Genomic DNA, 57,210 nt, shown 5'->3' with positions numbered 1-57,210 from the left:
CGTTGGCGTCGAGATAGCTGCCCAGGGTCGCGTCCTCGGCGAGCCTGCCGCTGTCCAGGTCCGCCGCGGCCTGCTGATTGAAGCGCAGGATGTCACGTAGCAGTCGATAGAAGCGCGGACGCAGCAGGTTGCGTTTCTGGGCGAACAACGACAGCAGCGTATGGCCGTTGTACTCGAAGTCCTCGGCGGTGGTGTGTACCGAGAAGCTCATCTCGGTGGGCTGGTAGGCGACATCGAGACGCTCCAGCAGGCGCTGGAAGTGGGGATAGGTGCGGTCGTTGAAGACGATGAATCCGGTATCGATGGCCCATTCGCTGCCATCGGCGGTCTGCACGTCCATGGTCGCAGTGTGGCCGCCGAGACGCTCGGCCGACTCGAAGACATGCACCTCGTGGTGACGACTGAGGTAGTAGGCCGCTGCCATGCCGCTGATGCCGCTGCCGATGACGGCGATCCGCTGGCGGGGAAGAGGAGCTGTTGCCTGTGACGTCGTTGTATTCATGCCACTCCAGAGAAGGAAGACCTGCGATCAAGAAACATGCTGTTCGTGGCAGGCATTCGCATGCCTGATGTCGGTCAATCTCGCGTCATGCGCAGTCCGATCTGGCGGCGCAATGTCGGCGGTAGAATGCCCAGCAGCTTCACCAGCAGCGTGAAGCGCCTGGGGAAGTGGATATCGAGCCGGTGACGCGCCAGCCCTGACACGATCGCCTCGACGGCCTGATCGACCGTGACCTGCATCGGCATCGGGAAGTCATTGCGCTCGGTCAGCGGTGTCTTGACGAAGCCCGGATGAATCACGCTGACATCGATCCCCTGGGCATCCAGGTCCAGCCGCAGCGACTCGAGGAAGTAGCTCACTGCAGCCTTGGAAGCTCCGTAGGCTTCGGCGCGTGGCAGCGGCAGGTAGGCCGAGGCACTCGACACCGCCGCCAGCTGTGGCCGCTCTCCCCCCTGCGCGGCAGCCGTGCGAAGCAGGGGCAGCGCGCTCTCGATCACATCCACGGCTGCCTGGAAATTGGTGGCGAAGACTCGGTGAACCAGGTCGGCCTCGAAATCACGTGCATCCAGATATTCGCAGGTACCTGCGTTGAGGAGCATCAGGTCGAGTCCACCGAAGTCTTCCTCGATCTGTCGTGCGGCCGTGCGGATGGCATCACGGTCGGTGAGATCCAGCGTGATCACCAGTGCATCACCGGGGCCTTGTTCGGCGTCGGCCGCGATGGCCTTCAGCTTGTCGGTGGAGCGTGCGCTCAGCACGACACGATGCCCATCGGCCAGCAGGCGACGCGCCAGCCCTTCACCGATCCCGGAGCTGGCACCGGTCAACCAGATGCGCTTGCGTGTCGTGGCTGGGGGCCTGGCTTGACTGGGCATTCTCTCTCCTTGGCGTGTTCGCCTGTCGCGATGAGCGCACCGCTTGACTGTCGGTGGGGGATGTCATCTGCGTGCCTGGGGGCACATCAGTCCATGCGTCGCTTGAGCAGCCTGATCACCTTGCCCAGCAACGGCACCTGCTCGTAGAGCAGCTCGCCGGCATCGAAGAAGTCACGGTGCCGACATACCTTGCCGTGTCGGAATTCGAGGCGTGAGGCACCTTCCACCACGATATCGCTGCCGCCGTTCAGGCGCGGATGGCGATAGGTCATCGTCCAGCTTAACCATGCCAGTCCCTGCTCCGCGCTCTCCCACGTGTCCGGTGCCTCAAGCGACGTGGCCGCCGGCTCTGGCCGAGTCGGGCCCAGCGGATGATGAAACACGAAATCAATCGATGAGACATTCGTGTACAAGCCTGAGAAATACTGATTGAGCGCTTCCAGGCCCTGAACTTCGTGCAGAGGATCGCGAAAAACGACATCGTCACTATAGACTGATTTCAGCAGCTCTGTAGAGGTTTTGTCCAGCTTTTCGTAAAGGCGACAGACCCGAACCAGCGCCGGGCCCATCTCGGGGGGCAGCGATTGCATGGCTGTGCTCCTGACGTCGAGACAATGAAAAAGCGGCCCGCTGGAGATCAGCAGGCCGCCTGGCAGGGTCATTCGCTTCTGGTGAGCGCCTTGAAGGCATCGAGGGCTCGCTGGCGGGCGGCCTTGTGGTCGACGATCGGGCGCGGGTAGCCACAGGCATGGCAGTCGTCAGCCGTGGGCTGGTGACGACGCTTGGCGGGAAGGTCGGCCAGCTCAGGCACGAAGCTTGCGATGAAGTCGCCGTCCTTGTCGAAGCGTTGCCCCTGGGTGGTGGGGTTGAAGATGCGGAAATAGGGCGCGGCATCGGTGCCGGTCGAGGCGGCCCATTGCCAGCCGCCATTGTTGGCCCCCAATTCACCATCCACCAGGTGTGCCAGGAAGTAGGCCTCACCACGGCGCCAGTCGATCAACAGGTGCTTGGTGAGGAACATGGCCGTCACCATGCGCAGGCGATTGTGCATCCAGCCGGTCTCGACCAGCTGGCGCATGGCGGCATCGACGATGGGGTAGCCGGTACGGCCTTCGCACCAGGCGGCGAAGCCTGCGTCATCATCGCGCCATTGCAGGGCTTCGGTATGGCGCTGGAAGGGACGGTGGCGATTGACGCGCGGAAAGCCGACCAGGATGTGCTGGTAGAACTCGCGCCAGATCAGCTCGTTGACCCAGGTGGTCAGGCCGACATCACCGTCGGCGAGACTGCCGTTTTCCGCCAATACCGCCGCGTAGCACTGTCGAGCCGAGATCATGCCGAGCGCCAGATAGGGGGACAGTTCGCTGGTGCCGCGCGTGGCGGGCAGGTCGCGCTGCTCGTGGTAGCGGCGCGCCCGGAAGGTCATGAAGCGCTCCAGGCGCTCCTGGGCGGCATCCTCGCCGGCAGGCCATCGCTCCGCCTCCAGCGGCTCGCTCGGCCCATGTTCCACGTCGACGCTTGGCGTGTCGGGAAGCGCGGGAATGGCGTCTCCTGAAATCTCGCGTCCCTCGGCGTCTCGGGGCGCATCCTGCACCGGGGGAGCCTCATTGAGCGCCAGACGCCGCGCGTCGATCTCCTTGTGCCAGCGCTTGGAGAAGGGCGTGAAGACGCCGTAGTAATCGCCCTTGCCGGTCAGCAGTTCGCCGGGCGTGAAGGCGAGCATGTCAGTGTAGCGATGCAGGCGGATGTCGCTGTCGGCCAGGCGCGCGCGGACGAGTCTGTCGCGTTCGCGCTCATTGACGGCGTACTCGTCATTGAAGTGCAGCGCCTGGACGCCAAGTTTCGTGCACAGCGTGGCCAGCGCTTCGGGTACTTCCGCGAAGGTGTCGCAGTCGAGGACCTTGAGCGGGATGTGATGGCCGGCGAGTGCCTGCTGCAGGACGTGCAGACCGCGACGCAGGAAGTCGAGCTTGTTGGCACCATGACCATGGGTCATCCACTGGGCGTAGCAGGGGATGACCACCGCCACCACCGGGCCGCGTGCGGCCGCTTGCGAGAGGGCGGTATTGTCATGCACGCGCAGGTCGCTTCGCAGCCACACGAGCTGCAGAGGCTGTCGGCTCGCGTCGGAGTCAGCCCCGGATTCGGTGTCCGTACCGGGAGACCGTGAGGCGGTGGCTGTGCGGGATGTGGGAGAAGGGGCAGGCATGAAAGCTCCTTTGCGGTCGGAAATGTGCATCGCGCAGGAGCTTCGGGGGGATCAACGAGCCAGCAAGGACCTCAGGCGGACCACCGCTTGAACGGGGTCGGCCCCGAGACCTTCCAGGGGCCCGTCCACCAGCTCCTGCTGGCGAATCTGGGCGGCCGGGCCAGCGATGGCCAACGGCACGGAGAGTTGTTCTGCCACCCGCGGCAACTGGCGGCGCATGACATCGCTGCGCTCGGCCTGAGTGCCGACCAGGATCACGGCCTGCGCCTGGAATCGCTCAGCGGCCAGTGGCAGCTCGGCCAGGGGCAGCGGGCCATCCAGCAGGCTGACGTGATAACCGGCATCGCTGGCGACCAGCGCCAGCAGCAGCAGCCAGCTCAACCCCGGTTCATCCGGCAGGCGCGTCAGAGTGATGTGCGGGGCATGGCGCTCCTGATTCGCGAACATCAGGCGGGCGCCGATACGTGAGCGCAGGAAGCTCTCGAGGAAACATTGTGCCAATCGGGCCCCGAAGGTCGTGGTGCCGCGCTCCTCCAGCTGCTCGACCACCGGCTTCCACAGGCGTTCGACCACACTGTTGACCGGATACAGCGCCAGACTCTGGTTGTAGAGCTCCGCCAGCCGAGACTCATCCTGGGCGTCGATGGCGGCCATGATCAGTTGCTGCTGGCCGCCCCAGCTGCCTTCATCCGGCATCGGCGCCGTCTCTGGCTGGGGCTGATCCAGCAGCTCCCGCACCTGACTGACGGGCACGCCCCTGTTGAGCCACTGCAGGATGTGCTCGATGCGCTCGATGTCCTCGCGGGCATACAGGCGATGCCCCTTGGGCGTTCGGCGCGGTTCGATCAACCCGTAGCGGCGCTCCCAGGCTCTCAACGTGACCGAATTGACGCCGGTCAGGCGTGAGACTTCACGGATCGGAAACAGGGGCGAGCTGGCAGTTTCCGTGGCCTTGTCAGTCATGGATGGTGTTACCTCTGCGGTGACGAGGCATCCCGGATGAAGCAGGAAGAGGAACGAAGCACAGAAGTGGGAACTGAAGCATTCGAAGCGCTGCGGGATGCCGGCAATGCATCTTGTGCATTAGCTGTACATGTGGGGCTCAGGATGGCGCAGCCGCCTCGGCCTGACAAGTGGCATCACGCGTCAATTCACGTCGCATATTCGACGCGCAGGCCTGAAGGTGGCATCGCAGAGCCTTTCCGGTTCGCAGTCTCTCTCGGGTCATCGGGTCATCATGCGTTGTCCTGTTGCTCCACAATCTCGATCAAGGCCTCGACAAACGCTGGATGGGCACCCACCGGGTCCAGCAACGTGATCGGACAATCCGGATGCTGCTGGCGGGATGTCTCGAGCATGGCGGGGACGTCTTCGCGCAGATGGCGGCCCGCCGCAAAGAACAGCGGCAGGATGTCGATACGCGCCGCACCGTCTGCCGCCAGGGCGTCGATGGTGTCGGTCAGCAGCGGGTCACACAACTCCATGTAGGCCAGACGTGTCGGGCGCTTCAGGCGACTGGCGAGCGAGGTCTCGAGTGCCTCGAAGGGCTCGCGCCAGCGTGGATCACGCGAGCCATGCGCCAGCAGGATCAAGGCGTCATCCTGGTGTTCCATCTTGCTCATGAGGGCTTCCTGTCATGGGGGGAGATCGTGGGTCAGTTCTCTGAGCTCGTGAGCTCATGAGTTCAGCGCGTCAGCCAGTCGCTCTGCCGCTTCGCGTCCTGACAGCCAGGCATCTTCGACTCGCGGTCCTTTCAGTGCATCGCCCGCCAGGCTCAGGCCGTGCTGACTCATCGGCGAGGCGGGCATTGCCTGAGGTGCGCAGCGGGTCGGATGAGCATAGCGCCAGCGATGGGCCGTGAGCGATACCTTGTCTTCACTCCAGTCCTCGCCAAGCGCCTGGATCTCGGGCAGTGCCGTGAAGGCTTGCCAGAGTGCCGCGCAGATGTCCTCAGGCGAGTCTTCCAGGTGAGTCTGGCTCCAGCCGGCGGTGGCCAGCAGGCTCAGGGTCTCGCGAGCCCCCGAGGGGGGCTGGCGGCCGGGGCGCGAATGCTGTCGCATCACGCAGCGCAGTGGGGCGTCATCTCCGCGACTGACCAGCAGCCCCTGCCAGTCCTCGATGCCTGCCAGGGCCGGCAGCGGTGTCTCCAATGCGGCCATCACGGTCCAGGTGGGTGCCATCTCGATCCGCGAGAGCAGGGCGCTCAGCTCGGGCGCCAGAGAGTGTGAGGCCTGTTGCGCCGAGGCCGGCACGTTGCCTTCAGCGTCGGTACCGGCGTCATTCAGCAGAGCACGGGCCTGAGGGGCCGGGGCGGTGATCATCACATGATCAAAGGGACCATGCCGCTCGCCGTCCCGGTCCTCAAGCTGCCAGCGAACCTTGCCGCCCGCCGCTTCATCGCGGACCAGGCGTGTGATGCGCAGGCGAGTGTGCAGGGTGGCATTGGCCGGCAGCTCCTCGCTCAGGTGGCGGCTCAGGGCGCTCATGCGCGGACTGGCCACATAGCGGGCAGAATCATCGCGAAGCCGCTGCCATTCCTGCGTGTCAGACGCTGTCTTGCCCAGACGCAACAGCCTGTCACCCCAGGGGGCGACGATACCGTCTGCCCGCCATGTCTCGAGCGCTGACTGGAAGCGCGGATCACGCGCGGTGAAATACTGAGCGCCGATGTCGAGGGGGCCGTGGGGAGTGCGCCGACTGGCCAGACGCCCGCCCGGGCCGCGTCCCTTCTCGAAGATCGTCACCGCGTGACCCTGCGCTGCCAGGTACGAAGCAGCAGAGAGACCGGCGATACCGGCACCGATGATGGCGATGGACGATACTGACATCAGGCAGGGCTCCTGCTGGGGAAGATGGACCGGGAGGATGCAGCATGAAATGACGCCGACATCCCTTGAAGTTAACTTCTTGTGCAGGATTGTACAATAAAGGTATAGATTCATGGCAAGAGTTGGCACACTCGATGCTTCATCGCCGAGGAGGACAGCATGCGAATCTTGATCACGGGGGCAACGGGATTTGTCGGTCAGGCACTCTGCCGCTCACTGGCCGCGGCCGGGCATGAGCTGGCAGTGGTGTCACGTCGTCCGGAGCGGGCCGAGCGGCAGTTCGCCGAACTGGGCATCACCCTGAAGGCGGCGGATTCGGCGCTGATGTTCAAGGACTGGCAGCCACAGGGCATCGTCAATCTGGCGGGGGAATCGATTGCCGGGAGGCGCTGGAGCGAGGATCACAAGCAAGAGCTGCGTCGCTCGCGGCTGGAAACCACCGAGCATCTGGTGCTGCTGTGTCAGCAACTGGCGGCTGAGGGGCAGGCTCCCCAGGTGATGGTATCCGGTTCGGCGATGGGCTATTACGGCGCGCAGCCCAAGGCGGGCGAGCCGGGTGATGTCGAGATCGACGAGCAGGCAACGCCTCACGATGACTTCAATCATCGCCTGTGTCGCGACTGGGAAGCGGCCGCCATGCCGGTCTCGGACTGTGGTGTTCGCCTGGCGATCATCCGCATCGGTCTGGTGATGGAAGCGGATGGCGGAACGCTCGCCAAGTTGTTGACGCCCTTCAAGTTCGGCTTGGGTGGGCGTCTCGGCGATGGCCGTCACTACATGCCGTGGATCCACCGCCATGATCTGATCCGCATCATCGAGCGTCTGCTGGAGGATGAGGACTTGAGTGGGGCCTTCAATGCCAGTGCACCGCATCCGGTTACCAACATGGGCTTTACCCACGCCTTGGCGCGCGGTCTGGGGCGCCCGGCGATCCTGCCGCTGCCGGCCAAGGCACTCAAGCTGGGGTTGGGAGAGATGAGCACGCTATTGCTGGAGGGCGCCCGCATGGTGCCGGCGCGCCTGCTGGCCGCAGGCTTCACCTTCGATTACCCGACCCTCGACGTGGCCTTCGCCGATATCCTGTCACGCAAGTGAGCCTTGACAGGAAGGCAGTGCTAGAAGGGCAGTGGCGCTTCCAGCACCAGTGGTGGGGCATCGCTGTCGCTGGCCGGCGGAATCACCAGACGCGCCGCATGCAGCAACAGGCGCGGACTGGCATTGAGTGCCGCGCCGCGGGCATAGAAGGCATCGCCGATGATCGGGTGGCCGAGCGCCAGCATATGCAGGCGCAGCTGATGCGAGCGCCCGGTATGGGGTGTCAGCAGGACACGGCTGGCGGCGAGGGTCTGAGGCGAGCCATCCGGGCGCAGGCCATCGAGCATCAGGTGACGCTCGACTTGATAGTGCGTCAGTGCCGGTTTGCCATGGAGGAAGTCGACGATCTGTCGCGGTCTGCGCGGCCAGTCACAGCGCAGCGGCAGGGCGATGCTGCCCTCGTCGGGCGTGAGGTGCCCTGCCACCACGGCCACGTAGCGTTTCTCGAGGGTGCGCGACTGGAAGAGGCGCGACAGCCGCCGCTGTCCCTCGACATTGCGCGCCACCAGCAGCACCCCGGAAGTTGCCACATCCAGCCGATGCACGGCACGGGTGTCCTCGCTCAACCGGCACAGGCGCGAATGGACGCTGTCGAAGCGTGAAGGGTCGCGGCCCGGTACCGAGGGCAGCTCGGCCGGCTTGTCGATCGCCCACCAGTCATCGCCTGCCGCCAGCAGCGTCAGCCCCACTCCCTCGACACGCGCGACCTCCTCGGCAAGGCGTTGTCCCTGCCAGCCATGCTCGGTCGTGGTGTCGGGTCGGCTTTCTGGATGTGATGTCGCCATGACGGTGCTCTAGGGTGGTAGGGGTTGGACGGTCAGGCCCAAGAATAACGCTTTCGGCGACTCACAATGAAAAGCGCCCCACTTGCCGATGGCAGGTGGGGCGCTTTTCTTGCGTCATTGGCAAGCCGTGACGTCACGGCGCGGGCAGATCAACGTTCGTGAGCATCCACGGTGACGATGACGCGCACGCTGTCCAGACGCAGACGCGTGGTCTCGATGGCGCCATCGAGAGCGGCACGCTCCTGGCGCAGCGCTTCCAGCTCTTCCTCGCGCACCGACGGGTTGTGGCTGGCCAATGCTTCGAGGCGGGCGAGCTCCGCGCTGAGCTGCTCACGCATCTGCTGCTGGGCCTGCTCGACGATGCTCGGCAGTTCGCGCTCGGCTTCCTGCTCGGCGTCGCTCATCAGCTTGCGCAGTGTCGCGTGGCTCTGCTTGATCAGATCACGCGCGACCGCCTTCTTGACCGGCTTGAGGTTCTTGGCCAGCCCGCCGAAGGAGACCTTATCGGACAGGTTGCTGCCGTTTTCATCCAGCAGTACCCGGATGGCGGTCGGTGGCAGGAAGCGACCCAGGCGCAAGCCGCGCGGTGCGGTGGACTGGGTGCGGAACACCACTTCCGTCATCAGGCGACCGCCCGGGATCGCCGGGTGCTTGAGCAGTGCCAGCGCCGTGTTGCCCATGGAGCCATCGATGATGCGCACCAGCATCTCGCGGACCAGCGGGTGCTCCCACGACAGATGCTGGACATCTTCGCGTGACAGCGCCGTGGCGCGGTCGCTGGTGACGCTGAAGCCTTCCTCGCCCTTCACCAGCCCCGGCAGGCCGTCGAGCATGTGCGGGCCTGGTGCCAGGTAGGTGATGCCATCGCCGAGGTCCCGGCTCTCGATACCGAAGATGTCGAAGGCGCGCTCCAGGTAGCCCGGCAGCGCCTTGTCGTTGTCCAGTGTCTCGATGGCGGCGATGACTTCCGCGGCGCGCTCGTGACGACAGGCATTGAGTTCCAGCAGACGGTTGCGACCGGACTGGCGCTCGGCCTGCAGGGCGTCGAAGCGTTCGCGGGTCTGCTCGATGATGCTGTCGATCTCTTCGCTGTCGAGCAGGGCTTCTTCCAGCTCGTCACCGAACTGGGAATACAGCTCGCTGCCGATGCCGTGGGGCGCACTGAAGGCGTCCATGCCATCGCGGTACCAGCGCAGCAGCTGGGCGCCCGGTGAGCCTTCGAAGACCGGTACGTGGATCTCGATCGGGAACTGCTGGCCGATGCGGTCCAGACGCCCGATGCGCTGCTCGAGCTGGTCCGGATGCACCGGCAGGTCGAACATCACCAGGTGGTGGCAGAACTGGAAATTACGGCCTTCCGAGCCGATTTCCGAGCACACCAGCAGCTGCACGCCTTCTTCCTCGGAGGCAAAGGCGGCGGCGGCGCGATCACGCTCGACCAGGCTCATGCCCTCATGGAAGACCGGTGCATGCACGCCGCCCAGCACGCGCAGACCTTCGGACAGCTCACGCGCAGTATCGGCGGTGTGACAGATCACCAGCGCCTTCTCGTTGCCGAGGTCGGTCAGGGTTTCCAGCAGCCACATGACGCGCGGGTCGATCTGCCACCAGGGCTCGGCGTTCATGCGGTCATCGGGCAGGGCGCGGTACATCTCGTCGAGGAACAGCACCACCTCGGGGTGGTTCATGCCGGTCTCGATCAGCAGGTCATCGAGGTAGTCCTCGTCACGCTCCAGCTTGCGCACCACACGCCGGTAGGAGGAGGGCAACTCCAGCTCGTGGACGTGCAGACGACGCTCGGGGAAGCCTTCGACGTGGGTGCGCGAGTTGCGGAACATCACGCGGCCGGTGCCGTGGCGGTCGAGCAGCTGGTCACGCAGCTGACGACGTGCGCTGTCGCGCTGGGCGTCATCGCTGTCGCTGTCCATCAGGGTCTCGAGCAGGGCGCGGCTGTCGCCGTCATCCAGCACGGCGGTCAGGCTGTCCAGGCCGCTGGTGTCAGTCGGCAGGGCGTCCAGGCTGTCGATGGCCGAGGCCACGGCGACGTAACCCTCTTCCTCGGCCTTGAAGCGCTCCAGGTCGTGGTAGCGCTCCGGGTCGAGCAGGCGCAGGCGCGCGAAGTGGCTCTCCAGCCCCATCTGCTCCGGTGTGGCGGTCAGCAGCAGCACACCGGCGGTCTGGCGAGCGAGTGATTCGACGCAGGCATAGCCCGGGCCGACCTTGTCTTCGCTCCAGTCGAGGTGGTGGGCTTCATCGACGATCAGCATGTCCCAGTCGCAGGCGGCAGCCTGGACCTGACGCGACGGGTTGGCGAACAGCCAGTCCTGGCTGGCCAGAATGATCTGGTTGCCTTCGAAGGGGTTGCGCGTGCCGTGGGCCTTGCATTGCTCTTCATCGAGCAGCGAGACATCCAGCGCGAAGCGGCGCAGCATCTCGACCAGCCACTGGTGGGTCAGGCTCGCCGGTACCAGGATCAGGGCGCGACGGGCACGACCGCTGAGCAGCAGGCGATGCAGGATCAGGCCGGCTTCGATGGTCTTGCCCAGGCCGACTTCATCGGCCAGCAGCACGCGCGGTGCGTGACGGCGCGAGACCTCATCGGCGATGTACAGCTGGTGCGGTACCAGGTCGACCTTGGGGCCGGAGAGACCCAGCGCGGGGCTCTGCTCGACACGATGGAAGTGGCGCAGGGTGCGGTAACGCAGGTCGAACCAGTCATTGCGGTCGACCTGGCCGGTCAGCAGGCGGTCACGGGCCTGGTTGAACTGCATCTTGTCGTTGAGGCGTGCCTCGGGAAGCTCGAGCAGCTCGCCGGCGCTTTCGCCTTCACGTTCACAGATGTAGAGGATCTGGCCGCGCACTTCCTTGGAATCATCGACGATCAGCCATTCGCCATCGTCGGACTGGATGCGGTCGCCATTGCCGAAGGCGACTCGGGTCAGGGGCGCCTCGCGGAGGCTGTAGGTGCGGGTTTCTTCGCTGGCGGCAAAGAGGACGGTAACCGTGCGGAAATCGACATTGAGGATCGTGCCAAGGCCGAGATCGGCCTCACCATCACTGATCCAGCGCTGACCGGGAATGAAGTCGCTCATGATGCCTCGGGGTAGGACAAAGACGGGAATCGGGAATACAGGGGCGCGGTATCTTACCGGATCACGCGCCGTGGCTTAAGCGCCTTTTGTCCTTGTGAGGCGTCTTTGTCCTCTCGTGTCATCACTGGGCGTGGTGCACCCATGGCATGAGGCCTTCTCTCATGATTTGGGGGAGAGTGTCCGTCACGATCCGGACGGGGGCATCAGCGCCTGCAGCTGGGCGCGGCTCAGCTCGCCGATGTGGCGTTCGATCAGGCGGCCTTCGCCATCGAATATCAGGGTGGCGGGCAGGCCCTGTGCGTCGGCGAGCCCCATCAGCTGCATGGCGGGGTCCAGCAGGGCGAACTCCAGCGTGAGTCGCTCACTCTTGAGGAAACGAGTGACCGCGAGCGCCTGTTCGCCCTGATTGGCCAGCACCACGGTGACATCCGGCCGGGCGTCCACCTCGGCCAGCAGCGGCATCTCCCGGCGGCAGGGCGGGCACCAGGTAGCCCACAGATTGACGATCACGCGCTGATTGCGGACCTCATCCAGCGATACCGGGCGGCGATCCAGATGATGCAGGGTGATCGACGGCATGCGCTCGATGGAATGCGTGCTGCCCAGCGGGTCGAGCTGCTTGAGGCCGAGGAAAGCGGTCAGGCCCAGAGTCAGACTGCCCAGCGCGATGACCTGGCGAATCACGCCATGTCGGCGCAATAGCCACAGGCTGGCCAGGGTCGCGGCCAGCATGCCGCCGAGCACGTGGTAGCCCGGTTGCCACAGCTTGAGAATATCCAGCGGTGTCTGCTGATAACTTGCCCAGTGCAGGGCGACGTAAGTGAGGCGCGCACCGATCACCCAGCTGACCAGCATGCGATTGAACCAGCGCGAGGGGCTCAGCGGCGGAGAGTCGTGAGCGGGCGCGGTCGTGCCCCTGGCGTGCATGCGCGCCAGTAGACGAATCAGCAGCGAGAACTCGATCAGCATTACCAGGGCTGCCACGAAGGCATAGAGGCGTTCGACGGAAATCAGGGCAGGGCCCAGAGCGATGGCATCCATGCGGTTATCCTTTGGCGGTGTCCGGGAAGGGGCATTCGGGTCAGCACTACCTGTCGAGCGGCGCTTGGCCGGCGCTGCAGTCGTGAGGCTCGAGTATGCGATAATCGACGGACTTCGACATCCACGCCTCGCGCGCTGAGCATTGCTCTGGCGCCGAGGACGCTCCAGGGATATCCCCATGCTTTCACATCATTATGACCGTAGCCGTGCGATCGCCGTTGCCAGTCAGGCCATGGGGCTGATCGCCATCGTCGCGCTGGAAACCTGGCTGGGGGATGCCGCCCGCCCGTGGCAGGGGCTGGTGTTCGCCCTGATGCTGGCCTGTGGACTGGGGCTGGCGCTGCGCAGTTACTACCTCAAGCAAAAGGCCCGCCGCGACCGAGAACGTGCTGGTCGCGAGCGGGCCCGCAAGGCGAGTGACACCTGGATGTCCGATTGACGCAGGTGAGCGACTCAGTAGCTCTGCAGTCGGTAGCCTTCACGCTCCATGCAGTACTTCAGCAGCGTCTGTTTCTCGTTGTCTGACTTGTCCGTCAGGCCAAGTTCGTACTGGCAGCCGGCCCAGGTGTTGTGAGCCTCCGTGCTGTTGGCACCGGGCTTCTCCCATTGGGTACGGGTGGAGGCGCAGGCGGAGAGCAGGGAGGTGAGCAGCAGGGACAGCATGGCAAGGCGCAGTGTGTGCATGTGGCATCCTGAGGGATGTAAGGCATTGGAGGGAGTTCGTCACTGGGCAACATGAGCCGCAGGAAAACCTTCCAGCATCAAAAAAGCCGCTGATCAGTGATCAGCGGCTTTTTCAGATATCTGGTCGGAGTAGCAGGATTCGAACCTACGACCTCTGCCTCCCGAAGGCAGCGCTCTACCAAGCTGAGCTATACTCCGATGCGTCGTGAGCTTGTCTCGACGGAGGTGAATTATACGCAGACAGCTTTGCTTTGCAAGCCCTTGAGGTCAAAAAGTTTTATCGATGTCTCAAGGGGCAATTCGGCTGTCGAGAAGCGCGCTTCTCTTCACCTCATCCTGCCGGTACTTCTCGTCACGTTTTCCTGCTGGTGGTCTGTCTCCCCGTGGCTGAAAGGGGGATCAGGCCTGACGGCCGACACTCAACAGCGCGATGCGTTCGAGGCTGTCGCGGAAGTCACTCTCCGGCAGCGCCTCGAGTTCCGCCAGGGCGTTGTCGGCCATTTCCTGCGCGCGACTGCGGGTATAGTCGAGGCCGCCGGTGAGGCGCACGACTTCCAGTACCTCGTCGAGTTGCTCCAGTCCGCCCTTCTCGATGGCGCCACGTACCAGGCTGGCCTGCGCCGGGCTTCCGACCTGCATGGCGCGAATCAACGGCAGGGTCGGCTTGCCCTCGGCCAGGTCATCACCGACATTCTTGCCCATGGTCTCGGCGTCGCCCTGATAGTCGAGCAGGTCATCGATGAGCTGGAAGGCGAGGCCCAGGTAGCGGCCATAGTTCTGCAGCGCGCTGACCTGTGCCGCCGTGACGGTGCCATCCGCTTCCTGGGCGAGTATCGCCCCGGCATGCGCGGCCGCCTCGAACAGCATGGCGGTCTTGCCGTGGATGGTCTCGAAGTAGGCGGCTTCATCGATGTCGGCATTGCCGATGTTGGTCAGCTGCAGGACCTCGCCTTCGGCGATGGTGCAGGTGGCGGCAGAGAGAATCGCCATCACGTCCATCGAGCCGACTTCCACCATCATCTGGAAAGAGCGGGAATAGAGGAAGTCACCGACCAGCACGGAGGGCGCATTGCCCCAGGTGTCATTGGCGGTGGAGCGACCGCGACGCAGACTGGACTCGTCGACGACATCATCGTGCAGCAGTGTCGAGGTGTGCATGAACTCGATCAGTGCGGCCAGGTTGATGTGGCGATCACCCTGATAGCCGAGTGCGCGGGCTGCCAGCAGCACCAGGACCGGGCGCAGGCGCTTGCCACCACTCTGGATGATGTACTGACCGATGGTCTGGACCAGCGGCACGCGCGACTCGAGCTGCGCGAGAATGGTGCGGTCTACGGCGGCGAAGTCATCTGCCACTGCCGCGTGAAGGGTCGATGCGTCGGCTTGCATGAGGTCGTCGTGCCCGTAGCGAGAGGTGAGGCCGCCGTGGCGTGCCATTTGCCGGTTATGCTATGGGGTACCCCTATGGCCGTCAAGGCGTGCACCCGCGCAGGGATGCAGGCTGGCGGCGGGTCGGGCGTGTGCATCTTGACATTGCTTGTCGATCGCGGCACGCGGCGCTATAATACGCGGCCGTGACTCATCCCGCTCCCTGTCAGATGGCTCCAGAAGGGGCGCCACTCGCAGCAGGCCACCCAAGAGCACACCCTTGATGAGTTCGATGGAGAGAATCATGTACGCAGTTATCAAGAGCGGTGGCAAGCAGTACCGCGTTCAGGAAGGCCAGACCCTGAAGCTCGAGAAGCTTGAAGTCGCCACTGGCGAAACTATCCAGTTCGACGAAGTCCTGATGGTCGCTGAAGGCGACGACATCAAGGTCGGCGCTCCGCTGGTTGAAGGTGCCAAGGTTGCTGCCGAGGTCGTGTCTCACGGCCGTGGCGACAAGGTCACCATCATCAAGTTCCGTCGCCGGAAGCACTCCATGCGTCGTGCGGGCCACCGTCAGTGGTTCACCGAAGTCAAGATCACTGGTATCTCTGCGTAATTGCAGCGCTACCCACCATAGGAGAATTATCCAATGGCACATAAGAAGGCGGCGGGCTCTACCCGCAACGGTCGCGATTCTGAATCCAAGCGCCTTGGTGTGAAGCTGTTCGGTGGCCAAGCGGCTATCGCCGGCAACATCATCGTGCGTCAGCGCGGCACCCGTTTCCACGCCGGTACTGGCGTTGGCATCGGCAAGGACCACACTCTCTTCGCTCTGGCCGACGGCCACGTGAAGTTCGAGACCAAGGGTCCGAAGAACCGCAAGTTCGTCAGCATCGTTTCTGCCTGAAACGTCTGACAGCTTACGCAGACTGGACGATGCCCCGGTATCGTATGACGGTCTGCAAGGAAGCCCCGCTCAGGCGGGGCTTTTTTGTCGCATGACGGCCCGGGTCGTCGTCAGGAGAGAGCAGCATGCAGTTCCTTGATGAAGCGTCGATCATTGTCGAGGCCGGACGTGGCGGCAATGGTTGCCTGAGTTTTCGCCGTGAGAAATACGTGCCGCGTGGTGGCCCCGATGGGGGTGACGGCGGGCACGGCGGTAGTGTGTACCTGATCGGGGATGATTCCCTCAATACCCTGATCGACTTCAAGTTCCAGCGCTATTACCAGGCCGAGAGCGGTGACGCCGGCCAGGGCCGTCAGATGGCGGGCAAGGCGGGTGAGGACCTGATCGTCAAGGTGCCGGTCGGCACCACCGTGATCGACGAGGAAACCCTCGAGATCATCGGTGACGTGACGGAAATCGGCCAGCTGGTGCTGGTTGCGCAGGGTGGACGTCGTGGTCTGGGCAACATCCACTTCAAGTCCTCCACCAATCGCGCGCCGCGCCAGACCTCCAAGGGCACCTGGGGTGAGCGTCGCAACCTGCGTCTCGAGATGAAGGTGATGGCGGATGTCGGCCTGCTGGGCATGCCGAATGCCGGCAAGTCGACGCTGATTCGCGCCGTCTCCGCGGCCAAGCCCAAGGTCGCCAACTACCCCTTCACCACGCTGGTGCCGAATCTTGGCGTCGTGAAGATCGGTAGCCACCAGCACTTCGTGATGGCCGACATTCCCGGCCTGATCGAAGGGGCGGCGGATGGTGCCGGCCTGGGGCTGCGCTTCCTCAAGCACCTGACGCGCACGCGCCTGTTGCTGCATGTGGTGGATATCGCGCCCTTCGACGAGAGCGACCCGGTCCATGCGGTCGAGGCGATTCTCAATGAGCTCAAGAACTTCTCCTCGGCACTCACGGAGCTGCCGCGCTGGCTGGTGATCAACAAGATCGATCTGCTGGCGGAAGAGGATCGCGAGGCGATGGTCAAGGACCTCGTCGAGCGTCTGGGCTGGGAAGGTGAGCTGTTCGTCGTCTCCGCGGCCAGTGGTATCGGCACTCAGGAGCTGGTGCAGGCCGCACACCGCTGGCTGGGCGAGCAACGCCTGCAGCTGGCGGAAGATCCGGAAGCTGCCGAGGCGCACGCCGCCCTGCTGGCGCGCATGGAGAACGAGTCGCTGGAGCGCGCTGAAGAGCGCCTGACACGTCGCAAGCGCAAGAAGGATGACGAAGAAGAGGACGATGACGACTTCAATGACGACGATTACGACGTCGAGGTCGAATACGCGCCCTGAGGTCGAGGTTCGTCCGGTGGCTGCCCTGCGAGGCAGTCACTGAGTGACGAGCGACCCGCTTCGCGATTCACGCCCCGCCCCGAGCCTTCTGGTCTCGCGGCGGGGCGTTTTCGTTGCAGGTGCCGCTCGAGGGTGATGACAGCAGCGGGGCGGGAGCGGACAATGACGCGACGGGGCAGTCACAGCCTGCCGAGCGGGGCGGGAGACCACATGACAGGAGATAGTGCGGTGGCGGAGCAGAAGGTGGCGGAAGTGGCGGAGATGGGCAGTCGGGTCGGACGTGAGGCATTGGCCCGGGCGCGGCGCGTGGTGGTCAAGATCGGCAGTGCGCTGCTGACCGACGACGGCCGCGGGCTGGACGATGCCGGTATCGGGCGTTGGGTCGACCAGATCGCGGCACTGCATGCGCGTGGCATCGAGGTGATCGTGGTGTCTTCCGGCGCGATCGCCGTCGGCATGTCCCGGCTTGGCTGGACGGCGCGACCCAGTGGCGTGCATGAGCTGCAGGCCGCGGCGGCGGTCGGCCAGAATGGCCTGACCCAGTGCTATGAAGAGCATTTCCATCGTCACGGCCTGACCACCGCCCAGATTCTGCTAACCCACGACGATCTCTCCAATCGCAAGCGTTACCTGAATGCACGCTCGGCGCTGCGTACCCTGGTGGAGCTGCGCGTGGTGCCGGTGATCAACGAGAATGACACTGTCGTCACCGACGAGATTCGCTTCGGTGACAACGATACGCTCGGCGCGCTGGTCGCCAATCTGCTGGAAGCCGATGCCCTGTTGCTGCTCACCGATCAGGAAGGGCTGTACGACGCTGACCCGCGCCATGATCCGGCGGCCAGGCTGATCGAGGAAGCGCAGGCCGATGACCCGATGCTGGTCAAGGTCGCCGGTGGCGGCGGGGTGCTGGGGCGTGGCGGCATGGCCACCAAGGTGCGGGCGGCGCGCCTGGCAGCCCGCAGCGGCGCGCTGACGGTGATTGCCTCCGGCCGCCAGCCTGACGTGATCACGCGCCTGGCCGCTGGCGAGCGCTTCGGTACCCTGCTGTTGCCCGAGCATGCGCCGATCGCGGCGCGCAAGCGCTGGATCGCCGGGCAACTGCAGGTGCGGGGCACCCTGACGCTGGATGCCGGTGCCGTCAGCGTGCTGACCACGCGTGGTTCCAGCCTGCTGCCGGTGGGCGTGAAGAAGATCGAGGGAGCCTTCAAGCGCGGTGACCTGGTGCAGTGTGTCGATGAATCCGGCGCGCGGATCGCCAAGGGGCTGGTCAACTATTCCGCGGTCGATGCCGAGCGCATCCTGGGGCTGCCGAGTCATCAGATCGAGGCTGCGCTGGGCTATATCGAGGCGCCGGAGCTGATCCATCGCGACAACCTCATCGTGCTGTAGGGCGCATGAGGCCTGCCGATGCGGGCCTCATGCTGGCAGTCATCCGTCCGGCCATGCTAGACTCTGCCGTCCTGTCGGGAGCTGGTCCGCTCCGATGGCGAAGGCTTGGCGGGGCTTCCACGTCAAGTCGCTGATTTCTCTATGGTCTTCACGTCAAGTGTCGAAAGCGAGAGATGACCGGACCCGCTGTCGCCCCGCGACAACGTCTTCCAAATTCAAGTTCATGAGTACGCGCCTACGGGTGGACTCATAAGGAGCATCAAAGTGGCAAACTCCAAGCAAGCTCGCAAGCGCGCTCGTCAGGCTGAAGTCCGTCGTCAGCACAACTCCGCACAGCGTTCCGCCGTGCGTACCAGCGTCAAGAACGTGCTGAAGGCCGTCAAGACTGGTGACCACGCTGCTTCCATGGCCGCTTTCAATGTCGCGCAGAAGGTCCTCGACCGTTACGCCGACAAGGACATCCTGTCCAAGAAGAAGGCCGCTCGCGTCAAGAGCCGTCTGAACGCACGCGTCAAGGCACTGGCTGTCTAAGACGTGTTCGCGTGAAAAAACCGGCTTCGGCCGGTTTTTTTGTGTCTGTCTATCGTGTTGGATGGCATCGGTATCGGATCAGGGAAGTGAAAGGGGGGTCAGGGTGAGCAAGCCGCAGGATGAGTCGCCCAGAGGCGATCAGGATGTCGGGAAAGAGTCGGGTCGCCAGGCCGTGCAGACTGGCTCTCAGGCGACGGCTCAGGCAGAGACCAGCAGTGGAGACAGCCTGCCGGTGCGCGCGGGACTGCTGCGCTCCGGACTGATCGTCAGCGTGATGACGATGCTGTCGCGGGTGCTGGGGCTGGCGCGAGACGTGATCATCGCCAGTCTGCTGGGGGCAGGCAGCGGGGCGGATGCCTTCTTCGTGGCCTTCAAGATCCCCAACTTCATGCGTCGTCTGTTCGCCGAGGGGGCCTTCAATCAGGCCTTCATTCCGGTGCTGTCCGAGTATGCGACCCGGCGCACGCGGGAAGAGGTCCGCGAGTTGCTGGATGCCGTCAGTGGCAGTCTCGGCGTCATCCTGGCGCTGATCACGGCGCTGGCGATGCTGTGCGCGCCCTGGCTGGTGTGGGTCTTCGCGCCCGGGTTCGGTGACGATGCCGGCAAGCTGGCGCTGACCGGTGACATGCTGCGCCTGACCTTCCCCTATCTGCTGCTGATCTCGTTGACCGCCTTCGCCGGCAGCGTGCTCAATACCTGGAATCGCTTCGCGGTGCCGGCCATCACCCCGGTGCTGCTCAACCTGAGCCTGATCGGCGCGGCGCTGTTGCTGGCACCGCGTTTCGAGACACCCGCCATGGCGCTGGCCTGGGGCGTGTTGATCGCCGGTGGCGTGCAGCTGCTGTTCCAGGTGCCGTTCCTGCTGCGTCTTGGCCTGATGCCCAAGCCATGGCCGAACTTCGCCCACGAAGGCGTGCGGCGCATCCTCAAGTTGATGACACCGGCGCTGTTCGGGGTCTCGGTCTCGCAGATCAACCTGCTGCTGGATACCGTGCTGGCCTCGTTTCTGGTCACCGGCAGCGTGTCGTGGCTCTATTACTCCGACCGGCTGGTCGAACTGCCGCTGGGCATCATCGGCATCGCCATCGGCACCGTGATTTTGCCGGCGCTCTCCAAGCGTCACGCGGAGCAGTCGCTGGAGCACTTCCAGAAGATGCTCGACTGGGCGCTGCGTTCGGTATTGTTGATCGGCGTGCCGGCGGCGCTGGCGCTGGGCGTGCTCGCGGAGCCGCTGCTGATCACGTTGTTCCACTATGGGGCGATGACGGACAATGATGTGGTGATGTCGGCCCAGAGCCTGCGGGCCTACAGCTTCGGGCTGCTGGCCTTCATGCTGATCAAGGTGCTGGCACCGGGCTTCTATGCGCGTCAGGACACGAAGACGCCGGTCAAGATCGGCATCATCGCGATGGTCGCCAACATGGCCTTCAACCTCGCGCTGATCGTGCCGCTGGCCCATGCGGGCCTGGCATTGGCCACGGCGCTGTCGGCCTTCCTGAATGCCGGGCTGTTGGCGCGTGGCCTGTATCGCGAGGGTGTGCTGCGCTTCCAGCCGGGCTGGGGGCGCTATTCGCTGACGCTGATTGGCGGTTGCGCCCTGATGGGCGGCGGCCTGCTGTGGCTGTCACCGGACTGGACCACCTGGCTCGGTTGGGGCCTGTGGGAGCGCTGTGCGATGATGGGGGCGCTGGTCGTCGGCGGTGTGCTGGTCTATGCACTGTGGTTGGGGCTTTGCGGCATACGTCCGCGCCACTTCCGCATGCAGGGCTGAGCCCCGACTCTCGATTCACATCTCGCGTTCCAGCAGTTTTCTCTCTGGTGGGGCAACGGTGGCTGTCAGCGCCGTGCCCCTTCGCTATAATCGACCACTTTCGGCGGCTTGTGTGATGCACGCATGGACTTGATCAGAGGACTCCACAATCTCGCCCGCCTGCGCAAGCAGGATGGCAGTCGCGGCTGCGTGGCCACCATCGGCAATTTCGATGGGGTGCACCTCGGCCACCAGGCGATTCTGGAGCAACTGCGCGAGCGCGCGGCGGCCTATGGGCTGCCGGCCACGGTGGTGGTGTTCGAGCCGCAGCCGCGCGAGTTCTTCGCGGGTGACAAGGCGCCGCCACGCCTGACGCGACTGGCGGAAAAGGTCCGCCTGCTGGGTAGCCACGGCGCCGAGCGCGTGCTGTGCCTGCCCTTCAATGAGGCGCTGCGCTCATTGTCGGCCCGTGAATTCATCGAGCAGGTACTGATCGATGGCCTCGGCGTGCGCCACCTGGTGGTCGGCGACGACTTCCGCTTCGGCTGTGATCGTGCCGGTGACTTCGCGCTGCTGGAGCGCATCGGCGCCGCCGAGGGCTTCGCGGTGGAGCATACCCGCACCTTCGAGATCGCCGGTGAGCGTGTGTCCAGCACTCGCGTGCGCAAGGTACTGGCCGCGGGTGACATGGCATTGGCCGCCAGATTGCTGGGACGAGCCCATCACTGGCAGGGGCGCGTGGTCGCGGACCGTCAGCTGGGGCGTACCATCGGCGTGCCGACCGCCAATCTGCCGCTGCCGAATGCGCCGCTGGCGGTCTCCGGCGTCTACGCGGTGATGGCGCATCTGGCCGATGGCCGCGCCTGCCCGGCGGTAGCCAATATCGGCTGGCGCCCGACGGTCGGCACGCCGCGCCCGGTCCTTGAGGTTCACCTGCTGGACTTCGCGGAGGACCTCTATGGCCAGTCGATGCGTGTCAGCTTCTGTGCCTTCCTGCGTGGCGAGCAGCGCTTCGATGGCCTGGAAGCTCTCAAGGCCGCCATCTACGCCGATATCGCATTGGCACGCCGCTTCTTCGCGCTGGCTGCAGGCGAGACGCCCGCCAGTGATGAGCAGGCATTGCTCGATTGCATGACCTCGATGGCTGACCTGCCGCTGGCCAGCCGTCCGCTGAGCGCACTGATGAATGCGCCGACGGCACCCTTACACGGCACTGCTGAGGTGTCTGATTCCACAGCTCGGGAAGCTCAGGCTTCCCGCCCCCACGACGGCTGACCCGAAAGGCTATGAGCGACTACAAGCACACTTTGAATCTGCCCGATACCGACTTCCCGATGCGCGGCAATCTCCCCAAGCGTGAGCCGGACCAACTGGCCCGCTGGAACGAGATTGACCTCTACGCGCGTCTGCGTGAAGCAGGCAAGGGCCGTCCGAGCTTCGTGCTCCACGACGGCCCTCCCTATGCCAACGGCAATATTCACATCGGTCACGCCGTCAACAAGATTCTCAAGGACATCATCGTCAAGTCCAAGACGATGGCGGGCTTCGATGCGCCTTACGTGCCGGGCTGGGACTGTCATGGTCTGCCCATCGAGCACAAGGTCGAGACCACCCACGGCAAGCATCTCGAGTCCGAGAAAGCCCGCCACCTGTGCCGCGAATACGCGGGCGTGCAGGTGGAAGGTCAGAAGCACGAGTTCATCCGTCTCGGCATCGTCGGTGACTGGGGTAACCCGTATCGCTCCATGGACTTCGCCAACGAAGCCGGCGAGATCCGTGCGCTGGCCGAGATGGTCAAGGGCGGTTATGTCTTCAAGGGCCTGAAGCCGGTCAACTGGTGCTTCGACTGTGGCTCTGCGCTTGCGGAAGCGGAAGTCGAATACGCCGACAAGACCTCTGACGCCATCGATGTCGCCTTCGCGGCAGACGACAGCGCGGCGCTGGCCAAGGCCTTCGGCCTCGAGTCACTGAGCAAGCCGGCGGCGATCGTGATCTGGACCACCACCCCGTGGACCATTCCGGCCAACCAGGCGCTCAACGTTCACCCGGACTTCGTCTACTCGCTGGTCGATACCGGCGAGCGCCTGCTGGTGCTCGCCGAGGAGCTGGTCGAGGACAGCCTGGCGCGCTTCGGGCTGAGTGGCGAGACACTGGCGACCGTCAATGGCGCGGCACTGGAGAATCTCAACTTCCGTCACCCGATCTACGATCGTCTGTCGCCGGTCTATCTGGCCGACTACGTCGAGACCGGTGCCGGTACCGGTATCGTCCACTCCGCGCCGGCCTACGGCGAGGATGACTTCCACACCTGCCGTCGTTACGGCATGAGCTTCGACGAGATCGAGAGCCCGGTGCAGGGCAACGGTGTCTACGTGCCGGACCTGCCGGAATTCGGTGGCCAGTTCATCTGGAAGGCCAACCCGAACATCGTCGCGCGTCTGGAAGAACTCGGCGCGCTGATGGCGCACGAGAAGATCACCCACAGCTACATGCACTGCTGGCGCCACAAGACGCCGGTCATCTATCGCGCCACGGCCCAGTGGTTCGTCGGCATGGACATCGCCGGCACCGATGGCGTGACCCTGCGTGACAAGGCGCTGTCCGCCATCGAGGACACCACCTTCATTCCTGCCTGGGGCCAGGCGCGCCTGAAGAGCATGATCGCCAACCGCCCTGACTGGTGCATCTCGCGTCAGCGCAACTGGGGCGTGCCGATTCCGCTGTTCCTGCATCGCGCCACTGGCGAACTGCACCCTGACAGCGTCGCGCTGATGGAAGCGGTCGCGGATCGAGTCGCCGAGCACGGCATCGATGCCTGGTGGTCACTCGACAGCCAGGAGCTGCTGGGCGAAGAGGCCGAGAACTACGAGAAGGTCACCGACACGCTGGACGTGTGGTTCGATTCCGGCACGACTCACTGGCATGTGCTGCGTGGCTCGCATCCGCATGGTCACGAGGTAGGTCCGCGTGCCGACCTGTATCTGGAAGGCTCCGACCAGCACCGTGGCTGGTTCCACTCGTCACTGCTGACCGGCTGTGCCATCGACGGCCACGCGCCCTACAAGGCACTGTTGACTCACGGTTTCACCGTCGATGCGCAGGGCCGCAAGATGTCCAAGTCAGTGGGCAACGTGGTCGCGCCGCAGCAGGTGATGGACAAGCTGGGTGCCGACATTCTGCGCCTGTGGGTGTCCTCCAATGACTATTCCGGTGAGATGGCCGTCTCGGACGAGATCCTCAAGCGGACTGCCGATGCCTATCGCCGCATTCGCAACACCTCGCGCTTCCTGCTGTCCAACCTGAACGGTTTCGAGCCCGAGCGTGATGCGCTGGCCTTCGACGACATGCTGGCGCTGGACCAGTGGGTGGTCGATCGTGCCGCCCAGCTGCAGGCACGTGTCGAGCTGGCCTACGAGGAATACCGCTTCCTCGATATCTATCAGCAGGTGCTGACCTTCTGCTCGCGTGAGCTGGGCGGCTTCTATCTGGATGTCATCAAGGACCGCCAGTACACCACGCAGCCGAACTCGCGTGCGCGTCGCAGCTGTCAGACGGCGCTGTATCACGTGATCGAGGCGCTGGCACGCTGGATGGCGCCGATCCTCTCCTTCACCGGAGAAGAGATCTACGCCAACATCCCGGGTCCGCGCAAGGACACCATCTTCCTGGAGACGGCCTACACCGGCCTGACCACGCTGGCGGATGATGCCCCCATGGGGCGTGAGTTCTGGGAGCAGGTGCTGCACGTCAAGCAGGCGGTCAACAAGACGCTGGAAGGCGCGCGCAACGCCGGTCTGGTCAAGAATGGCCTGGCGGCGGAAGTCACCCTTTACGTCAATGACGAGCTAAAAGCACTGCTGGCAAGTCTCGGCGACGAGCTGCGCTTCGTGATGCTGACCAGCGGCGTGACCCTGGCGCCTCTCGATGCTGCGGGTGACGCAGAAGAGACCGAAGTGTCCGGCCTCAAGGTGGCGGTCAAGGTCAGCGAGAATGCCAAGTGCGAACGTTGCTGGCACCACCGTCCGGAAGTCGGCACCCTGCCGGAACATCCGACCCTGTGTGGCCGCTGCGTGACCAACCTGCCGGATGGCGAAGGCGAGACGCGTCACTTCGCGTGATCGCTGACGCGACCGCGGCATCGTTCAGCCTCCGCTGAGCGCTGATATCGAACGCCGGGCTCTGGCCCGGCGTTCGTGTCTTGCCGCCGACGGATTCATTTCATGCAGGGATGCCCATGGCATCCCCGACAGGAAGGTAACATGACGTCTTCTTCACAACCGCCTGCCAGTGAGGCCGGCTCGGCCGCCAGTGAGCCGATGCGTTCGCCGTTGCGCTGGCTGTGGCTGTCAGTGGTGATCGTGGTGCTGGATCTGACCACCAAGTGGTTGGCCAGCAGTTCTTTGATCTACGGTCAGGCCAACGAGGTGCTGCCGGTCTTCAATCTGACGCTGCTGCACAATACCGGCGCGGCCTTCAGTTTCCTGGCCGGTCATGACGGCTGGCAGCGCTGGCTGTTCGCCGGCATCGCCGTGGTGGCGGCCATCGGCCTGAGCATCTGGCTTGCGCGCCTCAAGCGCCACGAGACCTTCACGGCGCTGGGCATCGCGCTGGTACTGGGTGGCGCATTGGGCAATCTTTATGATCGTGTCGTGCATGGTTACGTGGTGGACTTCCTGTCCTTCCACTGGGGCAATGCCTTCTTCCCGGCCTTCAATGTGGCGGACGTCGCCATCAGCCTGGGAGCCGTGGCACTGATCATCGAATCCTTCCGTGGCCGCTCCGAGTGAGCGGCGCAAACGAGGTCAGCATGAGCGAATATCGTATCGCCGAAAACATGGAGGTCAGCCTCCATTTCCGTCTGCGTCTGGAAGACGGTACCGAAGTGGATTCCACCTTCGACAAGACGCCGGCCACCTTCCAGGTAGGCGATGGCAACCTGCCGCCGGGCTTCGAGCGGCCGATCATGGGCATGGCGGCAGGTGAGACCGGCAGCTTCACGGTCACGCCGGAGCATGCCTTCGGTCAGCACAATCCGCAGAATGTCCAGACCGTGGCGCGCAAGAGCTTCGATGACGACATCGAGGTCGGCATGGTGATGTCCTTCGCCGAGCCGTCAGGCTCGGAGCTGCCGGGCATCATTCGCGAGATCGATGAGCGTGACGTCAAGGTCGACTTCAACCACCCGCTGGCCGGGCGTACCCTGACCTTCGAGGTCGAGGTGCTGTCCGTCGCCCCCGCGACCACGCACTGAGTCTTCTTTTCCAGGGGCGCCTCACACGTGTGCCCCTTGCCATCAAGCGGAGCCTGTCATGCAGATCAAGCTGGCCAACCCGCGCGGTTTCTGCGCCGGAGTGGATCGCGCCATCGATATCGTCAACGGGGCGCTCGACGTGTTCGGGCCGCCGATCTACGTGCGTCACGAGGTGGTGCACAATCGCTTCGTGGTCGACTCCCTCAAGGAGCGCGGCGCCATCTTCGTCGAGGAACTGCACGAAGTGCCGGATGACGTCATCGTCATCTTCTCGGCCCACGGTGTCTCGCGTGCGGTGCAGGAAGAGGCCGAGCGTCGCAACCTCAAGGTCTTCGATGCCACCTGTCCGCTGGTGACCAAGGTGCACATGGAAGTGCTGCGCTATGCGCGCAAGGGCCAGGATTGCGTGCTGATCGGCCATGAGGGTCACCCGGAAGTCGAGGGCACCATGGGCCGCTATGACACCTCCAAGGGTGGCACCATCCACCTGGTGGAGGACGAGTCCGATGTGGCGCGCCTGGAGGTCAAGGACCCGGATCAGCTGGCCTTCGTCACCCAGACCACACTGTCCATGGATGACACGGCGCGTGTGATCGATGCGCTGCGCGAACGCTTCCCGGCGATTCAGGGGCCGCGCAAGGACGATATCTGCTACGCGACCCAGAATCGTCAGGACGCCGTACGCATGCTGGCGGAAGCCTGCGATGTGGTGCTGGTGGTCGGCAGCCCCAACAGCTCCAACTCCAATCGCCTGCGCGAACTGGCCGAGCGCATGCAGACCCCAGCCTGGTTGATCGATGATGCCGAGCAGATCGAGGCCGCCTGGCTCGAGGGTATCGGCAGTATCGGGATCACGGCAGGCGCAAGTGCGCCCGAAGTGTTGGTGCAGGGCGTGATCGATCGCCTGATGGCACTGGGGGCTTCGGCGCCCGAGGAACTGGAAGGTCAGGAGGAGAATATCGTCTTCTCCATGCCCAAGGAGCTCAAGGAGCGCTTGATCGCCTCGGATCAGATTCGCGAGCTGTAACGCTCTGTAAGTCATTGGTCATCTGAAAGCCGCGACTCTGTCGCGGCTTTTTTCATGTCTGATCCGCAATATCTGGCTCTTTGTGAGTTATTGCGCATGTTCTCAATGCCCTGATCATTCCGGTGAGCGTTGATCTGGCCTGAGGATATATGAAAAAAAATGTAATGCTCAGTTACGAAAATGATACATAATGGAGGGTAAGCCACCTCTGGAGATATCGGCATGCCATGCCATCCCCTAGCCAAAAGCGTCATCGGTGCTCGTGCACGACGCGGGGCAGCGGGAGCGTGCGGGCCCAGAGGAGCACGAGGCTTCACGCTCATCGAAGTCATGATGGTGGTCGCGATCATCGGGATTCTGGCGGCGGTAGCAGTGCCATCCTATCTCGGGTACGTGGAGCGCAGCTGGCGTTCTCATGCTCAGCAGGCGCTGGGCCAGCAGGCCAGGCAGTTGCATGGCTTCTATGGACACGATTTCTCCGAGGCGCCGGTGCTGGAGGGTGAGTTGCCAGCCGATGGCGTCAGCAGTATCGAGGATGCCGGCGGCAATCTGCGCTACCTGATCTCCTATCGCAGCCTCACGCCGAGCACCTTCGTGTTGCAAGCCACTCCGCAGGGAGCACAGCTCAACGATGACTGCGGCATTCTGTGGATGGATGAGGTCATGAATACCGGCGCGGAAGGAGGGGGGCGGTGTTGGTGAAGTCTGCGAGACCATCCTCTCGACATCGGGTCGGGAGAGAACTGCCTTTCGCGTTGCATGAGAGGCCACGAGAGGCCGGGGAGCCTGACATCATGCGTCATTCACGCGGTTTCACGCTGATCGAGCTGGTGGTGACGGTGGCGATCATCGCCATCATCGCTGCCTGGGCGGTGCCTGCCTGGCAAGGGATGGTACAGCGCTCTCAGGTGGAGTCCGACGTTCGCGCCCTGACGCATGCCCTGGCGATGGCACGCAGTGCCGCGACCAGTCGCGGCACCATGGTCAGCGTCTGTCCCTATGCTCCGAGCGTTGCCACGCCGAATCCCACTGTCTGCGATGCGGACTGGTCGAATGGCTGGGTGGTGTATGAAGGCAGTGGGGCCAATTTCACGGCAGGGGATCGCATGTGGGTTCATCAGGGCAGCAACTCGGTGGCGCAATCCGGCGGTGCCAGTCGTATCACCTTCAACGATCGCGGCACACTCAACAGCGGCAACAGCACGCTGGTGTTCTGCGCAGCCTCGGATTCCACTTCCGTGGTGGTGGCGCCTTCAGGGCGCGTGAGACTCGAGACGGGAGGTGATTGCTCATGACAAGGCGTAACCCTCCGAAGATCGCGACGGCGCATCGACAGCGTGGCGTCGGTCTGATCGAGGCGCTGGTGGCCGTGCTGCTGCTTGGTGTCTCCTTGCTGGGGTTGGGGCTGCTGCAGGTGCAGACGTTGCAGCACCAGCGCGTCAGTTACAGCAATACGGTGGCACAGCTGCTGTCATTGGACATGGCCGAGCGCATCCGGGCCAATCTCGAAGCCATTGCGCAATACGATGGTGCCGATACGCAGGACCCACCGGACAATGGATGCTCGTCAGACTGCACGCCTGCTCAGTTGGCCAATCAGGATGTGATCGACTGGCGAACGGCCATTCAGGGTTCCACTCTGACCAGCGGTGTCGGCAACGTGACGGTAGACGAGCGCCTGGTCGGCGGTGCCGGTATCGGGGTGCATGACGTCAGTGTCCAGGTGCAATGGAGCGATACGCTCAATGGTGGAATGGATATCCAGGCATATCGCTTCGAGGTGGAGCCATGAACCCGCGTGTCTCTATCGCTGGCAAGAAGTTCTCTCGCTCTCCAGCCTCTCGCGCGCATCAGGCGGGGGTTGGCCTGGTCGAACTGATGATCAGTCTGGTGCTGGGTCTGCTGATCACGGCGATGGCGGTGCAGATGTTCTCGACGTCACGCAGTACCGTGAGTACCCAGGAAGCCCTGTCCTATCTTCAGGAGTCGGCGCGTTATGTCTCGTTCCGGCTTCAGCCCCTCATGCGCAATGTGGGCTACGCGGGGTGTGCCAACAGTCGTGATATCACCAATGCCAGTTCAGTGGATGACTCCCACGATCTCACGGCGCCCTTCGGTGGGCAGCAGCGTACCCAGCGTAGCCTCAGCTATTTCAATCTGACGTTCGTCGCCGCCAGCAAGGATGGCGATGAGACCACGCTCATCAGCAGCATGACCTCACTGGGCGGACCGCTGAGCGTGCGCAATGGCAGTGAAGCGGCCTTCGTGACCGACGAGTTCGCGCTGGTCAGTGATTGCAACAGCACCGATGTCTTCAAGGTGTCGGGGACGACCCAAGGCAGTATCGAGACCAATGATACCCTGTCGCGTTCCTATGGCAGTTCACAGTCATCGAACGCCTATCTGTATCCGGTGCAGGCCTGGGAGCTCCGGCTGGATGATCAGGCCAATGACAGCTCGGTGCGTGCGCTGTATCTCGATCGCATCGATGCCACCTTTGCGCGCGAAGAGCTGGCCTCTGGCGTCGAGGGCTTCGATGTCAGCTTCAGTCTGGACACCACCGGCAACGGCAGTGTCGATCGGGTCAAGGTGCCTGCCGCCACGGTTCGCAGCGAAGACCGTTGGGATGAGGTGCGTCGCATCGAGATCGCCCTGACACTCGAGAGCCTGCCAGGCGTGGTGCCGGGCGGAGATAACGATGGCCGTCTGACACGCACCTTCAATCTCACGTTCACGCCGCGCAATCTGCAACTGAGGGGCAGCTGATGCATACATCGCCGTCAACATCCGGGCCCTGTGCGGCAACGAGGGGGCCCGCGCATCAGCAAGGCATCGCGCTGCTGATCGTGCTGGTCATGCTGGTGGTGATCGGTCTGCTGGCCGTCACCGGCGTGGAGGACAGTCAGTTGCAGACCCGGATGGCCGTCAACAGCCGCAACTTCGAGCAGTCCTATTACAACGCCGAGACCAGCCTCAGCATCGGTGAGCGGGCGTTGCAGGAGGGTCTGGAGAATGGCGCCTGGGAACTGGGCGATTTCGATGACTCGGCTGGGCTGATGCTGGCACTCCCTGAGGATGCGCCGCCGATCAACCCGCTCTCTGAAGCGGATTGGCAGGCCAATGGCATCGATACGCTGGATGATGATAACGGCGCGGTGATCGGGGCGTACGTGATCGAGTATCTGGGCAAGGTCGGTCAGCCCCCACTGAATACCAGCAACGAATTGAATGCGGTCGGTACGCGCCTGGATGCCTTCCGCGTCAGTGCAATGGGCCTGGGAGGCGGCAATGGTGCCTCCTGGACAGTGGTGCAAAGCGAGTTGGAACTGGGCCCTTACTTCTGAGAGGAGCATGAACATGCGTTATCTGCTGAGTGGTGCCCTATGCCTTTTCGCTCTGCCTTGCCTGGCGGCTCCCGGGGAAATCGCTCGTGCGCCAGTGACGGAAGCCACCGGTGTTCAGCCCAATATCCTGTTCATCCTTGATGATTCGGGCAGCATGGCCTGGGAGGATACGCTCAATCAGGGCGTCGAATACTGGGGCTATCAGCCCGCCTCGTCGGTGCTTGGAGACTCCGGAGTCTACTCGATCAGCAACTTTGGGACTGTCAGTCATCAATCCCAGACCAGCGTTGCCCGCGCCATTGGCTCGTGCAATGGCTTCAATGTCCTGGCCTACAATCCGGCGCTCACCTATGCCCCTTGGGCGGGCAAGGATCGCTTTGGAGCGGATTACCTCGACGCGACGCTCCTGACGGCGCGCGCGGATCCCTATGAGCCGACGACAACCGTCAATCTTACCGGGGTCTATTACATGCCCTGGACGGACAATGACGGTGACGGCGAGTATGACTTCGAGGAGTGCGGGCTCTATCGAAGTGGCAATGGTCTTTATGTGGATACCACGCGTCAGACCTACATCAACCAGCAGTCCGCCGCGCAGAAGACCAACTTCGCCAACTGGTTCACCTATTACCGCGACCGCATGTCCGTTGCCAAGTCGGCCATGGCAGGCGTCATCGATACCAACGAGTCTCGGGTAGGCCTGCGTACCATCCAGGGGCGCAACAACCGCAACGTCGCGGACATGACCGATGCCGATGAACGTGACGACCTGATGGAAGAGCTGTTCACCGCTTATCCCTCCGGCGGGACTCCACTGCGCACGGCCTTGAAGAATGCCGGCGAATACTTCGCCAGTACCGGGAATAATGCGCCCATCCTGAGTGCGGATGAAGGCGGCATGTGTCAGCAGAATTACGCGATCATGATGACTGATGGCTATTGGAATGGCTCAAGTCCCAGTGTCGGCAATGTCGATGGTGGCAGCGGTGATTACATCAGTGCCAGTCACCGTGACAGTTACTCCAATACCTTGGGTGACGTGGCGATGTATTACTATCGCACCGACCTGCGCACTGATCTGATCAATAGCGTTCCCACCGTGCCGGATGTGGATGAAAACCCGTCCCAGCACATGGTCACCTACACTGTCGGCTTCGGGGTGGATGGTTCCCTGACCGAGAATCCATCCGGTATCGATACCTCCTTCACCTGGCCTCAGCCGGTGTCCAATACCAATACCACCATTGATGATCTTCGCCATGCCGCCTGGAATGGACGCGGCGAGTATCTGAGTGCTGCCAACCCCCAGGCCCTGATCGATGCATTGAACAATATCGCCCAGTCAATCGCGGGGCGTGCTGCCAGCACCGGCAGTCTGGATATCAGCAGTGGTAGCCAGACCAGTGATGCCTATGTCATCCAGACGACCTATGACCCGGCCAACTGGGCGGGGGATGTGGTCGCACGCAAGATCGGCAGCGATGGCACCTTGAGCAGCACATCCGAGTGGTCCGTCGCGGAGTGGTTGCGTGACGATGCCGGTCGCAGCAGCAGTCGCAAGGTGATCACCTATAATCCGGGGATTTCGGACGTCGACGAGAAGGCCTTCTTCTTTGATATCGAGGAGGCCGGCTCATTGGAGGCGGAACAGATTCTCGACCTCGTCGGTTTCCTGGACGAGACGCTGTTGACCGATGCCGTGCTGATCTCCGTGCGTGAAGCTGCAAACGGGGTCTCCGGGACTCTCGGCAACGGTCTGGGGCTCGGCCTGGGGAATGGCAATGGTCTGGCCAATGCCCTGGGGTTGACCGGCGGGCAGAGCGGCGTGCTGGAGCTGGTCGGTGATACCGTGACGCAGCTGACGGGGCAGATTCTGGATACGAGCGGGACCTTCCTCACGCTCAATGGGACACCGCTTGCCGTGAGAACGTCGGAGCTCGAGAATCTGATCGGCTATCTCAAGGGCGATGATACCTATGAAGGTACCTTGTTCCGTGATCGTGACGACAACTATCTCGGTGATATCGTCCACGCCTCGCCGGCCATCGTCGGCCCGCCTTCCGCCAGCTACCGCAATGACATGGAAGTGTCTTCGTACCGCTCCTTCAAGACCTTGCATGAAGATCGCCAGTCGATGATCTACATCGGTGCCAACGATGGCATGTTGCATGCCATCGACATGGAAAGCGGGGAAGAGAAATTCGCCTACATGCCATATGCCGCTTTCAGCATCGAGGGTGGGCGTGGCATTCGTCAGCTCGCCGACCAGAATTATGTTCACCAGTATTACGTCGATGCCACGCCTGTCGCGCGCGATGTCCACGTACAACTGGGAGAGGAAGACGCTCCCAGCTGGCATTCGGTCCTGGTGGGGGGGCTTGGCGCGGGTGGCAAGGCGGTCTACATGCTGGATATCACGGATCCCGAAGCCTTCGACACGCTGGGGGAGTCCAATGGCACCTCGCCGGCGGATATCGTGCAGTGGGAATTCACCCACGAGGATCTCGGTTACACCTTCAGCGACATTCAGGTTGCTCGACTTGATGATGGCAAGTGGTACGCCATCTTCGGCAATGGCTACAACGCGGATAGTGACGGGCGTGCCAAACTGTTCATCGTGGATCTGGAGGACCCGGAAAACTTCGCGCTGCTGGATTCACAGCAGGGCAGCAATGCCGGGGGGGCCTGCACGTCTGCCAACAGCGACTGCAATGGCATGTCGAGCCCGGAGCTGGCGGACATCGATGCCGATGGCATTACCGATTGGGTATACGCGGGTGATCTTCACGGCAATGTCTGGGTGTTCGACATGCGTGATTTCTCGTTGGATGACGTGGGGAGCGGCGAGACGTCGCGCCTCTTCCAGTCATGTGCGGTGGCTCTGAACAGCACGACATCGACCTGTCCGACGGCTTCGCGCCAGCCCATCACCTCGCGAGTGGCCGTGGCACGCAGCGGTGTCTTCAACAGTACCGTCGATACGCCGTACCTGAATGTCTATTGGGGGACGGGGCAACTGTTGACACTGCAGGATGCCATCGATACCTCGACGCAGTCTTTCTATAGCGTATTGCACACGGGCGACACGACGCGTCGTTATCACGGACAGCTGGAAAAGCAGAGCTTCACGAACATCACCGGGGTCAGTGATGCACGTACCGTCACCGGTGTGGGTGTCGATTATGCCAATCAGAACAACAATGGCATCCAGTACGGGTGGTATGTGGAGCTTTCCGATTCCGGGGAGCGTCTGGTGACGATTCCGGCAGTACGTGGCGATCTGATCGTCTTCAATACCACGATCCCGGGCAGCAATGGCCCCTGTACCGGTGGTGCCAGCGGCTGGTTGAATGCCCTCAGCCTGCGCAATGGCCTGCAACCGGTCCGCAGCAACAACAGTGTCCAGCAGGTCTTTGACTACAATGGCGACGGCAAGGTGGATGCCAGCGACAACGTCAACAATCAGGTCGTGCTGTCGATAAAGACGGACGGGGAGCCCACCTCGCCCAAGTTCCTGGGAGATACCCAGTACGTCGGTCAGGGCGGTACCAATCAGGTGGTCGAGATGGCCATGGACTTCGGGATCGATGGACTGGAAGGCCGTAGTGCCTGGTACCAGCTGCGCTAGGAGAGGGAACATGCAGACATCACGACACAAGTGGCAGCGGAGCGGCGGCGCATGGATACTGGCAGCCTGTGCACTCCTCACGGGGTGGGGCGGGACGGCCATGGCGGCAGATACCTTGATTCAGCTGGACATGGAGCAGACCGTCACAGGCGTGATTGACCAGGTGGAGGGGGACCAGCTGCAGCTCAACGACATGGGGTTCGTGATCCTGCCCTCCACGCGCGTCCTCAATCGCAATGGGCGAGAACTTCGGGCATTCCACCTCAATCCGGGGCAGGAGGTCGAGGTACGCTTCGATCCGCGCGGCGAGCCAAGACCGGTGATCGATATCACGCTGCTTCGCAGGGGGCGTTGATGATCAGACGAACTGGCGGTTCTCGATCACAAGGTGGTTTCGGCTTGATGGAGCTGATGATTGCCGTGGCCATCATCGGAATCCTGGCCGCTATCGCCTATCCCAGCTATCAGGATCAGGTGGAGCGCTCACGCCGCACGGATGCCATCACGTCCCTGCTGGCGCTTGCCCAGACCCAGGAGCGCATCATGGCCACCTGCGGAGAATATGCGACCGCCAGTGTGACTACCGCCACGGACTGTGATGATGCTCTGGGGCTCGGCGGAGACGGGATCGGGCTTGGACAGGCTGATACGGCCAGCGAGGAGGGCTTCTATACACTGGCCGTCGCGGGGGACGCCGACAGCTATACGCTGACGGCCACTGCCACGGGCAGTCAGGCCAATGATGAGGACTGTGCCACTTTCACGTTGACGGAGCTGGGTATCAAGGGAGCTGCGGTATTGGCAGATTCAGAAGGCACCGACAGTAGCAATTGCTGGTAACGCAGCACACCCTGCCACCCGTTTGCAGCAGACACGAGCCCCGATTCTTTTGGATCGGGGCTTTTCGTTGTCCAGAAACTCGCGCCACCAAAGATGAAACAATGATGAATATGAGTAATTTGTGGGATGTCAGGTAATTCTATGTAACATAATAATTCCATTATGTGGCTGGTTGACGTTACATTGCCCCATTTCACATCGCGAAGGGCACCTTCGCCTGCGTGTTTCTCAGGGATATGACGATGTCAGTTTTTCATGCGCTTCGACGCACACGTCAGCAGGAGGGGCAGCAAGGATTCACGTTGATCGAGCTGATGATCACGTTGGCAGTGCTGGTCATCACGATCACGATCGCCGTCCCCGCCTGGCAGGGAGTGGTCGCGCGCAATGCCGTGACCAGTACCGCCGAGACACTCATTGCCTCGGTCAACTACGCGCGCAGCGAGGCGGTGGCCAGTGGTGGCAGCATCACGCTCTGTCCGCTGAATGCCGCGGGTGATGCCTGCATGAATTCGACCCGCTGGAGCAATGGCTGGGCGGTCGTGCAGGGCACTCAGGCGGATGCTCGGGTATCGCTGGGCGATGATCTGTTGCGTCTGTTCGATGCCGCCATCACCGTGCAGGCAGATGTCGCCGGCGTGACCTTTGATGACCAGGGCGCGACACCGGACTCCACCTGGCTGTTGATCTGTGACCAGTCGGGTGGTCAGGGCCATCGCCAGCTTGAATTGACCCCCATTGGACGAGTACTGACGGAGACATATGGCAGCGATGACCAGAGTTGCTGAGGTGGGCTCGCATCCCGCGAGAAAGGGGCAACAAGGTACCAGTCTGCTGGAGGCTCTGATCGCCCTGTTGCTGATGGGGCTGACGTTGCTGGGTTTCGGGCTCATGCAGATGGAGAGCCTGCAGGCCAACAACGAGAGTTATGCGCGTACCGAAGCTCGCATCCTGTTGATCAGCATGGCGGAGCGTATCCAGGCCAACCCTGACGGCGTGGATGACTACGCTGGCCTCGACACCGAGAGCGCGGGCAATCCCGGCAATTGTCCCTGCAGTGTTGCTGAGCTGGCGGCACGCGATGTAGCGGTGTGGGCGGACCGGCTTGAGGACAGTGGACTGAACGCGCCGGTCGGGGCCATCGCCAGCAGCGGGAGTGATCTTCTGACACTGACCCTCGGCTGGAGCGGTGCCGCGCCGCTGGGTCAGAACGCAGACAGCATGGACGCCGATGCTCAGGCGTTGAGCGAGACCCTACAGATACGAGTGGTGCCCTGATGTCATTGAAAGTCTCTCTCTCGCGGCGAGCCTGCGCGTCGCGCTCGCCAAGGGCGCCTCGCTCGATGCCTTCACGGCGTGCCCAGCAGGGCGTCGGCTTGGTCGAATTGATGTTGGCGCTGGTGCTGGGGTTGTTCATTTCCGCCATGGCGCTGGAGTACTTTCTCGCCTCGCGCTCAACCCTCAACACGACGTCTGCCGTGTCCTACCTGCAGGAGTCTGCGCGCCATGTCACGCGTCGCTTGCAGCCATTGGTGCGCAATGCCGGTTTTTCCGGCTGTGCGTCGGTGAGCAGTGTCAGTGATGGCACCGGCAGCCACGCGCTGTCCGATGCTCCCTTGACGGCCGAGTCCGACACGGTGGCGGGGGTCACCTACGACCGCCTGGCCCTGCAGGTACCCGCACTGGGAGCGCAGCGTGGCTGGCAGCTCGGGTCGAGTGTCGCTCAGGGGGATACGTCGTTGGCACTTGAAGATTACGCCGCCGATACGCTGGAGGCGGATAGCGTCGTGCTGATCAGTGACTGCGAGAGTGGTGATATCGCTCGCCTGGCGGGCGATGGCAGCAATTCACTGGATCTGTCGAGTGCTGTGGAACATGGCTACGGCGGTGCCCAGCAGACCCAGGCATATGTCTACCCGTTGCAGCGTTGGTATCTGCTGCTGTCGCAGACCGATGACGATTCTCCCGTCCGTCTGTGCCTGAACGGAGAAGATGTCGATGGTGACCCGACCGCAGGCTGTGATGAAGAAGTGGCGCGATACGTCGAAGCGCTGGACCTGTCCTTCGATACGGCCTCGGGCAGTGGCAGTGCGAGTCGTTTCGCAGTAGAGCGCAGCGCGGCGGAAGTGGAAGCCGCAAATGACTGGGGTAGCGTCAGACGTATCCACATCAGCCTGACCCTCAAGACGCCACCGACGATCAACGTCGAGGGTGAGGATGATGGTGAATTGGAACGTACCTTCGACATTACCCTGAGCCCGAGGAATATCGGTCTATGAATCAGATGAACGCCCCCCGGCATCCTCGTCAGCAGGGGATGGCATTGCTGGTCGTGTTGATCATGCTGATCGTGGTCGGCGTGATGGCAGTGACGGGCAATGAGGATACCCAGTTGCAGACCCGCATGCTGATGAATACCCAGTTCTACGACAACGCCTATGCCGAGGCCGAGAGCCTTCAGCAACAGGCGGAGAGTCGTCTGCTCGAGGGGGAGCTGACCCTGGATGATTTCGATGGGGACGGCTTCTACGACGTGACGGTGGGGGAGGAGCTGGGCTTCGATCCTCTGCAGGCAGACGCCTGGGAGGGGGAAGGTGTCTTGAGCGGTGATGCGGCTGACAACGGCAACTATGTCATCGAGTATCTGGGGGAGACGACGGAAGGCGTTCTGAATGACGATAACCTGAGCAGCAGTCAGTTGTTGAAAGCCTTCCGCATCACGGCCGCTGGTTGGAGTCTTGAGAGCGCAGGTGACCCTGATAGCAAGAAGCGTGCACTGGCAGTGGTGCAAAGCGAAATCATGATGGCCGATTGAAGGGAATCTATCGATGAAATCGAAGCACTCACCCCGCCGCAGCGGCTTGCGTCGTATTCACCTGCCGGTCTTGCTGTCAGGCGGACTGCTGGTCGCCTTGCCCGTGCTGGCAGATAGCGACACGCTACTTCAGTTGCCCACCACCCAGAGTGTCGGTGTTACCCCCAACGTCCTGCTGGTGCTGGATGATTCGGGCTCGATGTCTTTTGAAGACACTTTTGAGGGTGGGGAGTCTGAGCAGTCTTACGATCTGGTTTACAATGATTGTTGGACCAAGGGTAATCGTACGATTTGTGGAGACTATCAGCCACTGGACTTGGATAATAAGTTCTTTTGTGCAGAAGAGAATAAGCAGGCCTACGACCCGGATCAAACTTATCTTCCCTGGAGAAAAGGCGAATCTGAAGAACGTTATAATAACATGGATCCTACTGCTGCATGGATTGACTTCAATAAAGGAAGTTCATGGGATAATGTAGTTGATTTGACCGATCCGAAACTTAACTTTCGTTACTATACTGGGCAGGGATGCAAAAGCAATACGAAGGTCATGATATCTAGCCCAACTCTTTCTAAGGAAGAGAAAGTTAACTATGCAAATTGGTTTACTTACTATCGTAATCGACTAAGCGTAGGTAAAGCCGCGAGTTTGGAGCTATTGTCTGGTACCGATTATCGCACTGGTTATTTAACTATAAATCCGCGATCTGGGTCAGAAAAAGTTATTGTTGATGATATAGTCGATAAAGTTGTCGAGTTAGTGACCAATGTTTTAGGAGTTGTGGTCGAGTTAGTGACTACTAGTGATAGCGGTAACAAGCATCTAGAAGAAGTCCAAAAGGCTATAGTAAATACGGAGATAAGTGACAATTCGAGCTATCGCGGGACACCCTTACGGGAAGCACTCTACCATGCAGGTGAATACTATAAGGGGAAATACCCAACCTTAGGTAACTCTCCTATTCTCTCTAATGACGAGGGAGGGATGTGCCAACAGAATTTCACAGTGTTGGTTACAGATGGTTTTTGGAATTCAGGAAGTACAACCTTATCATCTGAACTCGAAAATACTATAGGTGATGCTAATAAAGATGGTAGGTCATGGTATAACCTGGTTTATTCTTGGTTCTCCTATAAGTATGTTGAGGCTGGTAGCACTACCTTGGCAGATGTGGCCTATTATTATGCTAATAATGATTTACTTCCTGATTTTGGGAGCGGTACCTATGAAAATCAAATAATGACGACCTACACTGTCGCATTTGGAGTTGATTCAGACAGCGATGAATGGAGTGATAAAAAACGTGTTCTGGAGAGCAGCTCCAGCACCATCGATGATCTGGAACAGGCCGCCATCGATGGCGGGGGCTCCTACTTCAATGCCTCCAGCCCGACGGATCTCGTCTCGGCGCTGGCGGCGATCGCCTCCGAGATCGTCGCGGTAGGCAACAGTGTCAGCGGCCTATCTACCAATCTGACGACGGCCAGTGTCGAGACGGACAGCCGACTGGTCGAGAGCCGCTATTCCGCCTCGACCTGGACGGGAGATGTAGTGGCCTCCTCGGTACAGGAGGGCAAGGATGTCGAGGATGAAGACCAGCTCTGGAGTGCTGCCACCCAGCTGAGTGAGGCATTGGCAGAGGAGGATGGCCTCGAGTCACGTACGGTCTTCACCATGTCCGGGGGGAACGGCGTCGAGTTCACGACCGACAACGCGGGCCGGCTGAGTTCGAGCCAGCGCAACGATCTCGCGCGCATGGAGGTCGGTGGCAACTCTACCGATGACCATGTGAAGGCAGCGATCGAGTGGTTGCGGGGCAGTGATGAATATGAGGGCGATGGTCTGCGCAATCGCACTGGCGTGCAGCTGGGCGACATCATCGGCTCATCGCCAGTCGTCGTGACACGTGAGGACTCGACGACACAGGGCAGTGTCTTCGTCGGGGCCAACGACGGCATGCTGCACGCCTTCGACCTCAATACCGGTAGCGAGCAGTTCGCCTACATTCCGGAGCTGCTCTATAGCGAAGAGGACGACGCAGGGCTGGGCTATCTGACCGACCCGGGCTATCAGCATCGCTATTATGTCGATGGTGAAGTGCGTATCGCCAGTCTGGATGGCGAGGAGTGGCTGGTATCCGGTCTGGCGGGCGGTGGACGCGGCCTGTTCGCGCTCAATGTCACCAAGGCCGTGGCGGGTGAAGACTTCGATGAAGATGATGTAGTGCGCTGGGAATTCGGCTCAAGCGACGATGATGACATGGGGCATGTCTTCGGCAGTGCGCATATCGTGTCACTGAACAATGGTGACAGTGCGGTGCTGGTCGGCAATGGCCTGGAAACGGCCGATGAGAACGCCGCGCCGACGTTGTTCGCGCTGGAGCTCGATGGAGTCAATGCCGGCGGCGTGATCGCCAAGCTGTCCCCCAGTGGGGTGACCGGCGGCCTGGCCAATCTGCAGGTTGCTGATATCGACAGCAATGGCACCGTCGATTTTGCCTATGGGGGGGATCTTCAGGGGCGGTTGTGGAAGTTCGATCTCAGTGATGACGACAGCAGCAAGTGGAGTGTCACGCGGCTGTTCACGGCCTGTGCTACCAGCCTGACTGGCGGGGAGTGCCAGACGGATGCGCTGCAACCGATCACGGTCAAACCGACGCTGAGTCGCTACTCCGGAGGCACCCAGACCATGTCTTCGCCCAACCTGCTGGTGTCCTTCGGAACAGGGCAGGACATGTACGCTGATGCCGAGGACGAGGCCTGGGTCACCCAGAGCCTCTACACCGTGCTGGATGCCGGTGGCAGTCACACCAGCTTGATGCGCAGCAACCTCGAGGAGCGGACTTTCGTCAGTGGCAGCTACACCAACGGGGAGCTGACTGGACGGACTCTCGGTGGCGACAGCTTCAGCTATTACCCCAGCCAGCTGGAAGATCAGGACAGCGATCGCTTCGGCTGGTATCTGGATCTGGATGCCTCCGAGCAGGAAGAGCTGGTCGAGCCGGCCAACCTGCTCTCCAACCTGGTGGTCTTCTCTACCAGCACCTCCAGCACGGGGACCAACTTCTGTGAAAGCACCGGGGGCGGCTGGCTGGTCGCGCTGGATACCGAGACAGGGTTGCCGACCTACGACGACAGCGAAGGCAGCTATGTGACCATCTTCGATTTCAATCAGGATGAAGCCTTCAGCGCCGATGATCTGGTCGGCACCATCATCGACAACACCGTCGCCGTCGGCAATGTGGTCGTCAGCGTGAAACTGAGCGGTACGCCGACGTCCAGCGTCAGTGTCGGCAATACGGTCTATGTGGGTAGCAGCTCATTGGGAACGGTAGAAGGCACCGTCTCATCCTACGACCTGAACGTGTCCAGCTCGACGGATACCGGTCGTGTTTCCTGGTATCAACTGCGCTGATCGCATTGCATCTGTGATGCATGCCCCCGACGCCGTCACGCTCTCTCAGAGTGTGGCGGCACCTTCACTTCCCAGCAGTACCTTCAAGTCCGCCTTTCAAGGAAGATCTTCATGGCCAGCTTTCTCTCTCTAGGCGCTAGCCTGCCCCGCGGCGCCCTGTCTCGCAGTGCTCTGTCCCGCAGTACTCTGTCTCGCAGTGCTCTGTCTCGCAATGCGCTGTCTCACCGCAGGTACGCCCGCGGTTTCACGTTGACGGAAATCATGATCGTGGTCGTCATCGTCGGCATCCTCGCGGCGATCGCCTACCCGAGCTATCAGGATCAGGTAATCCGCTCACGTCGTGCCGATGGGCAGGCGGCACTGATGTCATTGGCCCAGGCTCAGGAGCGCTACATGGCGCGTTGCGGTGGCTACGCGACCAGCATCGCCGGTGACAGCGATTGTGACGAGGAGGGACTGGGGCGCGCCACCGAGTCGCCGGAAGGCTATTACGCCCTGAGCTTGGAGGATGGCGCCACGACGACCCGCTTCACGCTGATCGCGACTGCGGTGGCGCCTCAGAGCGCCGATAGCGATTGCCCTGCGCTGACCCTCACCAATACCGGCATCCGCGACACGACCGGCGATGGCGATTGCTGGTAGCAGTGGCGAGAGCGGCCTCGGCGCGATGCTGGATTGCGCGCGGCTCGCTTGCACCGCCTTGCGGGCGGCGTATTCTGGAAGCCTTTCCCGGTCTTGAGGCAGGAGCGAACAGGCGTGAATGACTTTGTGGTGGTAGGCGGTGGCGTGATCGGCATGCTGACTGCGCTGGAACTGGCGGATGGCGGTGCCGAGGTCACGCTGGTCGAGCGGGGCCAGTGTGGGCGCGAGGCATCCTGGGCGGGCGGCGGTATCGTCTCGCCGTTGTATCCGTGGCGTTATAGTGCGCCGATCTCACGCCTGTCTGCCTGGTCGGAAGGTTTCTACCCCACGTTGGCCGAGCGCCTGATCGAGACCACCGGCATCGACCCCGAATATCGCCAGCAGGGTCTGCTGTACCTGAATGTCGAGGATGCCGAGCAGGCACTGAGCTGGTCCGAGGAATACACCAAGCCGCTGACGCGCGTGGAGGCTGACTTTCTTTACGACAAGGCACCGGCCGTCGCGCCCGGTTGCGAATCGGCGCTGTGGATGCCGACGCTGGGCAGCATCCGCAATCCGCGCCTGGGCAAGTCACTGCGCGCCGCTCTCGATGCCCACCCGCGCGTACGTCTGCTCGAGAATGTCGCGGTGCAGGGCATTCTGCTGCAGGACGATACCGCCATCGGCGTGCAGACCGCCAATTCAGTGCTGTCCGCCGGGCAGGTCGTGGTCTGTGGGGGTGCCTGGAGTCGCGAGATATTGAGTGAGGCGGGGCTGGCGCTGCCGGTGCGGCCGGTACGCGGCCAGATGGTGCTGTTCAAGGCACCCAAGGGGCTGGTGGAGCGCGTGGTACTCAAGAATGGACGCTACGTGATTCCACGTGCCGATGGGCGCATCGTGGCGGGTTCCACGCTGGAGGAGGTCGGCTTCGACAAGGCGACCACCCTTGAGGCGCGTGAGTCGCTGATCAAGAGCGCCTGCGAGATCATCCCGGCGCTGGCCGAGTGTGAGGTCGAGCATCACTGGGCGGGGCTGCGTCCCGGTTCGCCGACCGGCACGCCGTTCATCGGTGCCGTGCCCGAACGCCGCCACCTGCACGTCAATGCCGGTCACTATCGCAATGGCCTGGTACTGGCGCCGGCCTCGACCCGCCTGCTGGCGGACCAGTTGCTGGGGCGTACGCCTATCATCGACCCCACCCCCTACCAGCCCGAGACCTTGCTGGGCGAGATCGCCACGCTGGAAGCCTCGTCCCAGCCAGACGCGACGCGCTGGGCCTGAGCATCGTCATGGTGTCTTCCCCCTCGAGCCTTCGTCTCGAGGGGGAAGACAGCGCGTTACTTGCGTGGCCCCTCGTCGAGGAAATGCTGCTGGTGCTCCTGACAGCAGAAGTGCAGCGCTTCATGGCGGATGGCGTCATTTTCCGGCAGATGCAGATCGCAGTAGGCGCAGCGCACCATGTTCTGGGCCTCGCGCTCGGCAGGCTGGCCGTCATCGTGGTTGTCCTGGCTCAGCTTCCATTGGCGATACATGCGATAGAGGCGCAGGCCTGCCCAGAACAGGACGACGAATACCAGCAGACGGATGATCAACAGGCTCATTCCTATATGACTCCCAGATGAGGCGGCGCGCGTGGCTTTTTGCCAGCGGCGCGACCTTGCGGGACAATGGCGGCCATCATGAGACTGATGAGCCGGTGCACGGCTCAGCAGTCTGAGCCAGATGTCTGGCCACAGTGTACTGGCCCCTTATCGAACCGCCAATCGAGAGATCCTTACCGCATGCAAGATCTGACTCTGGTGATGGCCCAGCTCGACCCGCTGGTCGGTGATATCCCCGGCAATACCGAGCGTGCCATCGAAGCCGTCCGTGAAGCGAGTCTCGAGCACAAGGCCGACGTCGTCGTGCTGCCCGAGCTGTGTCTGACCGGCTACCCGCCGGAAGACCTGTTGCTGCGCGAATCCATGGAGGCACGACTCGACGAGGCGCGCGCGCGGATGGCCAGCAAGGTCGCGCGCGGCGTGATGGTCATCGTCGGCTACCCCGGCATGCGTGACGGCAAGCGCTACAATCTGGCCGGCGTGCTCAAGGATGGCGAGTGGATCGCCGAGTATGCCAAGCAGGCCTTGCCCAATTATCAGGTCTTCGATGAGCAGCGTTACTTCACGCCGGGCTCCGAGGCCTGCGTGGTGGAATGCCGCGGCGCCCGTCTGGGCATCGTCATCTGTGAAGACCTGTGGGATGGCGCGCCCGTTCGTCAGGCGCGGGATGCCGGCGCGGACATTCTCGTCAGCCTCAATGCCTCGCCCTATCATCTGGAGAAGCCGGCCGAGCGCAATCATCTGTTCGCTCAGCGGGCGGCCGAAGTGAAGTGTCCGCTGGTCTACGTCAATCAGATCGGTGGCCAGGACGAGCTGGTCTTCGATGGTGGCTCCGCCGCCATCGATGCCGAGGGCAATACCTGCGTGCAGGCACCCTGGTGGGATGTCGGCCTGATGCCGGTGCAGTTCCTCAAGGAGGAAGGCGGTAGCTGGGCGCCGCAGAGCGGCGAGATCGCCGAGCTGCTGTCACCGGAAGAGTCGCTCTACTGTGCACTGGTCACCGGCCTGCGTGACTACGTCAACAAGAGCGGCTTCAAGGGCGTGGTGCTGGGTCTCTCTGGTGGCATCGACTCCGGCCTGTCGCTGGCGATTGCCGTCGATGCGCTGGGCGCGGACCGCGTGCATGCGGTGATGATGCCGTACCACTACACCGCGGACATCTCCAGGGAAGACGCTGCCGAGCAGGCGACACTGCTGGGCGTGAATTACGAGGTGATGCCCATCGCGCCGATGGTTGAGGCCTTCACCGAGACACTGGCGGAGAGCTTTGCCGGCAGTGAGCGCGACACCACCGAGGAGAACCTGCAGTCACGCTGTCGTGGCGTGCTGCTGATGGCCATCTCCAACAAGAAGGGCCTGATGGTGCTGACCACTGGCAACAAGAGCGAGATGGCGGTGGGTTACGCCACGCTCTATGGCGACATGGTCGGTGGCTACAATGCGCTCAAGGACGTCTACAAGACCTGGGTATTCCGTCTCGCCAACTGGCGCAACACCATGGGCCCGGCGATTCCGGAGCGTGTCATCACGCGTCCGCCGTCCGCGGAGCTCGCCGAAGACCAGCTCGACAGCGACTCGCTGCCGGACTACGACACCCTGGATGCGATTCTCACCCATTACATCGAGGGTGACATGAGTGCCGAGGCGATCATCCGTGCCGGTTTCGAGGAAGAGGATGTCTATCGTGTGGTGCGTCTCGTCGACCGCTGTGAGTACAAGCGCCGTCAGGCACCGGTTGGCGTGCGTGTCACGCCGCGTGGCTTCGGGCGTGACCGTCGCTACCCGATCGTCAATGGCTGGGCAGCCGGCGATTGAGGTAACTCATGTCCGGTGTCAGGGATTGCGAATTCTTTGCGCAAGATGCCGATGACGCTCGGATGCAGCGGTGCTGAGTCGACACTCGCATGAAAAAAGCCCGTGATCGGTGATCACGGGCTTTTCGATGGTGAGGCGGGAAGCCTGATCGTCAGACGGTCAGGTCATCCGCCTTCACGTAGCGCGGCTCGAAGGTACGGCCATCCAGACGCTTGTTGTCCGGATCATTCTGGATCAGCACCTTGAGCGTCTCGCTGGCGCGGTCGCGCAGACCGAGGCCCAGATAGCCTTCGACCATCACGGCCAGCGCATCGCGAGTGGCAGGAGTGTTAGGGTAGTGCTCGATCACCCACTCACCACGCTTCACGGCGGCCAGATAGGCCTGCTTGCGCAGATAGAAATCCGCTGTCTGCAGCTCGCCACGCGCGAGTACGTTGCGCAGATAGATGATGCGCTGACGCGAATCTGCGGCGTAGGTGCTGTTGGGGAAGCGGCGCACCAGTTCGCCGAAGTCGACGTAGGCGTCCCGCGTCGCACCGAGATCCCGCTTGGAGATGTCGATCAGGTCCAGCGATTCCAGGCTGAAGCGCCCTGCACTATAGGCTGCCAGTCCACGCATGTAGTAGGCATAATCAACCTGCGGGTGGTCCGGGTGCAGCCGAATGAAGCGGCTGGCCGCCGCGCGTGCGGCTTCCCAGTTGTCCACCTGGTAGTAGGCGTAGATCAGCTCCAGCTGCGACTGTTCGGCATAGCTGCCGAACGGGAAGCGAGTATCCAGTGCTTCAAGTTGTTGCACGGCGGAGTTGAAGCGGCTGGTATCCAGGGAAACCTGAGCCTGACGGTACAGCTCCTGCTCCTGAAGATCCGGTGCCGGCTCGTTGGACGCACAGCCGACCAGCAAGGTGCTGGCCAGGGCGAAGGCAGTCAAGGGAAGGGCGCGCATCGGTTTCCTCATCTCGGGCAATCCATGGCGGGCATGCTAGAATCCGCCGATCCGCACTCACTATAAAGCAAAGGCCCTTTCCTGCGAAACGGCCTCAGAGAGCAATATGGCAGACACCATCAACCGCGAAGAGCGGATCCCGGAGGCGATGATTGGCATGCGCCTTGATCAGGCCTGCGCCGAGATCTTCTCCGACTATTCCCGCGAGCGCCTCAAGCACTGGATCAAGACCGGTGCCTTGACCCTCGACGGTGCCGCCGTCAAACCCCGCGAGAAGGTCTATGGCGGTGAACGTCTGGCCCTGACCGCCGAGCTTGAAGAAGAAGTCAGTCATGGCCCCGAGGACATCGAGCTCGAGATCGTCTTCGAGGATGACGACGTGCTGGTCATCAACAAGGAGCACGGCATGGTCGTGCACCCGGGGGCCGGCAATCCGGATGGCACGCTGCTCAATGCCATCCTGCACCATTGTCCGGGCAATGCCATGCTGCCGCGTGCCGGGATCGTGCATCGTCTCGACAAGGACACCAGTGGCCTGATGGTGGTCGCCAAGTCGCTGACCGCCCAGGCGGACCTGGTCGAGCAGCTGCAGGCGCGTACCGTGTCTCGCGAGTACGATGCCGTCGTGACCGGTGTGCTGACGGCGGGCGGTACCGTGGATGCGCCCATCGGGCGTCACCCCAAGGATCGCAAGCGTCAGGCCGTGACCCATAGCGGCAAGATGGCGATCACGCATTTTCGCGTGGTGGAGCGCTTCCGGGGCCATACCCATATCCGCTGCAAGCTGGAAACCGGGCGTACCCACCAGATCCGTGTGCACATGGCGCACCAGCGCTATCCACTGATCGGGGACCCGGTCTACGGAGGCCGTCTGAAGCTTCCGCCGGGGGCCAGTGACCCGCTCAAGGAGCTGCTGCGTCAGTTCCCGCGTCAGGCGCTGCATGCCCGTCGCCTCGCCTTCATCCACCCGATCTCGGGCAAGGAAGTCGAATTCCGCGCCGAGATGCCGGGTGACATGCTGGTCTTGATCGACTATCTCAAGGAAGACATCGCCCGCTGAGGGGCTCGGTTCGCGTATCCCATCGCGCCAGGAGAGGTTATGCACGACGACAGTCTACGCCCGACCCTGATTCTGCCGGACTGGCCAGCACCCAGTCCGGTGCAGGCCTTCGTGACCACGCGTGAGAGTGGCCCGAGTCAGGGGCCATACGCTGGCTTCAATCCGGCGCGGCATGTCGGGGATGATCCGGCGATGGTCGCGCGGGTGCGTGACCTGCTCGCGGCGGAGGTCGATGATGGTCGTCCGCTGGCGTGGCTGGATCAGGTGCATGGGACTCAGGTGGTGGATGCCTTTGACGTCTGTCACGCCGATGAGCGCCATGAGGCGGTGCCACCACGTGCTGACGCCTGCATCAGTACCGGTACGGGGCAGGCCTGCGTGGTGATGACGGCGGACTGCCTGCCGGTGCTGTTCTGTGATCGTCAGGGGACGCGAGTCGGCGTGGCGCATGCGGGCTGGCGCGGATTGGTCGAGGGTGTGCTGGAAGCCACTGTCGCCCGTCTTGGAGATGACCCGGGGGAGCTGATGGCCTGGCTGGGCCCGGCGATCTCCAATGCCCAGTTCGAGGTCGGCCCCGAGGTGCGTGACGCCTTCATCGCGGATCTCCCCGAGGCCGACGACGCCTTCGAATCCAGCCCCTATCGGCTGGGCCACTATATGGGCGACCTCTACAAGCTGGCTCGCCTGCGGCTGGAGCGTGCGGGGGTCGGCCATGTCAGTGGCGGTCACTTCTGCACTGCCTCGGAATCGCGCTTCTACTCCCATCGCCGTGATGATGGCGTGACGGGGCGAATGGCCACGGTGATCTGGCTGCGCTGATAGCATGAAGTGGAGACCTGGCCGCCGCGATGCACCGACGCTCGGCAAGCCGAAAGACAAAAGCGCCCCGTTGACCTTATCGCTCAGGTTGGCGGGGCGCTTTTCCGTGTCGAGCGAAAGCCCCTGGCGACATCTTCAGGCGCTGAGGGCCAACCTGCTGCAGGGGAACCTGATCTGGATCATGCTTCGCGGACAACATGCTGCGTTGCCGCAAATCACGCCTTGAAAGCGACCCCCCAGCCCCCCATCTCTAGGGTTAGATACGAAATGTTACAGGCGAAGCTCCTGAGAAGAGGAGTACCGCCATGACTCTCAGGAGAAGGCACCATGCGCATCGACAAACTCACCAGCAAGCTGCAGAACGCGCTTGCGGATGCCCAGTCGCTCGCCGTCGGGCGAGGCCACAATGAAATCCATCCCCAGCATCTGCTGCTGGCCCTGCTGGAGGACCGCGATGGCGGTCTCAAGGCGTTGGTCAACAAGGCGGGCGGCGATGCCACCAGCTTGATGAGCGGGCTCAAGCGTCAACTGGATGACCTGCCCACCGTGTCCCAGTTCGACGGCAATGTCGCGCCTTCCCAGGCGCTCGGCAAGCTTCTGAATCTGGCCGACCGCGAAGCCCAGAAGCGCGGCGATCAATACATCGCCTCCGAGCTCGCGCTGCTGGCCGCGCTGGAGCTGGGCGGTGATCTCGGCAAGTTGTTCACCTCCTCGGGCATCAAGAAGCCCGCCCTGACCTCCGCCATCGATGCACTGCGCGGTGGCGAGGCGGTGGGAGATGCCGACGCCGAGAACAATCGCGAGGCACTCAACAAGTACACGATGGACCTCACCCAGCGTGCGCGCGACGGCAAGCTCGACCCGGTGATCGGGCGTGACGAGGAGATTCGTCGCACGATTCAGGTCCTTCAGCGTCGCACCAAGAACAACCCGGTGTTGATCGGTGAGCCCGGTGTCGGCAAGACCGCCATCGTCGAGGGGCTGGCCAGCCGTATCGTCAATGGCGAGGTGCCGGAAGGCCTCAAGAACAAGCGTGTGCTGTCTCTCGACATGGGCTCGCTGCTGGCGGGGGCCAAGTTCCGCGGTGAGTTCGAGGAGCGCCTCAAGTCCGTCCTCAAGGAGCTGTCGCAGGAAGAAGGCCAAGTCATCCTGTTCATCGATGAGCTGCACACCATGGTCGGCGCGGGCAAGGCCGAGGGCGCGATGGATGCCGGCAACATGCTCAAGCCGGCGCTGGCGCGTGGCGAGCTGCACTGTGTCGGTGCCACCACGCTTGACGAGTATCGCCAGTACATCGAGAAGGATGCCGCGCTGGAGCGTCGTTTCCAGAAGGTGCAGGTGGATCAGCCCAGCGAGGAGGACACCATCGCCATCCTGCGTGGCTTGAAGGAACGCTACGAGGTGCACCATGGGGTGGATATCACTGACAGTGCGATCATTGCGGCCGCGCGCCTCTCATCGCGCTACATCACGGACCGTCAGCTGCCGGACAAGGCGATCGACCTGATCGATGAAGCCGCGTCACGCATCCGCATGGAGCTGGACTCCAAGCCGGAGGAGATGGACCGTCTCGACCGCCGTCTGATCCAGCTCAAGATGGAGCGTGAAGCCCTCAAGAAGGAGACCGACGAAGCGGCACTCAAGCGTCTCGGCGCGCTTGAGGACCAGATCGAGGAGCTGGAACGCGAATATGCCGATCTCGATGAGGTCTGGAAGGCCGAGAAGGCCAGTATCCAGGGGGCAGCGCAGTTCAAGGCCGAACTGGAACAGGCGCGCATCGATCTGGAACAGGCGCGGCGTGCCGGCGACCTCAGCCGCATGTCGGAACTGCAGTACGGCGTGATTCCGGGGCTCGAGAAGCAGATCAGCGAAGCCGGCGAAGGCGAGGCGGATACCTCCGCCCACGTGCTGCTGCGCTCCAATGTCACCGAGGAGGAGATTGCCGAGGTCGTCTCGCGCTGGACCGGCATTCCGGTCTCCAAGATGCTCGAAGGCGAGCGCGACAAGCTGCTGCGCATGGAAGAGGCGCTGCACGAGAAGGTGATCGGTCAGGACGAGGCGGTGATCGCGGTGGCCAATGCGGTGCGTCGCTCACGCGCCGGGCTGTCGGACCCGAATCGCCCCAACGGCTCCTTCCTGTTCCTCGGCCCGACCGGGGTCGGCAAGACGGAGCTCTGCAAGTCGCTGGCCAGCTTCCTGTTCGATACCGAAGAGGCGATGGTGCGCATCGACATGTCCGAGTTCATGGAGAAGCACTCGGTGGCTCGTCTGATCGGCGCGCCTCCCGGCTATGTCGGTTATGAAGAGGGTGGCTATCTTACCGAGGCGGTACGTCGCAAGCCGTACTCCGTGCTGTTGCTCGATGAGGTCGAGAAGGCGCATCCGGATGTCTTCAACATCCTGCTGCAGGTATTGGAAGATGGCCGCCTGACCGATGGGCAGGGGCGTACCGTCGACTTCCGCAATACCGTGATCGTGATGACCTCGAATCTGGGGTCCGAGATGATCCAGCGCATGAGCGGTCTCAATGGCGAGCTGGCGGACGAGGAAGACACGCAAGAGAGTGTCGATCGCAAGGCGGCCTTCCAGTACGACGACATGAAGACGGCGGTGATGGAAGTCGTGGGCAATCACTTCCGGCCGGAGCTGATCAACCGCATCGATGAAGTGGTGGTCTTCCACGCGTTGGGGCAGGCGCAGATCGCCTCCATCGCCGGCATTCAGCTCGAGCGGCTCAAGGCGCGGCTGGCCGAACGCGATCTCGGCTTCGAGATCACCGATGCCGCGATGGCGCTGCTGGCCAAGGCAGGCTTCGATCCGGTCTACGGTGCGCGTCCGCTCAAGCGCGCCATCCAGAGCCGTATCGAGAACCCGCTGGCCCAGGCGCTGCTGGGCGGTGAATTCGTGCCCGGTGACGTGATCCAGGTCGGCGAAGAGGGCGGAGAGCTGACCTTCACGCGCTGAATCGCGCGCCCGTGAGTGACGCCCCACCGTGACGGAAGTCTGTCTTCCGCTTGCGGTGGGGCGTTTTCGTGTCTGTCGTCTGGGCGCAAAATGACAACCCGGCGGCAGGGATGCTGAAAATCACGAGGCAGAAAATTGCGAATTAAATGCCATCTTTGAGGTTTTACGCACGCATATGGCCGGATTTCCCGTTATCGGTGTGGCATTTGGCGTAGGCGGCGCACACTGGCGTAAGGTTGAGTTGACAGCCCCTTGCGGCTGTTGGACTCTTGACCATTCCTGATTGCGGGCGTGGCCATTCGGGCGACCCTCGAAGCGCCACGTGAAGGACAGACGCTGAGTCGCTGTCCGCCTGTCGAAGGATATGCCGATCAGGGTACGCCAACCGTACCGATCGGCCATCAGCCCCGACCGCATCCAACCGATGCGACAAGAGTGCAGGCCCTAACCGGGCCGCAGACGCCAGGGTTTGGCATCAGGTGCCGCAACTGTTGCGGTAGCGACATTCAGGTCGCACTCGATCCGGCTTGCGTATTGCTGCCGGACGCACTCGAGACCTCCAGGGGAGAACAACCAAGTGGAATTGCTTTCCGGCGCTGACATGATCGCCCGCGCGCTGCATGACGAGGGCGTGGAGTATATATACGGCTATCCCGGTGGAGCGGCGCTGCACATCTATGACGCCCTGTTCCGTCAGGACAAGGTCCAGCACATTCTGGTCCGCCACGAACAGGCTGCTACCCACGCAGCCGATGGCTACGCACGCGCTTCCGGCAAGCCGGGCGTGGTGCTGGTCACCTCAGGCCCCGGCGCGACCAATGCCGTCACCGGTATCGCCACGGCCTACATGGACTCGATTCCCATGGTCGTGCTGTGTGGTCAGGTCGCCAGCCACCTGATCGGTGAAGACGCCTTCCAGGAAACCGACATCGTCGGTGTGACTCGCCCGATCGTGAAGCACAGCTTCTCGATCAAGCACCCGAGCGAGATTCCGGAAGTCATCAAGAAGGCCTTCTATCTGGCCTCCAGCGGACGCCCGGGGCCGGTCGTCATCGACATCCCGAAGGACATGACCGCCCCGACCGAGCGTTACGAGTACAGCTACCCCAAGAAGGTACGCATGCGCTCCTACAGCCCGGTCACCCGTGGCCACAGCGGCCAGATCAAGAAGGCCGTCGAGCTGATGCTCAAGGCCCGCCGCCCGCTGTTCTTCACCGGCGGTGGCGTGGTCTCCGGTCGTGCCAGCGAAGCGCTGACCGACCTGGTGCGCCGTCTGAACTTCCCGATCACCACCTCGTTGATGGGCATCGGTGCCTATCCGCAGGGCGATCGCCAGTGTCTGGGCTGGCCCGGCATGCACGGCTCCTATGAGTCGAACAATGCCATGCACCACACCGATCTGATCATCTGCATCGGTGCGCGCTTCGATGACCGCGTGACCAACAACACCTCGAAGTTCTGCCCGACGGCCAAGATCATCCACGTCGACATCGACCCGAGCTCGGTCTCCAAGACCGTGCGCGCCGATGTGCCGATCGTCGGTCCGGCCGATGCCGTGATCAACGAGATGATCAGCCTCGTGCAGGGGCGTGAGCTGGCCAACCCTGATGCACTGGAGGCCTGGTGGTCCCAGATCGATGGCTGGCGTGCCGAGCGTGAAGGCAAGCTGTATGAGCCGTCCGCCCCGGGCGAGCCGCTCAAGCCGCAGCAGGTGGTGGAAGCCGTGCACCGTGCGACGCGTGGCGAAGCCTTCGTCGCCACCGATGTCGGTCAGCACCAGATGTTCGCCGCCCAGTACTACAAGTTCCAGCGCCCCAACCGCTGGATCACCTCCGGTGGTCTGGGCACCATGGGCTTCGGCTTCCCGGCGGCCATGGGCATCAAGATGTCCTACCCGGATGACGATGTGGTGCTGTTCACCGGGGAAGGCAGCTTCCAGATGATGATGCAGGAGTTCTCGACCTGTAAGCAGTACGGGATCGGGGTCAAGATCATCAACCTCAACAACCAGTCGCTGGGCATGGTGCGTCAGTGGCAGGACCTGAACTACAAGTCCCGTCACTCGCATTCCTATATGGAGTCGCTGCCTGACTTCGTGCAGCTGGCGGGCGCCTATGGCTTCCGTGCCATCAAGGTGCACACGGTGGAGGAGCTCGAACCTGCGCTGGAAGAAGCCTTCCGCAACAAGGACGAGCTGGTGTTCCTCGACATCTATGTCGACCCGCGTGAACACGTCTATCCGATGCAGGTGCCTCTCGGCTCCATGCGTGACATGCTGCTTACGAAGACGGAGCGGACCTGATGCGCCATATCATCTCCATTCTGATGGAAAACGAACCGGGCGCGCTGTCACGGGTCGTCGGCCTGTTTTCACAGCGCAATTTCAACATCGAGACCCTCAACGTGGCCCCGACCGAGGACGCGACCCTGTCACGTCTGACCGTCACCACGGTCGGCGAAGATCGCGTCATCGAGCAGATCACCAAGCACCTCAACAAGCTGGTGGATGTGGTCAAGCTGGTGGATCTCACCGAGGGCAGCCACATCGAGCGCGAGCTGATGCTGGTCAAGGTCAAGGCGTTGGGCGCCCAGCGTGACGAGATCAAGCGCACGGCGGACATCTTCCGTGCCCAGATCGTCGACATCACGCCGAGCCTCTACACCATCCAGATCACCGGTGACGGTGGCAAGCTGGATGCCTTCCTGGCGGCGATGCAGCCGGTAGGGGTGCTGGAAGTGGCACGTACCGGGGTCTCCGGCATCGCCCGCGGTGAGAAGGTGTTGAGCCTGTAAGACGGTGATTGTGGAAACGCGATACAAGAACGGCGCCCCTCGGGGCGCCGTTTTCGTTGTGGCGTGGGGCGGGCCATGTAGCGCAATGTTCCGTGGCGCAGGGTCACTGCATCATCACTCCTCTGGCCGTAGCGGGGTGCCGGGCAGCTGTTCCCAGAGTGCGCGTACCAGTGGATGTCGAAGACGTTTCTCCTGTACGCACAGCCCGACCTTGTAGGGGGTCAGCGGCGGATCGACATCGAGGATGCGCACCTGATCGGCCAGCGGGGAGTTGTCGAGCACGATCTGCGGCACCACGCCGATCCCGAAGCCCAATCCGACCATGCTGACGATGGCCTCGTTGCCGGCGACCTGGGCATACAGGCGCGGCTTGATGCCACGAGTGTGGCACCAGGCATCGAAGCGCTCGCGCGCCAGGCCGGTCTCGGAGAGGATCATCGGGACGCGCGCCCAGTCGATATGGTCGTCCCCCGCCGCCGAATCGTCTGCCCCGCCGATGCCTTCCAGCTGATGGCCGGGGCCATCACGACGCGGGGCAATGAAGCGCAGCGGCGACTCGGCGAAGTCGGTGAAGGCCAGGCGCGAGGGCAGCACGTCCGGGCGTGCGGCGATCGCCAGATCCTCGTGGCCCATCAGCACGCGCTCCAATGCCACGGCGGGGTCCCCGGTATGCAGCTTGAGCTCCACATGCGGATGGCGGGCCCGGAAGGAGGCGAGAATCTCATACAGGAAGCTGTAGCTGGCGGTCACCGAGCAGTACAGGGATAGCTCGCCACGCAGTTCATCGCTGTCTTCCAGCAATGACTGACGAATGTCATCCCACTGACTCAGGAGTTCGCGAGCATGACGACGGAAGCGCTCTCCCGCCGGTGTCAGTGCGACGCTGCGGTTGTCGCGCTCGAACAGGCTGACGCCCAGTTCCTCTTCCATGGCGCGAATGGCACGTGACAGGGCAGAGGCGCTCAGGTGCAGGGCAGTGCTGGCGCGTCCGAAATGCAGCGTTTCGGCGAGGGTCAGGAATTGCTTGAGTTGACGATTGTCCATGCCGGAGTCCGCTGTCGATGAGTGCTGAAGGGGGAAATGCCTTGTGTTGCGCTATATGGCATATGATGGTGCAAATATAGCATTTTACGCAATGCCGAGGTGCAGGTAAGGTGGACTCATCGCCGCGCAGGAGGAGGACGGCAGACCTTGATCCAAGGCGCACGACCTCCCAGGGACGCAGAGCGGTCAGGATAGATGGCCGTCGGCGCTGGACACTGACATACGCCCTTCCCTCGCGGGAAGGGTCGCAAGAACAACAGACACTCTTTCAAGATCTCACGCCATCCCGCTGACGGGGTGAGCCGCCAGGAGCAATGACGATGAAACTCTATTACGACAAGGATTGTGACCTCTCCCTCATCCAGGGCAAGAAAGTGGTCATCCTCGGTTACGGTTCCCAGGGCCACGCCCACGCGAACAACCTGAAGGAATCCGGCGTCGACGTCACCGTAGCCCTGCGTCGCTCTTCCTCCAGCTGGGCCAAGGCCGAAGCGGCTGGCCTGAAGGTTGCTGAAGTCGAGGAAGCGGTCAAGGCGGCCGACCTGGTCATGATCCTGGCGCCGGACGAGAACCAGAAGGCCATCTACGAGAACCAGGTGGAACCGAACCTGAAGCAGGGCGCGACCCTGGCCTTCGCTCACGGCTTCAACGTCCACTACAATCAGGTCGTGCCGCGTGCTGACCTCGACGTCATCATGATCGCGCCGAAGGCACCGGGTCACACCGTGCGTTCCGAGTTCGTGAAGGGCGGCGGTATCCCGGACCTGATCGCCATCCACCAGGATGCGACTGGCCAGGCCAAGGACATCGCACTGTCCTACGCGGCAGGCGTCGGCGGCGGTCGTACCGGCATCATCGAGACCACCTTCAAGGACGAGACCGAAACCGATCTGTTCGGTGAGCAGGCTGTCCTGTGTGGTGGCGCGGTCGAGCTGGTCAAGATGGGCTTCGAGACCCTGACCGAAGCCGGCTACGCACCGGAAATGGCCTACTTCGAGTGTCTGCACGAGCTCAAGCTGATCGTCGACCTGATGTACGAAGGTGGCATCGCCAACATGAACTACTCCATCTCCAACAATGCGGAGTATGGCGAGTACGTGACCGGCACCGAAGTCATCAACGAGCAGTCCCGTGTCGCCATGCGCAATGCACTCAAGCGCATCCAGAGCGGTGAATACGCCAAGATGTTCATCCAGGAAGGCAACACCAACTACCCGTCCATGACGGCCCGTCGTCGTCAGAACGCCGAGCACCCGATCGAACAGACTGGTGAGAAGCTGCGCGGCATGATGCCGTGGATCACTGCCAACCAGCTGGTCGACAAGTCACGCAACTGATCCTGCCTATTGGATCCGGCGTGAAATGAGCGGGGCGCTCTCCATCAGGAGGGCGCCCCGCTTGCGTTGTTGCTCTATAAGCGCTATCGAATGGGGGAGGGAAGTGACAGTCGACGGTGAGGCCGCTAGGGTGTCACTACTATTCGCGCTCACTGGCAGGTGTAGAATGTGGTTACCCTGCCACGACGAGGCATGATGCAAGGAATCCCATGACTGACGAAAATCGACATCCCGGCGCAGAAGATGCCCCCGAAGAACCGACCCGCCGTAGCAGTTCCGTGCTGGACAAGGTGGTGGAAGAATTCACCGACGACAGCGAAGTCGTGGAAGAGGCCATCGAGGATGGCAAGCCCGTTCGTCGGCGTGGCATCTACCTGCTGCCCAACCTGTTCACCACGTCGGCATTGTTCTCTGGCTTCTTCGCTGTGGTATGTGCGCTGAACGGCGAGTTTGCCAATGCCTCCATCGCCATCTTCGTCTCGATGGTGCTGGATGGTCTCGATGGACGTGTGGCTCGCCTGACCAATACGCAAAGCGCCTTTGGTGCGGAGTACGACAGCCTGGCGGACATGTTGTCCTTCGGCGTGGCACCGGCACTGGTCACCTTCAGCTGGATTCTGCAGGATGTCGGCAAGATCGGCTGGATCGCCGCCTTCGTCTATGTCGCGGGTGCGGCGCTGCGCCTGGCGCGCTTCAATGTCCAGATAGGCTCCACCGACAAGAAGTGGTTCATCGGCCTGCCCAGTCCGGCAGCGGCGGCACTCGTGGCTGGCTGTGTGTGGACCATGCACAACTTCGACGCCGAGACCTTCGCCTTCAAGTCGCTGATGGTCTTCGTGGTCGCGGCTGCCGGTATCCTGATGGTGTCGAACATTCGCTACTACAGCTTCAAGGAGATCGACCTCAAGGGGCCGGTGCCCTTCGTCGCGCTGCTCGCCATCGTGCTGGCCTTCGTGGTCATCTCGCTGGAGCCGTCCGTGATGCTGCTGGGCCTGTTCGGTTGCTATGTCGCCAGTGGCCCGATCATGGCACTGGGCCGCAAGCTGCGCGGCAACAAGTAAGCGCCAGCTGCCATTGGTGTGATGATCGATATTCGGCCCCGCCATTTCTGGCGGGGCCGAATGCGTTTCTGGCCAAGGAAGAGATGTGTCAGCAAGCGACGGCGAGATGAGGCCAAAGGAGCAAGAAGAGGTGATGAGAGAATAGGTGTCGCTCGCATGTCCTCGAAATGACAATCGATGGAAAAAGCCCTTGCCCTCAGCCCGGTTCGTGCGTAAAGTACGCATCCGCTGCCGGGGACGCATGGCGTTACCAGCGGTGAAAGAGGTTTGCAGGTGGTTGTTTTGTTTGATGTTTTTGAAGTCCGCTTCCAAATCATCGATTGACAATCCCGGGCGATTCGCTAGAATACGTCGCACTCCTTACGGAACAGGTGATCGGGCAACGCCCCTCACCACTGGATGATGCTTAGAGGCAGTCGATTGACTCATCATCAAGTGCTTGACTTTTCAG

The 57,210-nt window shown here is 62.5% G+C and carries 51 protein-coding genes and 1 tRNA gene (1 of these 52 only partly in view); 36 read left to right on the top strand and 16 right to left on the bottom strand.

Translation table 11 applies throughout. From position 1 onward, the window contains the following. The 7 genes from ACZYGA_RS15485 to ACZYGA_RS15455 form a co-directional block, all read right to left on the bottom strand. A protein-coding gene (locus ACZYGA_RS15485) for an NAD(P)/FAD-dependent oxidoreductase (RefSeq protein WP_479399532.1) crosses the window boundary here: on the bottom strand, positions 1-502 show its 5' end (the start). Its footprint begins 845 nt before the window's first position; 502 of the gene's 1,347 nt are visible here — the first part of the coding sequence; its start codon is at positions 500-502; its stop codon lies off the left edge, out of view. 74 nt (positions 503-576) lie between these two features. Continuing rightward, positions 577-1,377: an SDR family NAD(P)-dependent oxidoreductase gene (locus tag ACZYGA_RS15480; protein ID WP_084207751.1), complete on the bottom strand. Its 801-nt coding sequence runs from the start codon at positions 1,375-1,377 to the stop codon at positions 577-579. A gap of 86 nt (positions 1,378-1,463) precedes the next feature. Then, the gene (locus tag ACZYGA_RS15475) at positions 1,464-1,967 is read right to left on the bottom strand and encodes a nuclear transport factor 2 family protein (RefSeq protein WP_479399531.1); all 504 of its coding nucleotides are present in this window, start codon (positions 1,965-1,967) and stop codon (positions 1,464-1,466) included. Between the two features lie 68 nt (positions 1,968-2,035). Further along, the gene (gene phrB, locus ACZYGA_RS15470; protein ID WP_479399540.1) at positions 2,036-3,487 is read right to left on the bottom strand and encodes a deoxyribodipyrimidine photo-lyase; all 1,452 of its coding nucleotides are present in this window, start codon (positions 3,485-3,487) and stop codon (positions 2,036-2,038) included. A gap of 150 nt (positions 3,488-3,637) precedes the next feature. Then, on the bottom strand, positions 3,638-4,549 hold the full coding sequence (locus ACZYGA_RS15465; RefSeq protein WP_077373395.1) for a MerR family transcriptional regulator: 912 nt from the start codon (positions 4,547-4,549) through the stop codon (positions 3,638-3,640). A 272-nt stretch (positions 4,550-4,821) separates the two neighbouring features. Further along, a complete protein-coding gene (locus tag ACZYGA_RS15460; protein ID WP_254696575.1) occupies positions 4,822-5,208 on the bottom strand; it encodes a sirohydrochlorin chelatase in 387 nt (128 codons plus the stop codon). Between the two features lie 54 nt (positions 5,209-5,262). Then, the gene (locus tag ACZYGA_RS15455) at positions 5,263-6,414 is read right to left on the bottom strand and encodes an NAD(P)/FAD-dependent oxidoreductase (protein ID WP_479399530.1); all 1,152 of its coding nucleotides are present in this window, start codon (positions 6,412-6,414) and stop codon (positions 5,263-5,265) included. Positions 6,415-6,573: 159 nt separating this feature from the next. Here ACZYGA_RS15455 and ACZYGA_RS15450 point away from each other — a divergent pair, with 159 nt between their 5' ends. Further along, positions 6,574-7,509, top strand: a complete 936-nt coding sequence (locus ACZYGA_RS15450; RefSeq protein WP_479399528.1) for a TIGR01777 family oxidoreductase — start codon at positions 6,574-6,576, stop codon at positions 7,507-7,509. A gap of 20 nt (positions 7,510-7,529) precedes the next feature. Here ACZYGA_RS15450 and ACZYGA_RS15445 read toward each other — a convergent pair whose 3' ends face one another. The 3 genes from ACZYGA_RS15445 to ACZYGA_RS15435 form a co-directional block, all read right to left on the bottom strand. Beyond that, on the bottom strand, positions 7,530-8,294 hold the full coding sequence (locus ACZYGA_RS15445; protein WP_479399526.1) for an RluA family pseudouridine synthase: 765 nt from the start codon (positions 8,292-8,294) through the stop codon (positions 7,530-7,532). 149 nt (positions 8,295-8,443) lie between these two features. Then, the gene (rapA, locus tag ACZYGA_RS15440) at positions 8,444-11,386 is read right to left on the bottom strand and encodes an RNA polymerase-associated protein RapA (RefSeq protein ID WP_077373406.1); all 2,943 of its coding nucleotides are present in this window, start codon (positions 11,384-11,386) and stop codon (positions 8,444-8,446) included. Positions 11,387-11,569: 183 nt separating this feature from the next. Next, the gene (locus tag ACZYGA_RS15435) at positions 11,570-12,427 is read right to left on the bottom strand and encodes a prolipoprotein diacylglyceryl transferase family protein (RefSeq protein WP_479399525.1); all 858 of its coding nucleotides are present in this window, start codon (positions 12,425-12,427) and stop codon (positions 11,570-11,572) included. Positions 12,428-12,605: 178 nt separating this feature from the next. On the opposite strand from ACZYGA_RS15435, the gene ACZYGA_RS15430 reads away from it, so the two are divergent. After that, positions 12,606-12,866 carry a hypothetical protein gene (locus ACZYGA_RS15430; RefSeq protein ID WP_176494340.1) on the top strand — a complete coding sequence of 87 codons (261 nt, stop codon included), beginning with the start codon at positions 12,606-12,608 and terminating at the stop codon, positions 12,864-12,866. Positions 12,867-12,880: 14 nt separating this feature from the next. On the opposite strand, the gene ACZYGA_RS15425 is transcribed toward ACZYGA_RS15430, so the two are convergent. The 3 genes from ACZYGA_RS15425 to ispB form a co-directional block, all read right to left on the bottom strand. After that, a complete protein-coding gene (locus ACZYGA_RS15425) occupies positions 12,881-13,111 on the bottom strand; it encodes a hypothetical protein (protein WP_077373415.1) in 231 nt (76 codons plus the stop codon). Between the two features lie 121 nt (positions 13,112-13,232). Continuing rightward, positions 13,233-13,309: transfer RNA gene (locus ACZYGA_RS15420), tRNA-Pro, on the bottom strand. Between the two features lie 201 nt (positions 13,310-13,510). After that, positions 13,511-14,500 carry an octaprenyl diphosphate synthase gene (gene ispB, locus ACZYGA_RS15415; protein WP_084209569.1) on the bottom strand — a complete coding sequence of 330 codons (990 nt, stop codon included), beginning with the start codon at positions 14,498-14,500 and terminating at the stop codon, positions 13,511-13,513. Positions 14,501-14,783: 283 nt separating this feature from the next. Here ispB and rplU point away from each other — a divergent pair, with 283 nt between their 5' ends. From rplU to thiO, 26 genes are all read left to right on the top strand, one after another. Further along, complete coding sequence (gene rplU / locus ACZYGA_RS15410; RefSeq protein ID WP_065392479.1) at positions 14,784-15,095, top strand: 50S ribosomal protein L21; 312 nt, start codon at positions 14,784-14,786, stop codon at positions 15,093-15,095. A gap of 33 nt (positions 15,096-15,128) precedes the next feature. After that, positions 15,129-15,386, top strand: a complete 258-nt coding sequence (rpmA, locus tag ACZYGA_RS15405) for a 50S ribosomal protein L27 (protein ID WP_043335969.1) — start codon at positions 15,129-15,131, stop codon at positions 15,384-15,386. A gap of 125 nt (positions 15,387-15,511) precedes the next feature. Continuing rightward, positions 15,512-16,708 carry an Obg family GTPase CgtA gene (gene cgtA / locus ACZYGA_RS15400; RefSeq protein WP_077373417.1) on the top strand — a complete coding sequence of 399 codons (1,197 nt, stop codon included), beginning with the start codon at positions 15,512-15,514 and terminating at the stop codon, positions 16,706-16,708. Between the two features lie 261 nt (positions 16,709-16,969). Continuing rightward, a complete protein-coding gene (proB, locus tag ACZYGA_RS15395) occupies positions 16,970-18,100 on the top strand; it encodes a glutamate 5-kinase (protein WP_077373512.1) in 1,131 nt (376 codons plus the stop codon). 264 nt (positions 18,101-18,364) lie between these two features. Continuing rightward, positions 18,365-18,631, top strand: a complete 267-nt coding sequence (gene rpsT, locus ACZYGA_RS15390; protein WP_077373420.1) for a 30S ribosomal protein S20 — start codon at positions 18,365-18,367, stop codon at positions 18,629-18,631. 226 nt (positions 18,632-18,857) lie between these two features. Beyond that, a complete protein-coding gene (murJ, locus tag ACZYGA_RS15385) occupies positions 18,858-20,402 on the top strand; it encodes a murein biosynthesis integral membrane protein MurJ (RefSeq protein WP_371861107.1) in 1,545 nt (514 codons plus the stop codon). A gap of 123 nt (positions 20,403-20,525) precedes the next feature. Continuing rightward, on the top strand, positions 20,526-21,656 hold the full coding sequence (ribF, locus tag ACZYGA_RS15380) for a bifunctional riboflavin kinase/FAD synthetase (protein WP_077373426.1): 1,131 nt from the start codon (positions 20,526-20,528) through the stop codon (positions 21,654-21,656). An 11-nt stretch (positions 21,657-21,667) separates the two neighbouring features. Then, on the top strand, positions 21,668-24,499 hold the full coding sequence (ileS, locus tag ACZYGA_RS15375) for an isoleucine--tRNA ligase (RefSeq protein WP_479399523.1): 2,832 nt from the start codon (positions 21,668-21,670) through the stop codon (positions 24,497-24,499). Positions 24,500-24,640: 141 nt separating this feature from the next. Then, complete coding sequence (gene lspA, locus ACZYGA_RS15370) at positions 24,641-25,168, top strand: signal peptidase II (protein WP_240499635.1); 528 nt, start codon at positions 24,641-24,643, stop codon at positions 25,166-25,168. 20 nt (positions 25,169-25,188) lie between these two features. Then, positions 25,189-25,632 carry an FKBP-type peptidyl-prolyl cis-trans isomerase gene (gene fkpB / locus ACZYGA_RS15365; RefSeq protein ID WP_479399522.1) on the top strand — a complete coding sequence of 148 codons (444 nt, stop codon included), beginning with the start codon at positions 25,189-25,191 and terminating at the stop codon, positions 25,630-25,632. A gap of 58 nt (positions 25,633-25,690) precedes the next feature. Then, a complete protein-coding gene (gene ispH / locus ACZYGA_RS15360) occupies positions 25,691-26,659 on the top strand; it encodes a 4-hydroxy-3-methylbut-2-enyl diphosphate reductase (protein WP_077373435.1) in 969 nt (322 codons plus the stop codon). A 330-nt stretch (positions 26,660-26,989) separates the two neighbouring features. Then, the gene (locus tag ACZYGA_RS15355) at positions 26,990-27,361 is read left to right on the top strand and encodes a type IV pilin protein (RefSeq protein ID WP_127736627.1); all 372 of its coding nucleotides are present in this window, start codon (positions 26,990-26,992) and stop codon (positions 27,359-27,361) included. A gap of 92 nt (positions 27,362-27,453) precedes the next feature. After that, a complete protein-coding gene (locus ACZYGA_RS15350; protein ID WP_077373519.1) occupies positions 27,454-27,954 on the top strand; it encodes a GspH/FimT family pseudopilin in 501 nt (166 codons plus the stop codon). Next, positions 27,951-28,451, top strand: coding sequence for a type IV pilus modification protein PilV (gene pilV, locus ACZYGA_RS15345; RefSeq protein WP_077373441.1), 501 nt, complete (start codon positions 27,951-27,953; stop codon positions 28,449-28,451). Before ACZYGA_RS15350 ends, pilV begins: the two co-directional genes overlap by 4 nt. Next, positions 28,448-29,425 (top strand): PilW family protein, encoded by a 978-nt coding sequence (locus ACZYGA_RS15340; RefSeq protein ID WP_167592954.1) that lies wholly within the window; start codon positions 28,448-28,450, stop codon positions 29,423-29,425. The genes pilV and ACZYGA_RS15340 overlap by 4 nt, the downstream gene beginning before the upstream one ends. Further along, the gene (locus ACZYGA_RS15335) at positions 29,425-30,003 is read left to right on the top strand and encodes a pilus assembly PilX family protein (protein ID WP_127734342.1); all 579 of its coding nucleotides are present in this window, start codon (positions 29,425-29,427) and stop codon (positions 30,001-30,003) included. Before ACZYGA_RS15340 ends, ACZYGA_RS15335 begins: the two co-directional genes overlap by 1 nt. Positions 30,004-30,016: 13 nt before the next feature. Then, on the top strand, positions 30,017-33,631 hold the full coding sequence (locus ACZYGA_RS15330) for a pilus assembly protein (protein ID WP_191237751.1): 3,615 nt from the start codon (positions 30,017-30,019) through the stop codon (positions 33,629-33,631). 10 nt (positions 33,632-33,641) lie between these two features. Next, complete coding sequence (locus tag ACZYGA_RS15325) at positions 33,642-33,986, top strand: hypothetical protein (RefSeq protein ID WP_479399521.1); 345 nt, start codon at positions 33,642-33,644, stop codon at positions 33,984-33,986. Then, positions 33,986-34,471, top strand: coding sequence for a type IV pilin protein (locus tag ACZYGA_RS15320; protein WP_084207762.1), 486 nt, complete (start codon positions 33,986-33,988; stop codon positions 34,469-34,471). The genes ACZYGA_RS15325 and ACZYGA_RS15320 overlap by 1 nt, the downstream gene beginning before the upstream one ends. A gap of 242 nt (positions 34,472-34,713) precedes the next feature. Then, on the top strand, positions 34,714-35,259 hold the full coding sequence (locus ACZYGA_RS15315; RefSeq protein WP_176494349.1) for a GspH/FimT family pseudopilin: 546 nt from the start codon (positions 34,714-34,716) through the stop codon (positions 35,257-35,259). Beyond that, positions 35,243-35,749 carry a hypothetical protein gene (locus tag ACZYGA_RS15310; RefSeq protein ID WP_127734350.1) on the top strand — a complete coding sequence of 169 codons (507 nt, stop codon included), beginning with the start codon at positions 35,243-35,245 and terminating at the stop codon, positions 35,747-35,749. The genes ACZYGA_RS15315 and ACZYGA_RS15310 overlap by 17 nt, the downstream gene beginning before the upstream one ends. A gap of 65 nt (positions 35,750-35,814) precedes the next feature. After that, a complete protein-coding gene (locus tag ACZYGA_RS15305) occupies positions 35,815-36,750 on the top strand; it encodes a PilW family protein (RefSeq protein WP_404983287.1) in 936 nt (311 codons plus the stop codon). Further along, a complete protein-coding gene (locus ACZYGA_RS15300) occupies positions 36,747-37,286 on the top strand; it encodes a pilus assembly PilX family protein (RefSeq protein WP_279875989.1) in 540 nt (179 codons plus the stop codon). Before ACZYGA_RS15305 ends, ACZYGA_RS15300 begins: the two co-directional genes overlap by 4 nt. A gap of 1,240 nt (positions 37,287-38,526) precedes the next feature. Next, entirely contained in the window at positions 38,527-40,701 is a 2,175-nt protein-coding gene (locus ACZYGA_RS15295) for a pilus assembly protein (RefSeq protein WP_479399520.1), read from the top strand. Between the two features lie 111 nt (positions 40,702-40,812). Continuing rightward, positions 40,813-41,343, top strand: coding sequence for a type IV pilin protein (locus ACZYGA_RS15290; RefSeq protein WP_479399518.1), 531 nt, complete (start codon positions 40,813-40,815; stop codon positions 41,341-41,343). A gap of 114 nt (positions 41,344-41,457) precedes the next feature. Further along, the gene (thiO, locus tag ACZYGA_RS15285; RefSeq protein WP_084207769.1) at positions 41,458-42,603 is read left to right on the top strand and encodes a glycine oxidase ThiO; all 1,146 of its coding nucleotides are present in this window, start codon (positions 41,458-41,460) and stop codon (positions 42,601-42,603) included. A 56-nt stretch (positions 42,604-42,659) separates the two neighbouring features. Here thiO and ACZYGA_RS15280 read toward each other — a convergent pair whose 3' ends face one another. Beyond that, complete coding sequence (locus ACZYGA_RS15280; RefSeq protein WP_077373474.1) at positions 42,660-42,923, bottom strand: PP0621 family protein; 264 nt, start codon at positions 42,921-42,923, stop codon at positions 42,660-42,662. Positions 42,924-43,103: 180 nt separating this feature from the next. Here ACZYGA_RS15280 and ACZYGA_RS15275 point away from each other — a divergent pair, with 180 nt between their 5' ends. Further along, positions 43,104-44,738 carry an NAD+ synthase gene (locus tag ACZYGA_RS15275; RefSeq protein WP_084207770.1) on the top strand — a complete coding sequence of 545 codons (1,635 nt, stop codon included), beginning with the start codon at positions 43,104-43,106 and terminating at the stop codon, positions 44,736-44,738. Between the two features lie 151 nt (positions 44,739-44,889). Here ACZYGA_RS15275 and ACZYGA_RS15270 read toward each other — a convergent pair whose 3' ends face one another. Continuing rightward, positions 44,890-45,681 carry an outer membrane protein assembly factor BamD gene (locus ACZYGA_RS15270; RefSeq protein WP_103751389.1) on the bottom strand — a complete coding sequence of 264 codons (792 nt, stop codon included), beginning with the start codon at positions 45,679-45,681 and terminating at the stop codon, positions 44,890-44,892. A gap of 106 nt (positions 45,682-45,787) precedes the next feature. On the opposite strand from ACZYGA_RS15270, the gene rluD reads away from it, so the two are divergent. The 5 genes from rluD to ilvN all read left to right on the top strand — a co-directional run bounded on the left by rluD (position 45,788) and on the right by ilvN (position 53,317). Next, the gene (gene rluD, locus ACZYGA_RS15265; RefSeq protein ID WP_176494356.1) at positions 45,788-46,741 is read left to right on the top strand and encodes a 23S rRNA pseudouridine(1911/1915/1917) synthase RluD; all 954 of its coding nucleotides are present in this window, start codon (positions 45,788-45,790) and stop codon (positions 46,739-46,741) included. Positions 46,742-46,780: 39 nt separating this feature from the next. Then, positions 46,781-47,560, top strand: a complete 780-nt coding sequence (pgeF, locus tag ACZYGA_RS15260) for a peptidoglycan editing factor PgeF (protein ID WP_077373486.1) — start codon at positions 46,781-46,783, stop codon at positions 47,558-47,560. Between the two features lie 327 nt (positions 47,561-47,887). Further along, a complete protein-coding gene (clpB, locus tag ACZYGA_RS15255; RefSeq protein ID WP_479399517.1) occupies positions 47,888-50,524 on the top strand; it encodes an ATP-dependent chaperone ClpB in 2,637 nt (878 codons plus the stop codon). A 577-nt stretch (positions 50,525-51,101) separates the two neighbouring features. After that, complete coding sequence (locus ACZYGA_RS15250) at positions 51,102-52,826, top strand: acetolactate synthase 3 large subunit (protein WP_136939691.1); 1,725 nt, start codon at positions 51,102-51,104, stop codon at positions 52,824-52,826. Beyond that, on the top strand, positions 52,826-53,317 hold the full coding sequence (gene ilvN, locus ACZYGA_RS15245) for an acetolactate synthase small subunit (protein ID WP_043337227.1): 492 nt from the start codon (positions 52,826-52,828) through the stop codon (positions 53,315-53,317). Before ACZYGA_RS15250 ends, ilvN begins: the two co-directional genes overlap by 1 nt. A gap of 114 nt (positions 53,318-53,431) precedes the next feature. On the opposite strand, the gene ilvY is transcribed toward ilvN, so the two are convergent. Beyond that, a complete protein-coding gene (gene ilvY, locus ACZYGA_RS15240) occupies positions 53,432-54,361 on the bottom strand; it encodes an HTH-type transcriptional activator IlvY (protein ID WP_479399515.1) in 930 nt (309 codons plus the stop codon). Positions 54,362-54,681: 320 nt separating this feature from the next. On the opposite strand from ilvY, the gene ilvC reads away from it, so the two are divergent. Together ilvC and pssA are read left to right on the top strand one after the other, a co-directional pair. Next, positions 54,682-55,698 (top strand): ketol-acid reductoisomerase, encoded by a 1,017-nt coding sequence (gene ilvC, locus ACZYGA_RS15235; RefSeq protein ID WP_043337232.1) that lies wholly within the window; start codon positions 54,682-54,684, stop codon positions 55,696-55,698. A 209-nt stretch (positions 55,699-55,907) separates the two neighbouring features. Continuing rightward, positions 55,908-56,759 (top strand): CDP-diacylglycerol--serine O-phosphatidyltransferase, encoded by an 852-nt coding sequence (pssA, locus tag ACZYGA_RS15230; RefSeq protein ID WP_077373497.1) that lies wholly within the window; start codon positions 55,908-55,910, stop codon positions 56,757-56,759. The last annotated feature ends 451 nt before the right edge of the window (positions 56,760-57,210 follow it).

Source organism: Cobetia sp. BL01 (assembly GCF_056493605.1).
This window is presented reverse-complemented; position numbering and strand designations above follow the sequence as displayed.

What these genes read in the sequence shown, in the direction of transcription:
- ACZYGA_RS15480 (WP_084207751.1), bottom strand. Translation starts at nt 1,377, where the DNA reads ATGCCCAGTCAAGCCAGGCCCCCAGCCACGACACGCAAGCGCATCTGG.
- ACZYGA_RS15475 (WP_479399531.1), bottom strand. Translation starts at nt 1,967, where the DNA reads ATGCAATCGCTGCCCCCCGAGATGGGCCCGGCGCTGGTTCGGGTCTGT.
- ACZYGA_RS15465 (WP_077373395.1), bottom strand. Translation starts at nt 4,549, where the DNA reads ATGACTGACAAGGCCACGGAAACTGCCAGCTCGCCCCTGTTTCCGATC.
- ACZYGA_RS15460 (WP_254696575.1), bottom strand. Translation starts at nt 5,208, where the DNA reads ATGAGCAAGATGGAACACCAGGATGACGCCTTGATCCTGCTGGCGCAT.
- ACZYGA_RS15455 (WP_479399530.1), bottom strand. Translation starts at nt 6,414, where the DNA reads ATGTCAGTATCGTCCATCGCCATCATCGGTGCCGGTATCGCCGGTCTC.
- ACZYGA_RS15450 (WP_479399528.1), top strand. Translation starts at nt 6,574, where the DNA reads ATGCGAATCTTGATCACGGGGGCAACGGGATTTGTCGGTCAGGCACTC.
- ACZYGA_RS15445 (WP_479399526.1), bottom strand. Translation starts at nt 8,294, where the DNA reads ATGGCGACATCACATCCAGAAAGCCGACCCGACACCACGACCGAGCAT.
- rapA (WP_077373406.1), bottom strand. Translation starts at nt 11,386, where the DNA reads ATGAGCGACTTCATTCCCGGTCAGCGCTGGATCAGTGATGGTGAGGCC.
- ACZYGA_RS15435 (WP_479399525.1), bottom strand. Translation starts at nt 12,427, where the DNA reads ATGGATGCCATCGCTCTGGGCCCTGCCCTGATTTCCGTCGAACGCCTC.
- ACZYGA_RS15430 (WP_176494340.1), top strand. Translation starts at nt 12,606, where the DNA reads ATGCTTTCACATCATTATGACCGTAGCCGTGCGATCGCCGTTGCCAGT.
- ACZYGA_RS15425 (WP_077373415.1), bottom strand. Translation starts at nt 13,111, where the DNA reads ATGCACACACTGCGCCTTGCCATGCTGTCCCTGCTGCTCACCTCCCTG.
- ispB (WP_084209569.1), bottom strand. Translation starts at nt 14,500, where the DNA reads ATGCAAGCCGACGCATCGACCCTTCACGCGGCAGTGGCAGATGACTTC.
- rplU (WP_065392479.1), top strand. Translation starts at nt 14,784, where the DNA reads ATGTACGCAGTTATCAAGAGCGGTGGCAAGCAGTACCGCGTTCAGGAA.
- rpmA (WP_043335969.1), top strand. Translation starts at nt 15,129, where the DNA reads ATGGCACATAAGAAGGCGGCGGGCTCTACCCGCAACGGTCGCGATTCT.
- cgtA (WP_077373417.1), top strand. Translation starts at nt 15,512, where the DNA reads ATGCAGTTCCTTGATGAAGCGTCGATCATTGTCGAGGCCGGACGTGGC.
- proB (WP_077373512.1), top strand. Translation starts at nt 16,970, where the DNA reads ATGGGCAGTCGGGTCGGACGTGAGGCATTGGCCCGGGCGCGGCGCGTG.
- ribF (WP_077373426.1), top strand. Translation starts at nt 20,526, where the DNA reads ATGGACTTGATCAGAGGACTCCACAATCTCGCCCGCCTGCGCAAGCAG.
- ileS (WP_479399523.1), top strand. Translation starts at nt 21,668, where the DNA reads ATGAGCGACTACAAGCACACTTTGAATCTGCCCGATACCGACTTCCCG.
- lspA (WP_240499635.1), top strand. Translation starts at nt 24,641, where the DNA reads ATGACGTCTTCTTCACAACCGCCTGCCAGTGAGGCCGGCTCGGCCGCC.
- fkpB (WP_479399522.1), top strand. Translation starts at nt 25,189, where the DNA reads ATGAGCGAATATCGTATCGCCGAAAACATGGAGGTCAGCCTCCATTTC.
- ispH (WP_077373435.1), top strand. Translation starts at nt 25,691, where the DNA reads ATGCAGATCAAGCTGGCCAACCCGCGCGGTTTCTGCGCCGGAGTGGAT.
- ACZYGA_RS15355 (WP_127736627.1), top strand. Translation starts at nt 26,990, where the DNA reads ATGATGGTGGTCGCGATCATCGGGATTCTGGCGGCGGTAGCAGTGCCA.
- ACZYGA_RS15350 (WP_077373519.1), top strand. Translation starts at nt 27,454, where the DNA reads ATGCGTCATTCACGCGGTTTCACGCTGATCGAGCTGGTGGTGACGGTG.
- pilV (WP_077373441.1), top strand. Translation starts at nt 27,951, where the DNA reads ATGACAAGGCGTAACCCTCCGAAGATCGCGACGGCGCATCGACAGCGT.
- ACZYGA_RS15340 (WP_167592954.1), top strand. Translation starts at nt 28,448, where the DNA reads ATGAACCCGCGTGTCTCTATCGCTGGCAAGAAGTTCTCTCGCTCTCCA.
- ACZYGA_RS15335 (WP_127734342.1), top strand. Translation starts at nt 29,425, where the DNA reads ATGCATACATCGCCGTCAACATCCGGGCCCTGTGCGGCAACGAGGGGG.
- ACZYGA_RS15330 (WP_191237751.1), top strand. Translation starts at nt 30,017, where the DNA reads ATGCGTTATCTGCTGAGTGGTGCCCTATGCCTTTTCGCTCTGCCTTGC.
- ACZYGA_RS15325 (WP_479399521.1), top strand. Translation starts at nt 33,642, where the DNA reads ATGCAGACATCACGACACAAGTGGCAGCGGAGCGGCGGCGCATGGATA.
- ACZYGA_RS15320 (WP_084207762.1), top strand. Translation starts at nt 33,986, where the DNA reads ATGATCAGACGAACTGGCGGTTCTCGATCACAAGGTGGTTTCGGCTTG.
- ACZYGA_RS15315 (WP_176494349.1), top strand. Translation starts at nt 34,714, where the DNA reads ATGTCAGTTTTTCATGCGCTTCGACGCACACGTCAGCAGGAGGGGCAG.
- ACZYGA_RS15310 (WP_127734350.1), top strand. Translation starts at nt 35,243, where the DNA reads ATGACCAGAGTTGCTGAGGTGGGCTCGCATCCCGCGAGAAAGGGGCAA.
- ACZYGA_RS15305 (WP_404983287.1), top strand. Translation starts at nt 35,815, where the DNA reads ATGCCTTCACGGCGTGCCCAGCAGGGCGTCGGCTTGGTCGAATTGATG.
- ACZYGA_RS15300 (WP_279875989.1), top strand. Translation starts at nt 36,747, where the DNA reads ATGAATCAGATGAACGCCCCCCGGCATCCTCGTCAGCAGGGGATGGCA.
- ACZYGA_RS15295 (WP_479399520.1), top strand. Translation starts at nt 38,527, where the DNA reads ATGACGACCTACACTGTCGCATTTGGAGTTGATTCAGACAGCGATGAA.
- ACZYGA_RS15290 (WP_479399518.1), top strand. Translation starts at nt 40,813, where the DNA reads ATGGCCAGCTTTCTCTCTCTAGGCGCTAGCCTGCCCCGCGGCGCCCTG.
- ACZYGA_RS15280 (WP_077373474.1), bottom strand. Translation starts at nt 42,923, where the DNA reads ATGAGCCTGTTGATCATCCGTCTGCTGGTATTCGTCGTCCTGTTCTGG.
- ACZYGA_RS15275 (WP_084207770.1), top strand. Translation starts at nt 43,104, where the DNA reads ATGCAAGATCTGACTCTGGTGATGGCCCAGCTCGACCCGCTGGTCGGT.
- ACZYGA_RS15270 (WP_103751389.1), bottom strand. Translation starts at nt 45,681, where the DNA reads ATGCGCGCCCTTCCCTTGACTGCCTTCGCCCTGGCCAGCACCTTGCTG.
- rluD (WP_176494356.1), top strand. Translation starts at nt 45,788, where the DNA reads ATGGCAGACACCATCAACCGCGAAGAGCGGATCCCGGAGGCGATGATT.
- pgeF (WP_077373486.1), top strand. Translation starts at nt 46,781, where the DNA reads ATGCACGACGACAGTCTACGCCCGACCCTGATTCTGCCGGACTGGCCA.
- clpB (WP_479399517.1), top strand. Translation starts at nt 47,888, where the DNA reads ATGCGCATCGACAAACTCACCAGCAAGCTGCAGAACGCGCTTGCGGAT.
- ilvN (WP_043337227.1), top strand. Translation starts at nt 52,826, where the DNA reads ATGCGCCATATCATCTCCATTCTGATGGAAAACGAACCGGGCGCGCTG.
- ilvY (WP_479399515.1), bottom strand. Translation starts at nt 54,361, where the DNA reads ATGGACAATCGTCAACTCAAGCAATTCCTGACCCTCGCCGAAACGCTG.
- ilvC (WP_043337232.1), top strand. Translation starts at nt 54,682, where the DNA reads ATGAAACTCTATTACGACAAGGATTGTGACCTCTCCCTCATCCAGGGC.
- pssA (WP_077373497.1), top strand. Translation starts at nt 55,908, where the DNA reads ATGACTGACGAAAATCGACATCCCGGCGCAGAAGATGCCCCCGAAGAA.